Source organism: Bacillus sp. FJAT-42315 (assembly GCF_002797375.1).
Lineage (GTDB): Bacteria > Bacillota > Bacilli > Bacillales > Domibacillaceae > Bacillus_CE.
The window spans coordinates 1,972,962-2,023,522 of record NZ_KZ454941.1 but is presented as its reverse complement, the minus strand read 5'-3'; the positions used below and the strand labels follow the sequence as shown (position 1 = coordinate 2,023,522).

Below are 50,561 nucleotides of genomic sequence, written 5' to 3'. Positions count from 1 at the left end.
AACGAGAAAACCCACTACGGTGCGATAGTATCCTCTTCAGAGGTGGGATGACAGAGAGGTCAGTCAAGGGATGGCTTTCGCTATCTCAATTGACTAAAAACTCCACTAAACAAATTGTTAATTTCTATTTATTTCTATATAATGAATATATAACAAAGGGGGGGGGAACTATGTTCCTAACTCAAAGTAACCAAATTCGAGGTCTTTCAAAAGAGCAATTCAGTCAACTGAGAGAACTATGTCACTATGCTAAAAACCTATATAACGTAGGTTTGTACAATGTACGCCAACCGTATTAAATAGTTTCTTTTCATCCATTGCTCTTGCCTCCCATGCCATTGAATTACGTCAAACTACTAATAAAACTATAAAAGAGATATTTAGATCCTGATTTATAATAAATATTTTATAATCGTAAAGGGAGAATATAATGTACTCTATAGGTAAATTTTCCGAAATATGTAATATTCCTGTTAAAACATTACGCTACTATAGCGACATTGGATTACTAAAACCTTCTTACATAGATCCTGTAACAAACTATCGATATTATGACTACGAAAAAATTCAAATCATGAAAAAAATTACGCTTCTAAAAAACTGTCAACTTTCCTTAACTACGATTAAGGAATTTATTGAAAACCCTGATCAAGTACAATGGAAAAGCATATTAGAGCATAAAATATATGAGCTTGAGGATCAAAAAGAACAAATCTCCAAACAAATAGAAGAGATGAATCGGTTAAAAATACAAATAGAAAAGAAAGCATCTATAATTCCTGGACCGGTTATATCTAGCTGTTATATTGAAAATCGAGAGGGACTAACAGTTTATTCTGTTCGTGAGAAAATAAAGATAAAATTTATAGATAAGTTGGTTAAAAAATTATTTGATCGAGTTTATGCTTTTAATCTTGTGATAAATGGAAAACTAATGGCTATCTTTCATGATAGAGATTTGAATCAAAAGGAGGCAGACGTAGAACTTCTTCTTCCAGTAAAAGATACGAATAAAATAGACAATTGTAGGATTTTAGACAAAGGGATATACGCATGTCTGACTGTTAAAGGTCCCTATTCAGAGTTGGATGTAGGATATGAAATATTGAAAAATTGGATACTAGAACAGAATCTAATTCAGAGCGGAAAAGCGATAGAGATTTATGAAAAAGGTATTGTTCCTTCTAATATTAATTTAAGAGACATACGACCAGATTTAAACAGACATCCATCAGAATTTATTACGAAAATATGTATTCCAGTTATCAAAAACTATAGTTAAGTAACAGTTATTTATATCGAAACAGGATAAACTCTCCACTAACTGGAGGGTTTATTCTATATATATACAAAAATCTAAACGGAGGGAATTACTATGTATCATCCGAGATTAAAAGGAAATGTTTATTAGGTAGGAAAGCATTATGCAGAAATCCTTTATAAAAATGGGTTTCGACTTCCAAAAACAACAGAGGAAAATTGAAATTTGGAGAGTTATGCAAACCTATTCTTACTGAATTTGATCCTTCTATTGTTAAAGAAATACAAGGACGGTTGATAAATGCCGTTTCAATAGGAACACCTTATGTATTACCAAGATATTAATCAATAAATTGGACTGGAGAGAGACAAATATGAAAGATTCAATTCAAGCTTATTTTTCTTTTCTTGAAGGCAACAACCACGAGATTGGTAGAAGGCAAGGAGAAGAAATAAAAAAGATTCCTAATGCAATGAATGTAGTTTTATTATCCGAACCAATAGATGAAGCGAAATTTAGGGATATGGAAAAATTAATGAACCAGTATTGTCCTGGTTTAATCGAAGAATTACAAGGGTTTGCAGATTCACTAAACGTAAAGCCTAGTTATCTTAATTTCTTTGATGAAGCTTTGCTACAACCAGGTGGATGTAGTTTGGGTGCTGTTTTACCGTCTAAAACAAATGATAGTAAAACTTATGTCCTTAGAAATTACGATTTGTCACCAGTAATATCTGATATGAGACTCTGTACAACAAAAGTAAAGGGTAAATACAGTCATACCGGATTCTCCGTTTCTTATTTTGGTCGAAGTGAAGGCTTAAATGAAAAGGGGTTCTGTGTAGCTTTTGCCTCTTGCGGTATGCCAGTTGGAAAACATCTAGGAATGAAAAAGCCTATCATAAAAGGATTACAGTTTATGGTAATAGTTAGAGCTTTACTTGAAAATTGTAAAGACGTTGAGGAAGGAATTTCTTATTTAGAGGATATGCCTATTGGAACAAATATGAATTTGCTTCTGGCAGATGCCGATGGTAACGCAGCTTTAATAGAAACTTATGATGGAAAAAAGGTTGTAGAAAGAGGCGATAAAAAATCTGGATTTTTTATTGCAACCAATCATGCTGTAATGCCAGAAATAATTAAGTTAGAAAGCGGAAAATTAGAACAATCTGAAATACGTTATAATTTTTTGAAAGACAACTTAGAAAGTAATAATTTTATTACAAAGAATGAATTACAACAATTAATGTTAAAGGAATACCCTAAGGGTGTAACAGTACACAATTTTGAAGAAAATTTCGGAACTGTTCATTCTATACTATTTAATCTTAATGACAAACAATTAGATATTTCTTTCGGTTCCCCTATAAATAATAAAATCTATAAATTAAAAGTAGGAGAAACCTTGCCTTTTAACGAACTAGAAATTTTTATTAAGAACAATAACTATGGGCCAAACTTTTGGAAACTAGTCAAATAATACTTCCAATATCAGAAGGAATGGATAACTCTAAGCATCCTTTTCTAAATAACCTAATACTAATTAAAATAACAAACGATTCCTTTCAAATAAGAAATCAGTTCTTTAGTGAATATTATAATATTTATAGGATGCGGAGAGATTATCAAGCCCTTTGTAACTTTTACGTGTCCCATAGTTATTGCGGCTTTGCTTAAAAATCGTATAAATACGCTCTTGTAAGTCTGCTTCCTCCGCTTGTTTTTCGTCATCTTCACGCTTGTGAAGGTGATAGTAGTAAGTACTTCTTGGAATTTGTAGGACGTCACACATGGCTGATACCGAATATTTGTGAGCGTTGTTGCGAATCACATCTATTTTCGTCCCATGATCAGCGCGGCTTGCTTTAAAATATCATTTTCCATTCGTAGGCGTTGCACTTCTTTACGTAGTTCAAGCAATTCTGTTTCTTCTGTCGTACGATTGTCTTCTGCCTTGAAAGATCCTGTTTCCTGGTGATTTTTAATCCAACGATCTAATGAAGAAGGCGTAATCTCATATTCTCTCGCAATATCCGCTCGCGATTTTCCGTTTTCATAGAGCTTCACCATTTGCCGTTTAAATTCGGCTGTAAACGTTCGACGTTCTCTTCTCATTTTGACCCGCTCCTTAAGGTTAGTCCTTTTAGTGTACTACCCCTTATAAGAGTTGTCTAACTTAGTGTAGCCTATCCGGCTTGCACCTTTAAGAGTGGGAGAAGTTAAGAAGTTGTTAAGAAGAAAATAAAAGGGATGATTCAGCTCGAAAAGTGCAGAACTTAAAACCCCAGAATGTTGATTTAGCAACATTCTGGGGTTTTCATTTGGGTGCTTATTAGAAATTGGACTTTTTCTATTGAAACACCCTATATATCCGATTTTTTTACCTATCCTCTATTTAGTTTTCTCACCTTCTGATCCCCTGGCAACGCTAATGCACTCACGCCTAACAGCGGCAATAGACTAGCAAGAATCATCATAAACTTTAAGCTATAGTGATCCGCTAAAACACCAAAGAATACAGAGCCAATGGCCCCCATTCCGAAGGCAAGCCCGACGATTAAGCCAGATACCGTCCCCACTTTTTCAGGCAGTAATTCTTGAGCGTATACAACGGAAACGCTAAAGCTAGAAAGTAAGATAAATCCAATTAGAAAGAATAGCGGCAAGACGAAAGCGAGTGGAACATAAGGTAAGACAGCGGCTAATGGAGCCGCTCCGAGCATCGAAAAGACGAGCAGGTTTTTACGACCGAAGCGATCGGCTAGTGGTCCGCCTAGGAATGTACCAGCGACACCAGCAGCCATGTACACAAATAAGTATAGCTGCGCTTCTTTAATTGATAGTCCGTAATCTTCAATTAAATAAAACTGATAGAAATTTGTAATCGCAGCTGCGTACCATGAGCGTGCAAAGACAAAAAAGATTAATAGAACCATGGCCCATTTGACGCTTTTATGTAGTTTTTTCTTGATTGCTGCACGCTTATTTTTCCTGGCTCGTTCGTTTATTTGTAATTGGTGTTTATACCAGGTAGAGACTCGATAAAGCAAAAGAATACCAACGGCAGTGACCACCGCAAACAACAATGCTCCTTTTTGACCTAATGGAACAAAGATAAAGGCTGTGAAAATCGGAGCAAGTGATTGCCCTCCATTTCCTCCCATTTGATAGATCGATTGAGCGAGTCCTCTTTTTTGTCCAGCGGCCATAAAAGCGACGCGTGAGCCTTCTGGATGAAAAACAGCTGAACCAAGCCCGATAAATAAAACGGCGAATAGCAGTGTATAAAAATTAGGTGACAAGCCAAAGCCGATGATCCCGAGCATCGAAAGCCCCATGCCGATTGGCAATAAGAACGGCTGTGGCTTCCGATCGGCGACGGCGCCAAACACGGGCTGCATTAATGAAGACGTAATATTCAGAACAAAAGCAATCCAACCAAGCTGTGCATAAGAAAGCGCAAGAGACTTCTCTAAAATTGGAAACATTGCCGGCACTACCGATTGAATGGAGTCATTAATGAAATGCCCGCCACTAATCGCAAATAATATGCTGTAGGTGGTCGCTTGACCGACAGACGATTGTTTTGCTGCCACTGACATCATGTCAACCTCCTTCTTCTCTATTTCATCCATTATAGTCGATTTGCCACAAAAAAACAGATTTCATAGAAGTTTCGCTCATACTTCTTTAATTTTTCACAATTATGTAGTAAAAAAAGAAGGAAAGGATGTGGCCCGATGAAAAAAGTGGTGGCACTGACTAGTTGGTTACTCCTCTTCCCTTTTAGCTCTAGTATGGTGAAAGCGGACACAACAACCGATCTTCAACCGTTAATCGATCAAGCTCCACCGAATTCGGAAATTCACTTAGAACGTGGATTATATGAAGGTCCTGTCGTTATTGATAAGCCGCTGACGATCACAGGCGAAAAAGGAACGGTCATTGACGGTGGGAAAAGTGATAACGTCGTCACGATTCAAGCAGATGACGTCACAATCCGTGGTGTGACCATTCAACATTCGGGAAAAGGAGCGCAACAAGCAGGTATTCTATTAGATAAAGCGAAAACAGCCACGATCAGTGGAAGTACATTTACGAACGTTCACTATGGCATCTTAGTTCGCGGTGGCGGCTCTCATACGATCTCACGTAATCATTTTTCTAGTTACCCAGGGCATTTTTCTGCTCGTGGAAATGGCATTCATTTATTAGCTACGAAAAATAACCGTCTAATTGAAAATGAGATGACCAACGTGCAAGATGGTATTTATTTAGATGAGTCGTCTAATAATGAGATGAACGATAACACAATTAGTGAAGCAAGATATGCGACTCATTTTATGTTTTCTACTAATAATTCGGTAAAAGATAATCATTTTTTTGGCAATATTAATGGGATTATGGCGATGAATTCGAAAGGAATTGACATTGAAGAGAACACTTTTGAAAAGCAGTTGAACTACCGAGGATTCGGCGTGTTAATTTATGAAACGGAAGATGTTCGGCTTGAAAATAATGAATTGCTTTATAATCATAATGGCTTATCGCTTCAATCTTCAAACAAGATTTTGATAAAGAATAATCTCGTCGCCGGTAATTATATCGGTCTAATCACAGAGGGAAAAAATAGCGACGTCCAAATAAGTGAGAATCGTTTAGAAGGAAATATTATTCAAACGAAGCTGACAGGTACCTCCTTTCCTCTCGATGATGGGAAGATCGGTAACTATTGGGATGATTATCATTCTTATGATTTGAATGGAGATAGCATCGGAGAAATTGCTTATAATGGTGGCTCTAGTTATAGCTCCCTTCTTCATCAGTATCCGCATTTGCAATTTTACTTTGAAAGTCCGGCGATGACGGTTTGGCAATCGGTCGAAAAAATGTTTTCGCTCCAAAGTGATGATGGCAATACGGATCGCTTCCCATTAGTCAAACAGGTGAAACCATTCGATGGATCGTATGCATTCATGGTGCTGATTCCTCTAGGAACGGTGCTGTACTTATGGACAAGGAAAAGGAGAAGAATATGATGAAACGTATATTTGTTGGACTGGCGGCTTCTGCAATGCTGTTGGCCGCTTGTGGAAAAGAACAGACGTATGAACCGGTAGAAATTAATCCCGATATTGATGTATGTGACGTTTGCAATATGAGTATTACTGAGCCTCAATATGCCACAGAGGTGATTTTAAAGGATGGTTCTGTCGAAACATTTGATGATATCGGCTGCATGGTCGAGTATTTACATGAGCAGGATGAAAAGGATATTGGCGAGAAGTATGTTCGTGACGCTCTAAGTGGTGATTGGGTGAAATTGAATGAAGCGACGTTTGTATACAATAAAGACTATTGGACGCCAATGGCTTACGGTGTCGTCTCTTTTTCGGACCAATCCTCCGCTGAAAAGTACATGAAAAAAGAAGGCAAAGGGGAAATGATGACGTTAGATGAAGTCATGACCCATGATTGGGGTGGCCATCAGTGACAGCTTGGACGATTGCTCGTCATGAAATGAAGTTAGCTTTCAGAAGTAAATGGCTTCTTGTGTTTGCCGGCTTGTTTACATTGCTTGCCGGCATCATTATTTTCTTTACTGGACAAGCAAGCGGCGAATTTGATGGATTTACCCGAAGTACAGCTAGTCTATTGAATCTTTCGCTATTTTTACTTCCTTTACTAACACTACTTGTAGGTAGTTTACTCATTGCTGGTGAAAAAGAAGACGGTCGTTTAGGTTTACTGCTCACTTATCCTCTGTCTTCGATGGCTGTCGTTGTTGGAAAGTATATCGGGCTTGCGATATCACTGATTTTTATTTTAGTGCTCGGTTATGGCGTATCAGCTTTGTTGTTTTTCCAAGTATCTGGAAGTGATTTTTCGTTGCTACTTGTCTTCTTCGGGATTTCGGTGCTATTAGTTTTGATGTTTTTATCTTTAGCGTTATTCACCGGAATTATAGCGGCAGGAAGGCTTCAAGCGTTAGGAATCGGGCTATTTTTATGGGCGTTTTTCGTCCTTTTCTATGAATTTATCATCATGGCAGCAACGATGATCGCTGGGCCGACCATGGTTTTGCCGATCCTGACTGTTTCTGTTTTTTTAAATCCAGTCGAGCTCATTCGGGTATTTACCGTTTTATTTCTCGGAAGCGGCACGATCTTTGGCCCTTCTGTATATGATTTTACCGTTTGGGCAGAAGGTAGTGTTGGTGTCGCCATGTTTGTGATTTCCTGCCTTATTTGGACGATCACACCGCTATTGCTTGCAAACTTTCTCATGAATCGAGGGAAAACATTATGATTACCTTTCGTGAAGTCAGTAAATCTTTTCAAAAAAAACAAGTGATCCATCCGCTATCATTTTCCGTTACTGCTGGGGAATGTATCGCTCTCTGTGGAGGCAATGGTGCGGGGAAAAGTACGATCATTAAAATGATGACTGGCATTTATACGCCCGATGCGGGAGAGATTCTGTTAAATGGTCATCGATCAGGAGATAAAAAAGCGGATTTTCGCTCGCAGTTTGCTTATATGCCCGATGACTTATCCGCTCCTCCCCTATTAACCGGTCGGGAAACGTTAACATACTTTGCCGATTTACAAAAGGCGGATCGTCAACAAGTGAACGAATTGCTGGCGCTTGTTGGGTTAAGTGAGCATGCCGATAAAAAAGTGAAATCTTATTCAAAAGGAATGCAGCAGCGACTATCATTTGCGCAAAGCTTGCTGTCGCAAGCCCCTATTTTAATTTTAGATGAACCAACGAATGGGCTCGATCCATATTGGGTGCATCGAATGAAGGAAATCATCGTAGAGAAAAAAAATCAAGGACAAACCGTTCTTTTTACGACACATATTTTATCGGTCGTGGAAGAACTTGCCGATACGCTCGCCTTTTTACAGGATGGTCGTTTACTCGTTCATGAAAAGGTGGAGGCGCTTCTACAGCAGCATGCTTCGCTTGATGAGGCCTTGTTTGCAGAATATAGCAAATAAAAAACCCGGCTCAATATGCCGGGTTTTTGCTCATTTAATGAGCTTCGTGCTGCATTTCTTCCTCTTGTTTCATCTCGCCATGCTCGCCTTCACCGTGCTGCATGTCACCTTCTTGCTCTTGCATTTGTTTCTTTTTCATATAGCGTTCATTTGCTACTTGATCGATGTCTTCCACTGTTGCTGGCTGCGCATTTTGATGCTTAGTTGTAAATGTATTTAAGCTCTCCTCATCTTTGAAAAAAGCATATCCGTAGTTCATTGGTGTTTTCATTTCTGTTTTCATGATTTTCGCGTCATCAACTGACACCCAATCTAACCCGTTAAAATCGCGAACAAAACGCTCTTTTGCTGGTTTTTCTGTATCGCGCTCATAGTTCAGCATACAGCCAATATCGTCAAAGAAAAGCGTTTCGCCTTCTTCTGTCACCATTTTAGCAGTAAATTGTCCCATATCTTCACTCTTCATGTATACTTTCATATCACAAAAAGAACAAGTCGTTTCCGCAGTAGGCTCGCCCTCTTCATGCTGATGAGCTGTTTCTTCTTTTACTTCTTCTGTTGGAGTCGTTTCTGCTTGCTGTTCAGTGACCGCTTTTTCTTCTGTTTCTGGTTTCGACTCCTCCGCTTTTTCATTGCTAGAGCAAGCTGCTAAACTTAATGCTGCCGCAGCCGTTAAGATGTACAATTTTTTCTTCATTTTGTTTCCCCCTATATTTTCTATATGTTAAGTATAAGAAGGAATTGTGAGAAAAGAATGAAGAAAGTGAGAGAATTCAATGAAATGGAAAATAAAATTAAAATAACAAACCCCCAACGGTTATTTCCGTCGAGGGTTGTATATATGCTATGATTACTGGTCAGTTTCACTAGGCAGAGTCTTTCCTAATATAAAGTGCAGCTTTCCATTTAGATTGGATTGATTGTAATTGTCTCATAAAACATTCTCCTCTCTTCCTTTCATATTTGGATTAAAACAAGTGATTCATTCTTTCTTGTTGCTTGTTTCGCATTTCGTCATAGATTTCTTCTACACGTTGTTCATGGATATACTCTTCCACGTTTCTTTCACGTCTTTTGATCGTAATAATGACAAAAATAAGATTGATCGTCATTCCTTCTCACCTCCTCTCAGAGAGCAATAAAAGCTTCTGCCTCGGAAGTATGTGAAAGCTGACCAGTTCCAGAACATGTGTCTTTCCAAAATCGAAAACGAAATTGCTAGACAATTCTTATCTTTCTAATTATATCCAAACTATCGTTAAAATTCCATTATTTTTTTAAAAAAAGATAGGGGCTGTCTAAAAAGTCTAATTTCGACTGATATACACCAAAATTAAAAACCCAAGAATGTTGATTTAGCAGCATTCTTGGGTTTTAGCTTTTTCACTTTTTGAGCTGAATCCTCCCTTTTCGGACAGCTCCTTCACTTTACTTCGATAGCTGTTCTTTTATGAATGATGGAGCTTCTTCTTTGCCGATCTGCTCTATTGTAGGGTGGTCTTGGTTTTTTACATAATAAGCGATAGCATAGGAGCCATTTTCTTCCCCTGTATGAGCAATCGGAAGTAATTTCTCAATTTGTTCTTTATCTTTTATTTTTATTTGTTTGATCGAGGATTTGATTTGGCCCTGTTCATCAATAGTCTCATAAAGGTCAGGGTTACCTGTGGCATCAAATACAGTGACGTAACTAATATCATAAGGCATCACTTTTATTTGTTCTAGTAATCCTTCATCTTCAAGCCACTTCTCGATAGAGTGATAAGTCTTTTGCCAAGATGTATAGATCATTTTTTCATCTTCAAAGTATATCTCCATATGTCCCCAACTATTTGTACTCTTTGTCAAATCTTCTTTTTTCATTTCTTCTTTTAGTAAGGCAACTAGCTGTTTCATTTGTTTCGGATTAGTTAATGTCAATTGCTTGTTGTGAGCGGTATGTGAGTACAAAGTAATATTCTCAATATTTGTGTCATCCATACTTAATAAAGGATATTGATTGTATTTGAACTCTTCTGAACTAGCAAGCTCATTGATCCATTGTTCGTATTGTTTAATAGGAATGTTGTACTCTCGTACTAAATTCTTTCCATTATCTAATTCGTAAGCAAAGACGATCGGAGTAACGTGTTTCGACTGCTGTGATTTGTTGTTGATCGCTTGCTGATGCAATTCAGTGATTTTCTTTACATTCACTGGGTCTTTATAAAAGTCGGAAGAAGGAATTTCGTTTGTGTTTCCAGAGTCGATCTGATGATATCCATAGATCCCATCAGAAAAATAAACTTCTTCTATTGTTGCAATAGCCGGTACTTTCTTTTCATATATTCCGTCTAAAGTATGAATGGACAAGCCTACTAGAAGAATGGCTCCAACAAACAAGAAGTATCCTTTCCAATACATGAATACTCTCGTTGTTTTTTCGACAATCATTCTAGCAATAAAATAACTCAAGAATGAGAAGGTAAGTAGTCCAAATACAATCCAAGGTACGGTACGTTGGACACTACCAAAGTACAGACTACCAAATAACATCGCCAAAAACGTACAGCTGTAGACGAATAATGGACGAAGTTTCGGAAAAGCTAGAGCGAGTGTCGCTGTTTCAGTTGGCCGACGCTTATAGGCTACTAATGCGAGAAATAAGAATACAACTGAAATGACACTATAAGTTAACCACTCCCACCATTGTAGCGAAATATCCATCGCAGAATAAATGCGAGAAAAGATAATGAAACGTTCGAGGTTAAAATTTAAATAGTAGTCCGCTGGAAAACCATGTAGCAAAAATTCAATATTATAAACAGCTAACATGAGGAATCCAATAGGCAAAAGAAACAGGGCATAAGTGAACAAGATTTGCATAACAGACATCCCTGTGAGCATGCCTGAAAAAACGGCTGCTGCGTAAATCACGACGTTCCAAAACAAGGTAAAGCCGACCCAAATCAATATTTCAGAAGCTGAGAAATATTGGACACCGAGCATCCATTGACTCACTGTCATGACTAAGGCAGTTGCGACAATCGGAATCATCATGGAAATGAATCCACATACTGTATACTGGTAAAACAATGTCGACCGTGAAACCGGTAAGCTATGCATAAAGTCAGCAGCGGCTTTGACGTGTAAATAACGGAAAGTAAAGACAGCAAATCCAACTGGAACGGTCAAAATCAGCATTAATTGTACATCCGCTGATAATTGAAATACGGATGGAAGGTCTTGAATAAATGACCCTTCGTTATTCGAATGGCCCATAATCATTTGCAAAGGAACAATGAAGAACAAGAGAAGAAAATAAAGTAAACTGAGCCAGCCTAATACTTTCGCCTTCTGTCTCCAAATTCCTTGATTAAAAAACAAAATTGCCGACACCATATCCTGCTTCCTCCATTTCATATGAGAATATTTCCTCAAGTGTGATCGGTAGCACATCTAACAACAATGGCTGAAAAGCAGAAACATCAGCATGAATTTTCTTCTCTTTTCCCTTGACGATGAAAATATGGATGCTACCACGTTGTTCATGATGAATGATATTAAGTTTAGCCAAAAATTGTGAAGGGAGTTCTCCACGAAAAGCGACTTGAATTTTGTGTAAATTACTTTTCAATTCATCTAGTTCTCGTTCTAATAAAACATTTCCCCCATGCAAAATGGCTACATGATCACAAATATCTTCAAGCTCTCGTAAATTATGAGAAGAGATCACAATTGTCATATTCCGCTCGGCGACATCCTCCATTAACAATTGCTTAATTTTCTTTCTCATTACAAGATCTAATCCATCTAGCGGTTCATCTAATAGTAAATAATCGGGCATACAACATAAAGCAAACCAGAAAGCGGCTTGACGTTGCTTCCCTTTTGATAATTGATGTAATCTCACATGTAAAGGAAGATCAAATATGTGGCTTAGTTGTTCAAAGCGATGCTGATTCCATTTTTGATACACTTGTTGATAAAAATAAGCCATTTGCTTAATGGTATGTTGAGCAAAAAAGTAAGGAATATCCGGTAAGAATAAAACTTCCTGCTTTAATTCTGGATGCTTGTCCATTTCTTGCCCATTTACACACACTTTGCCGCTGTCGGGCTCAATAATGCCTGCTATGGCTTTTAACAACGTCGTCTTCCCTGCTCCATTTGATCCAAGTAGCCCAAAAATGGAGCCTTTATTTACGGTTAAGTTTACTTGAGTTAAAGCTTCTGAACCTTTAAAGACTTTTGTTAAATCACGAACTTTAATCAATTCCCTTCCCTCCTTTAACACTCTGTTCCGCCTTCTCGGCTAATTCTGTGATTTCTTTTTTACTAATGCCTAAATATAAAGCTTCTGAAATTAAGGCTAATAATTCGTTTTTCAATTGCTCCACCCTCTGTTTATTTGCCATACTCGTTTGTTCTTTAACAAAGCTTCCTTTTCCAGGAAGAGAATATATGAATCCTTCCCGTTCTAATTCTCGATAAGCTTTTTGAATCGTATTCGGATTAATAGCCAGCTCACCTGCCAGTTGCCGAACAGAAGGAAGCTGCTCGTCTGGCTGGAACACATCATGCATAATCAATTCCTTTATTTTTTCTGTCAGCTGTTCATAGATTGGTTTTCGACTTTTAATATCAAGAACAATCACACTCAAATGCCTCCTTTCACTGTATCAACTGTATTAATTTAAATAATACACTTAATACAGCATGCTTTTCAATCCTTTTTTTTATTTAGGTGGAAAATTGGTCGTTGAGTTCTAGAAAGATCACTTAAGATAAAAGAAAGACTGGGCTACCCAATTTCTCGGTAGCCCAGTCTTTCTTTTGGTGAAATTATAACGAGGAAGTATCTTTTATATACTTTTTCAGCATATTTTTTGTCTCTAAATCAGTAAAAGATGCTTCGACACTATTAAAATAAATTTGTTTATAATCCTCAAAACTAATATTAAATTCCTTGAATATAATATGACATTCATTTGCCATATTTGTAGCTGATACCGTTCTGTTATCCGTATTAATTGTTACTTTGATTCCATCCTGATGAAAATGATAGATCGGATGTTCATGATAATTATTTACCGCTTTTGTTTGAACGTTACTTGTCGGACACATTTCAAGCACAACTTGTTGTTCCTTAACTATTCTGTATGCTTGATCGCAATCTTTAATAAATACTCCATGTCCTATCCTTTCAGCACCTAAAAGTTTAATGGCTTCTAGTACATTTTTACCTATGCCCGTTTCACCAGCATGAATCGTTACTCGATAGCCATATTCTTTAGCTAATTTTATCGGTTCGATGAATTTTTCACAAAATCCTTCCTCTTCAGAAGCACATAAATCTATAGCAACAACTCCCTTTTCAAGGAATGTAGCTCCTCTTTCTACGACCTCAAAAGCACTCTCTACAGACATCGTTCTCATACATGAAAGTATTAAATTTCCCTTTATATCGTATTTATCTTCTGCTTCCTTCATTCCATTTAAAACACTTTGTACTATTTCTTCTATCCCCAAACCTTTCTGGGTGTGAAGTAAAGGAGCAAACCTGACTTCCATATATTTCACGTTTTCCTTTGCCGCATCTTCAAAAAGCTCAAAGGAAATTCTTCTTAGGCTTTCCTTTGACTGCATGACTAAATTAGGAATGGAGAATTTTTCTAAATATTCATCAAGAGATTCACATTCCAATGGTGCTGTAATTTCTTTCTGAATCTCTTCAATATCATAAGATGGTATATTAATGTTTTCTCCCTTTGCGATGTCAATTATTGTTTCAGGTCTAAGACTGCCATCTAAATGGCAATGAAGTTCGATTTTAGGTAACGCTGCAAAATTCATAAATTCCTCCTAGTTTTATATTATTTGAAAAATAAAAACAAAAAAATTCCTGATTACGAAGAAAATACAAGTACATGTACCTTCTTCGTAATCAGGAATTATTGGCTCCTGGTAGAAACCTCCAAACCATATTATTGGAGTTATACGAAAAGTTTTTTATTCGATTTCGTAAAAGAATAATTGAATTTATTTATATTGTCAAGTAAGGCTACGAACTTAACGAAGAATTTTATTAAATGTACAATCCCTTTATTTTTTCTTCACGTTAAAGAATATATGTAGCCAGCGCTCGCTGGACATCGAAAATGCTGTCGTCCTTCCTAAACTGTTTAGCGATCGGGTTCTCATTACCAGCAATCCAAATCAGTAATTCCGCTTCTAAGTCAAATGTTCCTGCTGTTTGTATGCTGAAAAGAGTAATACTTCGATACGGGATCGAAAGGTACTCCACTTTCTTTCCTGTTACTCCTTGCTTATTAATGAATAGTAGACGCTTGTTACTGAATACAATTAAATCTTTTGAAAGTTCAAATGCCTTTTCAATAGATTCTCCTTCAGCGACGATGAGCTTCAGTGTTTTTTCTACGGTTTTCACATCCGCTTCTGTCGCATTGCCAATCAAACCATCAAATAATCCCATATCTACACTCCTTAATACACATCTTCTAATGCTTTGCGAAGCAGTCCCATACTTCGATCTAAATCTGTCTTTACTTGTTTTTTATACAACTTGGCTTTTTCATAGTCATCAAACTGGTAAATGACGACTTCTTTGTATTTCGCCCCTTCTTGCAGTTTCTTATGCCTTTTTAAGATCCCATCATCGATTAACTCATGTAGTGAGCGATAAATCTCTGAATGGTTTGGTTCATAGCCGTACTGCTTAAAGGTCGCTTTTAATTCATCCATCGCTTGCATGCCATATAAACGATTTTCTTCGACGAACTTAATCATAAACAATTTTAAAAAAGCGCGCTGTTTAATGAGAAACTTCCCTTCACCTCTTGGCATTTTGTTCACCTCACTTATTTTTAATTGCATGGTTATTCACTTATTATTTATTTTAGCAAATTTATTGGTATAGAACGAATGTTTTATTTTAATTTGAATTTTGCACATAGTGAATTATAAAAATAACAGGCATCCGCTTAAAGAATACCTGTTACGCTTGTAAATATGGTTTTGTGTTTTGAATGATCGTTTGAATGGCTTTCGCGTTTGTTTCGTACATTTTTTTCGTTTTCGGACATTCAGTAGCAAGAGCAAATGATTCCATATCGGCGACAAACTTTTTCAAATTAGCTAATAGTAATGGCCGTTCTTGCGGAGTAGCTGGCTGAAGAAGGTCATCGAATAAATCGACATATAGTTCTCCGTAAGAATTAACCTGGCCGATGAACACATTTTCAAGTGATACACCGGCTATTTCAAGCTGCTCATTTAACCATTCTTTCGTTTTCCCACTCTCAGCTAGCCTGTCATACAGCAATCGTCCATCCATAATAATTGTATGAGGTTCCTTTTCATTCATCGGTGTGAGTTGCAAGTCACTTCTTGTAATTGGACGTTGATCTTTCTTTAACAAAGCATTTAAGCTACCATCTTGTTCTAGGACGGCATATTCTACATCAGCCACAGAAAAAATATTCTCTTTTCGTAGTAAAGATAGTAACTCGTCAATCGTATATTTTTCCTTTTTTAAATTCTCTTCTAATACTTTGCCATCTTTAATAAAAATCGTCGCTTTTCCTTCAACGATTCCTCGGAATGCTTTACTTTTTAACGCTAAATATCCAGCTAATAAAGGAATTAATCCCCAGATAATAATAGCGATTAATCCGTCGACCATCGATCTTTCTCTCACCGTTGATACTTCGGCTGCAATACTACCGATTGTAATACCCGTGATATATTCAAAGAAGGATAACTGAGAAATTTGCCTTTTTCCAATGATTTTTGTAATGGCAAATAAGACAATAAGAAATAAAAAGGATCGAATGGTAACATCTAACCATGGGGGCAAGGAAATCACTCCTTTTGTTAAAATCCTTGATATTGAGGTTCGTGATTTTCAAGCTCATAAATGCGTTGATTCATTTGCTCAATCACTTCATGAAGCGACATCATGCTTTCATGGAAAATTTCTTTCGATGTTGGATCATTTGACATTAATGCTAATTTGCTAAACACAGCCTCAGCGTGCTTCAGACCAGCTGTGCAAGTCTTCACATCGGATGCGACGGTCATTTCGAAACTCCTTTACTGTATATATTCGATTGAAACAGCATGAGCGATACAAGGGATCGAATCATTTTGTTGGAAAGAAAGCGGAGAAAGCAGCGCTCCAGTTGCTACTAATAGTATCCGTTTGAATTCGCCTTTTTTCATTCGCTTCAACAAATGACCATACCCAACAACGGCTGAGCATCCAGCTCCACTTGCTCCTGAAAATACGGGTTGCGAATCTTTATAAATCATTAGGCCGCAATCTTGAAATTGTTGATCAGTAATCAGAATCCCACGATCGTTCAACATCTCTAGAGCGATACTACGTCCGATCGCCCCTAAATCTCCGGTGACAATTAAATCATAGTAAGACGGATCGAGCTTTAATGACGTCAGATGAGCGATGATCGTATCAACGGCCGCTGGTGCCATCGCTCCCCCCATATTAAAGGGATCCGTTAACCCCATATCGACAACTTTCCCGATAGTGGCTGATATAACAGTAGGACCCTCTCCTTGTCGAGCGATAACGGCTGCTCCTGCTCCCGTTACCGTCCATTGCGCCGTTGGAGGCTTTTGCCCGCCATATTCCGTCGGATAACGAAACTGCTTTTCGACCGCTGCGTTATGACTGGATGCTGCTGTTAAAATGTAATTCGCCCCTTTGTTGTTGACAATAAAGGAACTTAAAGCCAGCCCCTCCATAGAGGTAGAGCAAGCACCGAATAATCCCATATAAGGAATACCTAATTGTCGAGCTCCAAAGCTTGTTGGGGTAATTTGATTAATTAAATCTCCCCCAAGAAAAAATTCAATGTCCTCTTTTTGTAAATGGCTTTTTTCGATTGCCCGAAAGCAAGCTTCTTCCAATAATTTACGATGTGCTTTCTCATACGTTTCCTGTCCAATCCATAAATCTCCATGAAGAATATCGAAGTCATCGGCTATTTTTCCATTACTTTCAAAAGGTCCTCCAACGACACCAGTGGATAAAATGACAGGTTTATTTGCAAAAAGCCATGTTCGCTGCTTTTCCACGCTTTCACCTCCTATTTAATTTGAATTTTGCACATAGTGTTTTTAACTATTTTTATATTGTGGCTCTTCTTGCTCTACTTCTTGAATACGTGGCTCAATCGAATCAATCACTACTTGTGTTTGAGTGGCTGCGGTTTGGTACAGCTGCTTCGCTTGCTGATTGTCTGTAGCTAGACTAAAGCTTTCTAAGCTTGCTTGGGCGCTTTTTAATCCTGCTAATGTCGTTTTCAGATCATTAATCACTGTCATTTGTGTTTCCTCCCTTTAGTTGAATTCTTTACTAGCATGAGCTTATTTCCAAAAAATATTTTTGGGAATTGTTACTAATGAGATGAATTTTACAAATTATTTTTTTATTCCGTATGTTAAAATAATGAATAAAAACTACGTACATAGGGGGAAGATTCATCGTGGAATTTCATCTGGCGAAAAGAATGAAAGCATTTGCTCCATCTATTTTCAGTGAATTAAAAACTTATAAATTGCAAAAACAAGCAGAAGGACAAAAGATCATCGATTTAAGCTTAGGCAGTCCCGACTTGCCGCCAGCTTCTTTTGTTAGAGAAAAGCTTGCCACATTGGCATCCGAGCCAGATCAATATGGCTATACATTATCAGGTACACAACCATTTTACGAGGCCGTTGCGAACTATTATCGCCGGGTATATAGTGTAGAACTTGACGCTTCAACAGAAATTGTTCATGCGATGGGCTCTCAAGAAGGTCTCGTTCATTTACCTCTTGTCTTTGCTGACCCTGGCGACATCATTCTTGTCACAGACCCTGGTTATCCTGCTTATGAGGCAGGATTAGCTGTCGCAGGAGCCGAGCCATACTACATGCCGCTTGTAAAAGATAATCACTTTTTACCTGACTTAAAGGCGATTCCTACTGATATTGCCAATCAAGCACGGATGATGATTTTAAATTATCCAGGTAACCCGGTTCCAGGATTAGCGACCGAGCAATTTTTCAGTGAAGTGATTGAATTTGCCAAAAAGCATCAGATTGTTGTCCTGCATGATGCCGCTTATTCGGAATTTTATTTCGATGATCAACAGCCGCTCAGCTTTCTAGCTGTTCCAGGTGCCAAAGACGTTGGCATGGAAATTAATTCTTTATCGAAAAGCTTTAGCTTAGCCGGTGCTAGAATTGCGTACATTGCCGGTAATAAAGAGATGGTTCAAAAAATAGCTCAATTGAAATCGAATTTAGACTATGGTGTGTTTGCTCCCATTCAAGTAGCTGGAATAGCGGCTCTTGATCGTGCAGAGGAAATTGGTCAACTCGTTCGAACCACTTATGAACGTCGTCGCGATGTGTTTATTGCAGCATTAGAGAACATTGGCTGGACCGTCGACAAGCCATCTGGTGGCATGTTTATCTGGGCGAAGATACCGGATGGCTGGACTTCAAAAGAATTTTGCTTTACCTGCATTGACAAAGCAGGTGTCGTCATGGTCCCTGGACCGGCATTTGGAAAAAATGGCGAAGGATATGTTAGAATTGCCCTCGTTCATTCGGAAGAAATCTTACAAGAAGCCGCTGAAAAGTTACGATCTGTGATTGAGATTTCAAAACTTCCATAAAAAACAACTCCCCTCATGATCTTCATCTATCATGAGGGGAGTTGTTGCTTTTTGTTTAATAACGAATTTACCTTTTATGGACATAATCGTGCGAAACAAGCTGTTTTCTTTCCAATGTCTTTTCTATATAATATAAGACATGTATGTTCGGATTATCGAATAATGATTATGCGTAGTGAATAATGAGGGATGATATGAGAGAAACAACTAAATTAAAATCTTTAAAGCTGTCTACTTTTCAGCTGATTGTTGTACTTTATTTTACAGGGGCGCTATTGTCCACCGGTTTATTACTTCTTCCTGTAGCTCATAAACCAGGTGTAGATCTACCTTTTATTGATGCTTTATTTATCGCGGTCAGTGCTCTTAGTGTCACCGGCTTAACAACGGTTGGCACTGTAGATACATTTAGCACAGTCGGCTATTTTTTTATTCTTTTTATTTTGCAAGTTGGCGGTGTCGGCATTATGACACTCAGTTCGATTATTTGGCTACTAGTGGGCAAGAAAATTGGGATGCGTGAGCGCCAATTGATTATGGCGGATCAAAACCGGACCGATTTATCTGGACTCGTTAAGCTAATGAGAGAAATCTTTGTGCTCATTCTTTGTATTGAAGCAGTCGGTGCGATTATTTTAGGAACGTATTTTCTGCAATTTTATCCAACCGTCTCTGAAGCTTTTCTGCATGGACTATTTGCGGCCATTAGCGCGACAACCAATGGAGGGTTCGATATTACAGGACAGTCCCTCATTGTATATGCGGATGATTACTTTGTTCAGTTCATTAATATGATATTAATCGTTCTCGGTGCGATCGGCTTCCCCGTACTGGTGGAAGTGAAGGATTATTTAACGTATCGTGGCTCCCATAAATTTTGCTTCTCACTTTTCACAAAGCTGACAACGACAGTGTATGCCACATTAGCGATTATTGGAGCAATCGGTATTTACATATTAGATCGCCATCATTTCTTTATCGACAAATCATGGCATGAATCATTGTTTTACGCTAGTTTCCAGTCGATTGCAGCAAGAAGTGCAGGATTAACATCAATGGATTTAAATGAATTTTCAACCGCTACTTTGCTGTTGATTTCGACGTTAATGTTTATCGGCGCCTCCCCTAGCAGTGTCGGCGGTGGATTGAGAACGACTACCTTTGCGATCGCCATGCTAAGTGTGTACTTTTTCGCTCGTGGTAAAAACACGTTAAAGATTTTCAATCGAGAAGTTCATCCCATTGATATTCAACGCTCGTTTGTCGTTATCACGACTGGATTTTTCATTTGGGGTGGATCGATCATTGTTCTTTCGTTTTTAGAGCCTAACTTGCCGATTGTGAAAGTCGTCTTTGAAGTATCCTCCGCCTTTGGAACGACGGGATCTTCATTAGGCATCACTCCAGACTTGAATACACCAGCCAAACTATTATTAATTTCTTTAATGTTTATCGGTCGAATCGGGTTATTCTCATTATTGTTCGTCATTCGTGGCCGCGAAATTAAAGAATCGTATCACTATCCGAAAGAGCGGATTTTAATTGGTTAACATAAAAAGCAAGTGCCATTCCTCATGAGGAGCGGCACTTGCTTTTTATCATAATAATGGAAACAACCAAGGTAAAATGATCGACGTAACAATCCCAGCAAACCCCATCGCAGCTCCTGAAACAGCTCCTTGAAGCCGCCCTTCCGTCACCGCCTGTGCTGTCCCAATGCCATGGGCGACCGTTCCGATGGATAATCCTCTTGAAAACGGATCGGTTATTTTCATTACATTTAAAATGAACGGCCCCAAAATAGCACCAAACATGCCAGCGACCATGACAAAAGCAGCAGCAAGAGCCGAATCACCACCGATCACTTTGACAACTTCGATAGCGACTGGTGTTGTAACTGCCTTCGTTGCTGCGGTAGCGGCAATTGTTTTGGATAAACCGAATGCTTTCACTAGCCAAACTGCTGAAGCAATCGTTGAAATCGTTCCAATAGTTAAACCGATAAAAGCTGGAACGAGCCGGGACATGAATACCGCTCGATTATGATACAGCGGAACCGCCAGTGCAACAGTTGCCGGCCCAAGCAAATACGTCATAATGTCTTTTGCTGGTGTATATTCTTCATAAGAAATTCCACTAAGTAACAAAACGACAATAATGACCGTTGTACTAACAAATACGGGAGTTGTCAATGGTGAGGGGAAACGGAAGGACAATTTTCTAGATAGTAAATAAACAGCAACCGTCAAGAACACACTAAATAATGTGATGCTGCTCATGACCACTCTCCTTCCTTTTACTTGTTGCAGACAAAGCTTGTGTCACTCCCCCTGTGATCACTAGCCCAATCGCTGAACTACCAAAAATCACAACAGCGAGCATCCACCCACTAGCTTTAATCAAGCCACCATACATCATCAAACCGACCGCAATTGGAACGAAAAAGAAAGACAGATGCTTATTTAAAAAAGAAGCCCCTCTTTCAACCCAATCCATTCGGATCACGCCTGTGACAAGAAGAAAAAAGAGCATGATCATACCAAACACATTCCCTGGTATCGGTACATTCAAAAAATCCGTTATATAATCACTCACTTCATTAATGAGCCATAATAAAGCTATTTGAAAAATAAACACTACTCCGTCTCTCATCGCTGTTCCTCTTTTCTTCCACCCACACTACTTTTGATTCAATATAGAACTATTCAAACGAGGTGGTTCGTGTAACTCATTCGGCTTGGCCGCCGTGAACACTTGAAGATCATTCCAAGGTGACTGAACAATCATTCGGCGTTGCTGATTGTAAAGAGAATCCTTTAGTTCACTGATTTCATAAATCGGTGCTAAACAACAATCGATTTTCTCACTAAATGCGACCCAATCAGTAAATGACCTTGACTGAAATAATTGACATACCTCTTCATACATTTGGTTTCCCTGTTCGGCCTTTTCAAAATGATAAGGAAGCCATTCTTGCTTTTGAACGGCTTCGCAAAAATTCGACCAAAACTTCGGCTCAAGTGCCGCTAAGCTCACAAACCGCTGATCTTTCGTTTCATAAATATGATAGGAAATGATGCTACCATCTAATTCAGGTACACCGTTACCTCTAGGATATTGCATATGAGTCGTTAATAAGCTCATCACCGCATCGGTAATCGCCAAGTCAATATAGCTTCCCTTTTCCTCTCTTTCTCTTTTTAATAAGGCGGCAATGATCGCTTCAGAAGCCGCTAAGCCGCCAATTAAATCAGCGAAAGTGAGCGTTGGATGAACGGGGCGTCCATTTTCATCCTTCAGTTGTGATAGCATGCCACTCAACGCCATGTAATTTAAATCATGACTGCCAAGTGAACTCAGCTCCCCCGTTTGACCGTAACCAGTAAGAGAACAATAAACAAGACGAGGGTGTAAACGTTTCAACTCGTCATAACCGAATCCAAGGCTGGTCATGACTCCCGGACGAAAGCTTTCTACTAGCACATCCGCTGAACGAATGAGATTCATCACCTTTTGTTGGTCGCTTGGATTTTTTAAATCGAACGCTAGGCTCCCCTTATTACGATTGTTCCCTTGAAATACTTTCCCTTCCGATAGCTCACGAGCTGGTTCTCCTTGAGGTCGCTCGATTTTGATCACTTCTGCACCTAAATCACTTAACCGCAAAGTGGCGTATGGTCCAGGAAGGTATTGAGTGAAATCCAATACTTTTATTCCGCTAAGCATGATCGTTCTCCTCCTATTCTATTAAAAAGAAGCTGTCCTTTAGATAAGAGACTTCACTCAAAGCAAGCGAAGGATCACCAACTAACGGACAGCCCCATTTTTAAGATCGTTTTATAATAAACAGAGGCCCTTTAATTAACGAATCGACCTGTCTTTCCTTTCTCTTTCCAATAGTCGTTACGAAGGTGGATTTTTTGTATTTTACCTGACGCTGTTTTCGGTAACTCCTCAACAAACGTCACACCTGTAATCGCTTTAAAGTGAGCTAAGTGGCTTCTTGAAAATTGAATTAAGTCCTTCTCATTCACATCAGAAGCTTCACGTTTAACGATAAAGGCATGCGGTGTTTCGCCCCATTTTTCATGCGGAACAGCAATGACCGCTGCTTCTAACACATCCGGATGTTCATACAATACACCTTCCACCTCGATGGAAGAAATATTTTCACCGCCGCTAATAATTACGTCTTTTTTGCGGTCGACAATATCAATATGACCATGTTCATCAACTGTGCCCATATCACCTGTATGCAACCAACCACTTCTTAAAGCTTGCATTGTTGCATCTTCGTTTTTCCAATATCCCTTCATCACACCATGGCTACGTACAATGATTTCACCGATAGAAATTCCGTTTTTCGGAACCTCTTCTCCATTTTCATCAACAACCTTCACTTGACTGCCAATCATCGCATATCCAGCTTTTGCTTTCATGCGATATTGATCCTTTAACGGTAAGTCGACAAATGGTGAGCGAATGGATGAATATAAGCTTAATGGAGAAGATTCTGTCATGCCGTATACTTGGATAAACTCCCAACCTAGTTCTTTCTCTACGCGAGCCACAAAGGATGGTGGCGGAGCTGATCCTGCAATAACGACGCGAACATCCTTTCCAATTGGCGGGACGTTTTCTTCATAATATTGTAATAGGCTATTTAATACGGTTGGTGCCATATGCATCACCGTTACGTTATGGCTGACCACCGCATCAAAAATAGCTTTTGGACTAATTTTTCTGAGGCAAATATGAGTGGCTCCATTTGCTGTGTAGTAGAAAGGAGACCCCCAACCATTGACGTGAAACATCGGTAAAATATGCAAGTAGACATCTCGATCTGATACACGAAGCGCATGCATCGAAGACATGGCATGTAAATAATTGTTTCGATGAGTCAGCATTACCCCTTTTGGATTGCCTGTTGTTCCGCTTGTATATAAAAGACTGGCAACATCGTCTTCTTCGAGTTCGACACGATCGAAAGCAAGTTCAGAGAAACGACTAAGCCAATGATCGTAATCGATTTCATTTGTTTCACTATTTTTATATTGGACAATAATTTGTTCAACCGTTGTTAATTGATCTTTAATTTCCTCTATGAGTGGATATAAATCTTGATCTACAAATAAAATTTTTGATTCGCTATGATTTAAAATAAATAAATAGTCATTTGGTTTTAAACGAATATTAAGCGGTACCATGATCGCTCCCACTTGATAAATCCCATAAAACCCTTCAAGCATCTCCAAGGAATTCGGTGCGAGATAGGCCACTTTATCCCCTTTTTGTACGCCTAAGTCTACTAATCCCCTTGATAATTGATTGACACGAGCATTTAATTGGCTATATGTAAATTGACGATCTTCAGAAATTACAGCTGTTTTTTCCCCATAATATGTGACAGCACGATCTAAAAATTGCGTTAATAGTAATGGCACGTTCATTTCCCAGTCCCCCTATGACCTTGTTGAATTTTTTAAATTTTCTAATAAGTAAATAGTATCATGAGACTGAGAGGTCGTTCAATAGATTTCTGTAAATTTTGAAAAAAATTCCTACTAAAAAAGACTGGCCGATCTCTCAGTCAGTCTTCGTTTCTTATATTAATTGTTCTTGTTTTTCGTCAGCAAACTCTACTTCAAATCCCATTTCTTCGATCATTTGATGGTCAGCTGTTGTTTCCTGACCAGCTGTTGTTAAATAATCGCCGACAAAAATGGAGTTCGCTGCGTATAAGCCAAGCGGTTGTAAGGAGCCTAAGTTTACTTCACGTCCTCCAGAAATGCGGATTTCTTTTGTTGGATTAATAAAGCGGAATAAACAAAGCACTTTTAAACAATAGCGTGGATTGAGTTCATCGGTTCCTTCAAGAGGCGTGCCGTCAATCGCATGCAAGAAATTTACAGGGATTGAATCCGCATCCAATACTTTTAAACTACGCGCCATCGTCACGACATCTTCTTTCGTCTCTCTCATTCCAACAATTACACCTGAGCATGGGGAAATACCTTGATCTTTCACCTTTTCAATCGTAGCTACGCGATCATCGTATGTATGAGTCGTCGTAATTTGCTCATGATGATCAGCTGACGTATTAATGTTATGGTTGTAACGATCAACACCAGCTTCTTTTAGCTTTTCCGCTTGACCTGGCTTTAATAATCCAAGGCAAGCACAAATTTTCAATTGATACTTATCTTTAATTTCTTTTACTGCTTCAGTTACATTTTCTAGTTCTTTCTCACTTGGTCCTCGGCCACTAGCAACAATACAATACGTGCCAGCACGTAAATCATGGGCTTGCTTTGCCCCTTGAACAATGGAGTCCCTATCCATCATGCGATATTTTTCGATCGGTGCCGATGAACGAGTAGACTGAGAACAATAGCCACAGTTTTCGGGACAGATGCCAGACTTCGTATTGATGATCATATTTAACTTCACTTTGTTGCCGTAGTAATGATGACGAATTTTATACGTTGCATTTAGTAAGGCAAGCAACTCATCATCTGGACAATTTAAAATCGAAAGTGCTTCCGCATCTCCAATTTCATGCCCCTCAAGAACTACATCTGCTAATTCATCCCACTTTTTCATTGTATAACTCCCCCTTCTCTTTTTTCCATACTTTATCAATACTTCTATACTTAAGATAAAAGAAGAAAGGGTTTTTAGTCAACTTATTTTTAATTAAAGTTTACTCAATTGCGTTTTTTGCATGAAAAAGAGGCCTCTCTCTATGGAAATGACCTCTTTAACTCTATGTCTATACGATTAAAATGGCAGTTGTTCTTGCTTCACTAATAAATAATAGTTAACATGCTCTTCTTTTGTTCTAATCAGTTTAACCGCTACATATCCTGCATCAAATAATTGGTTAAATAGCTTGCGATACGTCTTCTTCCACTGCAGAGCGACTTGTGAATTAGTTTGTCTAATTTCTTGGAAGTTTTTAGGTACAGGTACTAACCATTTTTCTCCCTCTAATTGAACATTTAACTCATCAATGAAGAGGATGCCGTCTTCATTCGCTCCCCAAGAAGCAGCCATTTTTGCTCCTTCCTCACTCCATTCGTTCGGCTGATCTAAATAATCTTCCTTAATATGCCATTCGATCATAAATCGATCTGTCGGCATCCCTTCACTAAAACTGTCTGGCATATCGCCGTAGCAATCTTCAATATATGTTCGACAAACTCCATTTAATTTAGATAAATTTAAATAGCCGTTGACGCTTTCTAATGGATCGTACGTCCAAGTAATTAACGAATAACCTAATTTGATTGCCTCTTGCCGTTGAGCCTTTTTCAGCGCATCTCCTATTCCTTGCTTTTGATAGTCTGGATGAATTCCTAAGTTATGTGAGCATAAATAACTATGGCCCTCGCGAAAACCAGCAAAGCTGTAACTAAACCCGATTAATTGATCGCCGTCAAATGCTCCTAGTGCTAGCCCACCATTTTTGTGCGCAATCATCGTCTGATTTTCTGGAATCGGCTCAATTCCCCAAATCAACCTTTCAAGGTCAGCCATCTTCTTAAAATCTTCATATGTTTCAAATAAACGAATTGTGTATGTATGAGACATGTTCTTCTCTCCTCGCTGTTAAACTCTAGGCTATTATATAAAAAATAATGTGAAATTTCAATCAGTGGGATCACCCTATACAGCTAGTATTTTTTGAATTTTGAATGTTTGAACTCACCGACGTTTTAGGATATACTTTTTTTAGCTTTAAAAGCAGTTTGCTTGTCGTTATGGCAAATAGGAGGAACTACGTTGAAAAAATCATCTATTTTCATTTCTTTAATGGTCGCCGTGGTGTTTGTTTTATCAGGCTGCCAAAGCGCTGAACAAGAAGGGCACTTTTTTCATGATTATTTAGTCAACCCTTTTGTACAGCTCATTCATACGCTAGGTCAATTTTTAGGTAACTATGGATTCGCTATTATTGTGATTACTTTAGCTGTACGTTTAATTTTGTTACCACTCATGATGAATTCAATGAAAAAGCAACAAATTATGAGAGACAAGATGGAAGTCGTTAAACCCGAAATGGAAAATATCCAAAAACGATTGAAAGAAGCAAAAACTCCAGAGGAACAGCGAAAAGTTCAGCAAGAAATGATGCAACTGTATCAACAGCATAACATTAATCCATTTGCGATGGGTTGCTTACCGATCTTCATACAAATGCCGATCTGGATGGGGCTATACTATGCGATCCGCATTTCAGAAGATATTCAAACCGCTAATTTCTTATGGTTTAAATTAGGCCAACCGGATATCGCTATGGCATTAATTGCTGGAGTGATGTATTTCTTTCAATTCCGAGTGTCTATGATCAATGTACCTGAACAACAGAAACAGCAAATGAAGATAGTTGGTATGCTATCACCGATCATGATCTTAGTCTTCTCTTTCTCTACCCCTGCCGCCCTACCACTTTATTGGGCAGTGAGTGGACTATTCCTCATCGGACAAACATGGTTAGGTAAAAAGTGGTATTCTACACATCCAGTAAAAGAAAGTAATGAATAAAAATAGGGAGCTATCTTGGCTCCCTATTTTTTTCTATTTACCAGCCCCCTTTTAAATATTATTTAAAAACCTCTTATTTTATTTGAATTTTTACAATAGAGGTCTTGTCTTTTGCGCTTCTTTTAGTACAATTACCTTCAATAAGACTTTTTTACTTATTATAATATGTTAGTATGTCGTTTTATCCATTTATTGGTTTTAGGAGGGTATTTTATGCTAAAAAAGATGAGACCAAGAGCCACCACTTCTATTCTCACTCAGTTTGGAACGGATTCCACTATACAAGGTCGTTTCCAAAACACACTGGATTACAATCATTTCAATGAAGCAGATTTCACTAGAATTGAAGAAATATATGAAAAATTAGCTCCTTTAGAAACAGAGATGTTAGAGTTATTTCAAACATATCTTTCCAAATGTCGTGAACCACATTCAAAAGATATCCCGCAGCAGGAAATCGTCAACTATATTCGTTGTTTCTTCACGAACAAGCGTGATACTACCTATGTAACAAGTGTATTATCCTTTTTCTATTTACTAAGAAATAGCCATTACAATTTAGGTAAATTAATTGTGATGTTTAATCAGTTTAATTTTTATGTGATCACTAATACACTTCACTTTCTTGGGCTAAAACCATCTAATGGTATTGCATATATGCAATCCGTCCAAAGAGCGATCAATATTGACCAAGAATTGCTCACTGAATGTTTTTCAGAAGAAATGATGGAGCAAGTGATCCAAGAGATTGGCCAATTGATGGATGAAACAACAAAAATTATGTTTATTAAAGATTTAGTCCAGCTGCTCGATGACCAAAATGTGCAAGTGCAAACGTCTACTGTTGCAACCGATGAAATGAGAGCGTCGATTAATGCGGTCGCTGAGTCCGCCTCTACTGTGTCCGAAAAAACAGGTGTTTTAGTTGATAGAACCAACTATAGCCATCAAGTTATTTCTGACGCTTTAGATGAAATTTTCAACACAGAAACGACATTTTCAGAAATCGTAGATAAGTTTTCTCGGTTGCAGTCATACGTATCGACAATCGAAAGTGTTGTTCAATTAATTAATGACATTGCCGATCAAACTAATTTACTCGCTCTCAACGCATCAATTGAAGCAGCCCGTGCAGGAGAGCATGGAAAAGGCTTTGCAATCGTTGCTCAAGAAGTACGTAAACTAGCAGAAAACACGGTTCAATCTTTGCAAAAGGTCAATGAAAACGTCACAAATTTAAAATCATTTTCACAAGATGTTTCCGTTTCTATCGGCGACACAGCTTCCGTCATTAAAAAAGCAGTGTCTGAAGCGAAAGATTCCTTACCATTGTTAACAGAAATTGTGGAAACAATTAGTGAGATTAACGAAGACATTAATAGTACAGCAGCCGTAACTGAGGAACAAGCAGCTACCATGGACGAAATGGCCCAGCAAATGCAACAGATCGCTATTCTAACGGATAAAATAGGCTCTTTAGGAGACGATACTGGTGCTGCGATCCACGGACTTGGAAAGCAAATAAATGCCTTCCGTTTAAACGTGATTGAAAAAAACACCATTGTTTTATCAACCAAAGCTTTACTAATGTTATCAAAAACCGATCATTACATTTGGAAATGGAGAATTTACAATATGTTTCTCGGCTTAGAGGATATTAATCCTCAAGACATTTCTTCTCATATGGACTGTCGACTTGGAAAATGGTACTACGAACCACAAACCAAACAGCGCTTTAGCCAATTTGATAGCTATAGAAAGCTAGAATCTGTCCATAAAATGGTGCATGAACAAGCGAAAGAAGCAGCCATTTCCTTCAGAGAACATCAACTGCAACAGGCAGAAGAAGCGTTAGTGCGATTAGAAGAATCCTCTGAACAAGTTGTTCGGTATATTGATGATATTTTATCTTCTTTGCCCCCAAGATAATGAATGAGCAGAAGCCTTATGGTTTCTGCTTTTCATTTGCATATATGTCCTATTCGCTTTAAAGTAAAGAGAGAGAAAAAATGTGACAAAATGAAACTTTTTTAACTATTCTTACGTAGAACAAGTAAAATCCTAAATGGAGTGAATCAGATGAGAAACGCCAGCTTTATTCTATGGCGCGCATTGGTGACAATTCCTATCGCTACAGGAGGAGGAATTCTTGCTAGTAATCAGTGGGGCTTTTCTCCCCTCATTGCTGGTATTGCGAGCTTGATATTAGCGATTGCCCTCTTTTATAGCTTAGGACGCTTAGCCGATGCCCGTCTATATAAAAAATATGGACTTGCTAGAAAAGAATATTATTTTATCCTTGATAACTTAAAAGATGCACGCGAAAAGTTAAGCCGATTGCAAAAAGGCTTTATTAAAGTCCGAAGCATCAGCTCTTTTAAGCAGATGATTGAACTGAATCGACTAGTTCGGCGAATTTTTTCGATCGTGAAAAAGGAACCGCAACGCTTTTATGAAGCTGAAGCCTTCTTCTACTCGCATCTTGATTCAGTCGTAGAATTATCTGAAAAATACGCTCATTTAAATGGGCATAAAATTAAAAATGAATCCGTCAAGCAATCATTGATTGAAACACAAGAAACATTAGACGATTTAACGAAAACATTAGAAAATGATTTGCATAAAGTGCTAGCGAAAGATATTGAGCACTTGTCTTTCGAGCTTGATGTAGCCAAGCACTCATTAAAAAAACAGAATTTGATTGATCCTAACGACAAAAGGAGATTGTAATCATGACAAACGAAGCAAATGACAAACAACCTACTATCTATAAAGATCCTGTCAATGAACTTGACGACCTGCTTTCAAGCCCATTCGGTGACAGCTTAACTCAACCTGCTGTCTCTTCTACGCCAACAAATGCACAAGTGGAGAAGAAACTGATTGATGTACTTCCTGAAGAGCATCAGCAAAAAGCGAAAGAACTAGCGAAGCAAATTGATCCAACAAATCACCAAGCGATTATTAGCTACGGTACTTCCGCTCAGACAAAGTTGTCGAGTTTCTCACATTCGATGCTCGATCATGTCCAACAAAAAGATATCGGCAGCGTCGGCGATATTTTAAATGACTTAATGAAAAGGCTACAAGAAGTCAATCCGGATGAATTGCAGCCTGAAAAGAAAAATATGCTTAGTCGACTGTTTAATCGCGTGTCCAGCTCCATTCAAGAAGTTTTGTCTAAATATCAAAAGGTCGGCAGTCAAATTGACCGCATCAGCATTAAATTAGACCACTCGAAACAGCTATTGCTTGAAGACATCGTCATGCTAGAACAGCTATATGAGAAAAATAAAGAATATTTTCAAGCGCTTAATATTTTTATCGCTGCTGGAGAATTGAAATTAGAAGAGTTGCAAACCGAAACAATCCCTGCTCTTCGTCAAAAAGCAGAGCAATCAGGTGATCAAATGGCGTACCAAGACGTCAATGATATGGTGCAATTTGCTGATCGTTTAGAAAAGCGTCTCCATGATTTGAAATTAAGCCGTCAAATCACGATCCAAAGTGCTCCACAAATTCGAATGATTCAAAACATGAATCAAGCGTTAGCTGAAAAAATCCAGTCATCGATTTTAACAGCGATTCCATTATGGAAAAACCAAATCGCGATCGCCTTAACGCTCGTTCGACAAAAGAAAGCAATGGAATCTCAAAAACAAGTCTCGCAAACGACCAATGACTTATTATTAAAAAATGCCGAAATGCTGAAAACAAATACGATCGAAACAGCTAAAGAAAATGAACGCGGGCTTGTTGATATTGAAACATTAAAGAAAACGCAATCGAGCTTGATCTCTACATTAGAAGAAACGATGCGCATTCAGCAAGAAGGCCGAACGAAACGCCAGCAAGCTGAGCAAGAGCTATCCGCTATGGAAAATGAATTAAAACAAAAACTATTACATTTAAAATAATAAAAAACGGTGGGTAGCCCACCGTTTTTTTATTTTCTTTCTCCAATATAGCTAATGATCCATCCTATCATTCCACCAGTAATCGCAGGAAGTAACCACCCTAGCCCCGATGAAAAGAATGGGACCCAAGAAATCGCTTCATATAAGACGCTTATTTGCGCTCCAAATGCTGTTAACCCATCATTTAAACTAAAGATGGCGGTCGTAGCGATCGCTCCGATATACAAGCCTTTAGGGTTATGAACGAATCGTGTGACAAAGGATAAAAGTACTAATACGATTGCAAATGGATAAATCATAATTAACACAGGACCGGATATTTTAATGATTTGTGTGAGACCTAAATTCGCAATGGCAAAACTAATAATAATTAATAATCGCACAAAGTTTTTATAGGAAATTGTTGGCCATCGTTCGTTGAAATATTGAGCACAAGCAGAGGTTAAACCGATACAAGTCGTTAAACAAGCTAAAGCCACAATCGTTCCGAGCAACACTTGTCCTCCATCACCGAACAATAGGTAGGCTGCCTCCGTTAAAAGCGCTCCCCCATTCTCATAATCTCCTGTCATCGTCATTTTCGTGCCAATCCAGCCGATCGAAATATATACCGTCGCTAAACCAACGCCTGCAATGATCCCCGCACTAATCGTTGCTTTGGCCAGACTTCCTCGATCAGTGACTCCTCGCTCAGCAAAGGCGGAAATGACCACGATACCAAACGCTAACGCTGCAATCGTGTCCATCGTCAAGTACCCTTCGATAAAGCCAGTAATAAATGGTGACTGCGCATATTTTTCTGTCGGTGCTGTGAGCGGAGCATCAAATTTGAAAAAGGCCGCTACACATAGAGCCGCAATCGATAACAACAAAGCGGGCGTCAGCCATTGACCGATACGGTCCACTAGTTTCGATGGATTTAAGCTAAATAAATAGACCAACAGAAAGAAACCTGTCATAAAAACAAAAAGCGACCCTTTGCTAGATGCTTCTAAAAATGGCTGTACCCCCATTTCATACGCGACACTTGCCCCTCTGGGAATACCGAAAAACGGACCAATCGCTAAATAAACAATGATAGCGAAAATCAATCCAAATAGTGGGTGTACCCGGATTCCAATCGCAGCGACCCCGCCTTTAGTAAAAGAAATGGCCACTACCGCAAGAATCGGCAAGCTGACTCCCGTGATGACAAATCCAATAATCGCGGGCCAAAACGAGCTACCTGCTTCCATTCCTAGAAAAGGTGGGAAGATTAAATTCCCTGCCCCAAAGAAAAGAGCGAAAAGCATGAGCCCGGTAAACAATATATCTTTTTTCTTCATTATGATCTCCTCTCAAACTGCCAGCCACAAATCAGATGATCTGATCAGTATATTTCACTGATTTGATATCCATTTTCATTTGACGTTAATTCCGAATAATATTCTACGCACTTCGACGAAAAATGTCAATTGAATTTTTAGAATCTTTCATATTTAAAGATAATATCTTGTTGATAAAAATTTGATGTATTCTGAAAAAAAGGAATAAGAGGAAGTGGGTACTCCCTTCGCCTTTATCCCATACTTTTATATAATAATTTTTTCAAAAGCGGAAATAAAATAGCAGGTAATTCTTCAATAGCTGAGACAAACATACTGTATTTTCCATATATATTTTGAATCGTTTTTCTTTGAGCTTCCTCTACCTCTCCATTCGCTAGAAAGACATTGATCACTTCAATCCCTTGCTTTCTAGCTAGCAATACCGCCTCATGCGTATCGATGACTCCTTGACGATCATAATCATAAGCAGCTGGTTCACCATCTGAAAAGACGAGTAGAAACTTTTGCTTCTCTCCCCTTTGAAGGAGCTTTTCCGTTATAATTCGTATCGCAAAGCCATCACGATTATCTTCTTCTGGTTGCAACTGCAAAATTTCTGGCCCGCTTCTTTTTTGTAAAGAGTTGTGATAATTAATGACGGTTTGAAAATGATTCGGTTGATACGTATCCGTCGCGTCATTCGTATCTTCCCAAAAACCAATGATTTCATGAGGAACCTTCACAGACTTTAACGCCTCATGAAACAGAGCGATCCCTAGCTTCGTTTCTTCCATTTTATCTTGCATCGAAGCCGAACAATCAACGAGTAAAGTAAACACAGCATCAATTTCAACAGAAGGCTCCTGTTTTTTATAAAATAAGCGTGGCTGCTCTTCTAAGAAAAAACGCAACAGCTTTTTGTTTAAACGACCCGCCTGAAGATCACTTCGCGGTCGAATTTTTTTGTGCTCTAATGTTTGTTCAATCATATTCGTTAATTTCTTTCGTAATGGAGCAATCCGAGCTTGTTTTTCTTTATAATCTTTTACTTGCTCATAGCGAGGTGGATGAATGACATCAAAAATAGACATAGCGAAACGGTTCTCTTTGCCGTATTTTGCTTCATGTCCGCCTTTATTGCCCTCTTTCTTCAGTTGTTCCGCTTGAAGGTTTGTAAAGTCATTTCTGCTCGTTTTCTTTGCAGATCCTTGCACCATCGCCAGTGCTTGATCGCCTTCTTCACCTTCTCTTGCGCCTTCTCCCATTACTTCTGTTTTAGAACCTTGATCGAGGTCAAATTGCAAAAAGCTTTTGCCTAATTCGCTCGTTTCCCGATGCCACGTACGAAACTCTTCCTCTGCGACCTCTTCCTCACCCGTCTTCTTCTCCTCTAATTGATCATCATTCGCTAATGGGTCTTGTCTCTTCATATCTTGAAACGTTTCCTCTTCACCACTGAACCAATTCGTCGAATCAGGTAAATGAACGTATTCATTTAGCATATCTTTTGATAATAGTTCATCTAATACTTCTATCAGTAGTTCACAAATTCGAACGTTTTCTTTCGTCGACGTTGTTTCAAAAAAACGAAGTACTGATGATTGAATAAAGGACATCGCTCGATCTAATTCTTCATTCATCGAAGGCGGCTCGATCGGTGCCTCTGCGTTTAATAACAAAAATAAATAGTTAAATAAAGCGTCTGTATGAAGGCTCTTTACTAAATTTACATTTAATTGTGTTTGAAAATATTGACGCAAAATCCTTCTTCTTACGGCAAATACCTTCTTCGTGCCTGGTCGCTCTAATTTAATGTTTTCCTCTATCCGTAAATCTTCTGCAATCACCAATAATTGCTTCGCAAAAGAAGGAATCTTCGTTTGCGTTACTCCATCAACAAATGTCTTAATCTCATATTCGTCAACATATCGAAAATGACCGATGGCACGTAAGAACACATCAGATTGATAGCCATTCCATGTGTCATCCGCTGAACGATGATGCCAAAAATGACTGACGTAGATGATATTTTCTTGTTTATTAACATAAGAATGCGGTCCATACTCTACTTCCATCTCTGGATTTTTCGTTAACGTTTTTGCTAAATCAGATAACTGCATGAATAAAAAGGACTCAACCATTTCATCATTAAACTGGATAAATCTCTCCATGAAATCTCCTCAATCAAACATAGTTTCTGCGATGTTTTTAACAGCTGCTTGTTCCCTTTCATCTTCTAGCTTATCGATGATCGCTCGCTGAATCGCTCTTAATGGAGGCATATAAGTCGCTAAGTCACAAGCATCAATTAACGCTCTGACAGAAGCAGCTTCTTCTGATACTTGTCCATTTCTAACTTGTACAATTAAATCTTGTGATAAAGTAGTGAAACGATCAATCATTGTCGCATCAGTCAGGCGGCTTTCTTTTAAAAGAATTGCTTTTAATGTTTCACCCTTTACGTAGGACACTTCAATGACGATAAAGCGATTTTTTAACGCTTCATTCATCGGAACCGTCCCAACATAACCTTCATTAATTGCTGCAATTACGCCGAAAGTAGGGGCTGCTTTAATCACTTCATTCGTAAATGGATTGGTGATCGTACGACGATAATCTAACACCCCGTTTAAAATGGGCAATGTTTCTGGCTTAGCCATATTAATTTCATCGATATAAAGCAAGTGACCTGTTTTCATCGCTTGGACGACAGGTCCAGGAACAAATTCAATATAATTCTTTCCATCTTTTTCGGAGATCGTTTTATAGCCAAGCATCGCTTCGGCATCAAGATCGACTGAACAATTAATGCTGTGCATCGGCTGTGCAAACATCGCCGATAACGTTTCAGCTAACTTTGTCTTTCCAGAACCAGTAGGACCTTTTAATAAGATATTTTTCCCCATCGATAAGGCAATCGCCGCATCAAGTATGACCTCTTGCTCCTCCGGCTGGTATCCTGATTGACCGATCAAATCGCTTGCTGGATCATTGGTAAATTGCTGCTTACGTTCTTCTATCTGTTGTCGGACGACAGCAGGTAATTCTGTCATTATCACTGAGATCTTTCCTTTCCATTCATTTTCAGACCTGCTTTCTATCATACCTGTCCTGTTCGTTTTAGTACAACAATATGAAGCAGAAAAAAACTGATTGCAAATGAACAATCAGCCTTCATAGTCATATATGTATAATCCTCTTCCTAATTTACGCACACGCTGATTTTCACGTTCAAGCGCTACCATAAACGTCGTCATATTAGCAATTTTCTTCCCTGTGTTCTCTTCAATTTGACGTTGCAATTCCACTCCGCGAATTGGCGTGTTTTGAGCTTTCAAAACGGAGATCGCTGTGTTTCTCAATTCATCTAGATTTTCACTTCGACGTCCTCTCTTCTTCTTGTCTGGCAAACTAGTGATTGGCATAACAGCCATCATTTCCTTTGGCATCTCCCCATTACCAGCAGCGTCTAATTCTTTTAATCGCTGAAAAATGACTTCACGTTCGCGATTAAATTCACGAATAATTTTGAACTCGGAATCAGCAAGTTGTTCTAGCCTGATTTTCAATGCTACTCTCTCATCAAACACCTGTACTCCCCCTAAGTAAACATAGAAACTATTTTATATGTATGAAGATATTTGAAGGATTATGATACTATAGTCCTTAAAAACACCCTTCCTTGCCCATAATATTAACAAAAAAAGATTAAAAATACTAGTAAATATTTAAATTTATTAAGTTATGCAATAATTCAAAGAAAAGGCTGTATGAAAAAGAGTTTGCCCCTCTACATACAGCCTTTTTCTTTCAATAAATCGGACTATGCATCTTTAAAATAATCTTTATAAAAGCCAGAAATACTTCCTTTATTATCGACAACAAAATAAAACTCTTCCGTTTCATTTTTAACATCGTATGTTTGACCAGCCGTTAATCGGTTATTCACCATATATTTCGCTGCATTTGTGTGTACACATTCTACTTGCTTCACTGTTTCTTTTTTCGTCCATGTCAGATGATTCATAATTTCCTCCTTTGGCAGTTCCACCTATGATTTTTTTCAAAACGAACGGTAGCAGATGATTGATATCATGAGCTGCCATGCTGGATCGACCGTTGTTTTCCACCCACATGTCCGCACAGGCTCCATGGAGAAACACCGCATTAGCAATCGCTGCACGATCATTTTTCATCCGCAAGATGCTCGCTAATATCATCCCTGTCAACGCATCGCCTGTTCCACCTTTAGCTAACGCTTCATTCCCGCTCGTATTAATTATACCTGTCCCGTCAGGAAAGGCAATCACTGAATATTGTCCTTTTAACACAACAATTACTTGTTGTTCTTTAGCAAATTGAGAAGCTACTTCTAAGCGGTTCATTTGAATCTCTTGCACTGTTTGACCTGTCATTCGGGCAAATTCTCCGGGATGAGGGGTGACGATGACGTTTGCTTTTCGATCTGGCAAGCGATAGTTTCGTTTTGAAAGAGCTCCAGCATCTAATATAAGCGGAAGTTCTTCTGTTAAACAGCGTTGAATCGATGTCTCAAGCTCGTCTGTAGATTCCAACCCACAGCCAATAGCTACTCCGTCAAATGAAAGAAGTTCATCCATATGGGGTTCAAAATGATACGTCGCTTCTGGTGCATGGTGAGCAATAATCGCTGCTGCATAAGGCGTCGTTTGAATCGTTAATTTACCAATGCCTGTCCGTACAGCACCGATCGCAGCAAGCGCTGCACTACCAGGCATAGAGTTGCTTCCTGCTATTAATAGTCCGTGACCGAAGCTGCCTTTATGAGCATTTTGAGGGGCTTCATTCCACAACGATCGCACATCCGCTGCCCTCCAAACCTTCCATGAACTGTTATGGGCTAAACCAATGCCAATTACGTGCTTTTCGCCGAAAAATTCAGAGGAAGGAAAGAGGAAGCAGGCTGGTTTGTATCCATGTAAATGCAAAGAATGATCTGCTCGAAATGTCGCTTCATCCACTTTCCCATGATCGGCAGAAACCCCTGTTGGCAAGTCAATAGCTATTCGTATCGCAGATTGCTCGTTTGCCCAAGAAGTTAGTTTTTTGATTGGATTGGATAAAGGTTGTTTCGCACCGACACCAAGCAAACTATCAATAATGACATCATATTTTACTTCTTCATTGAAGTCCTCTATTGTGTAACCTAAATTTTGATAGTAATCGAGATGTTGTTTCGCTGCGTTTGTTACTGGCTCTCCTACTGGTAATAAGAGGTCTACATCCATTCCAGCTATTTTTAAATACCTTGCTAAAACGATCCCATCTCCTCCATTGTTTCCTTTCCCACATAGAATCGCTATTTTCTCTCCTCCACATAATAAGGAAGTTACCGCTCTGAACAGCCCACTACCGGCGTTTTCCATTAATGTGAATGTTGACATTCCCTTGTTCGCTGCTTCTTCATCTACTAATTTTATTTGATCACTCGTATAGATATACATGAAGACACCTCTTATTTACATAATATTTTTATAGTCGATAAAATTCATCTATTAAGCCCTTTTTCATGTGATAAACAATCCCCATTTTGATAGCGTTTACTTCCTTCGCACAACTTTAGATGGATTTCAATCATTATACTTTAAAACATGTTAATAAACATGTATAATACACAGCAAATAAAGAATATTCTTTATTTTCCGCTTGCCTTATAACTTTAAGTAACCGAAAACAAAGGAGGATATTTCATGAAAATTATGAGTAATGAAATGCTAGTCGCTGCTTATCGGGATGCAAAGAAGAAAGGTCAAGATCGAGATTGGATTCGCTTACTGCGAATGGAAGTACAAAAACGGGGGTTAATGATAAATAAATAGTTTAGAAAAAAAGGTGTGCCAGCTAAGGCACACCTTTACATATGATCATTCGTGCTAAGAGATATCGAATATCCTTCTCGTATTAGCCTTCTAATAAAAGATCTTCTGGGTTTTCAATTAATTCTTTAACAGTTTTTAAGAAGCCAACTGCCTCTTTTCCATCGATAATTCTGTGATCATAAGATAATGCCACATACATCATCGGGCGGTTTTCAATTGTATCTTTATCGATCGCTACCGGACGAGTTTGGATTGTATGCATACCAAGGATACCCGCTTGACGACCATTTAAAATTGGAGTAGACATTAATGAACCGAATACGCCACCATTTGTAATTGTGAATGATCCACCTTGAAGGTCGCTTAATGCTAATTTATTGTCACGAGCTTTTAAAGCTAGGCCTAAAATATCGCTTTCGATTTCAGCAAAGTTTTTGCGGTCACAGTCACGTACAACTGGTACAACTAAGCCGTCTTCAGTTGATACAGCTACACCGATATCGTAGAATTTTTTCAAAACAAATTCATTGCCATCGATTTCTGAGTTCACATATGGATATTTCTTCAATGCAGCTACACAAGCTTTCGTGAAGAAAGACATAAAGCCAAGACGAACATCGTGATCTTCGAAGAATTTGTCTTTTTTGCGTTTACGAAGATCCATAATCGCGCTCATATCAATCTCATTGAACGTAGTAAGCATCGCAGCTGTGTGCTGAACGTCTACTAATGTTTTCGCGATTGTTTGGCGACGACGTGTCATGCGAACGCGCTCCACTGGTTTACCCTCATCTTGCTTAGGAGCTGCTGCTTGTGGAGCTTTAGCTGCTTGTTGTGGTGCAGATGGTGCTGGTTGGTTAGAGAATGATGCTACATCTTGCTTGCGTACGCGACCCATTGGATCTACTGTTGGTACTTCCGCTAGATCAATGCCTTTTTCACGAGCAAGTTTACGTGCTGCTGGAGAAGCAATTGTACGTTGTTTTGTCTCTTCTTGAGCAGGTTCAGCTTGTGCTTCTTCTTGCTTGACTTCTGCTTGAGGTGCAGCTTCAGCTACAGGGGCAGATGCAGCTGCTGATCCGCTTGCTCCTACTACCGCAATAACTTGACCAACTTCTACTGTGTCCCCTTCTGCTGCTTTTAATTCTGTGATAACTCCTGCTTCTTCAGAAATCACTTCAACGTTGACTTTATCTGTTTCTAATTCAACGATGAATTCTCCTTTTTCTACTTGATCTCCTGGTTGTTTCAACCATTGAGCAATTGTACCTTCTGTAATCGATTCTGCCAGCTCTGGAACTCTAATTTCAGCCACTTTCGTGTCCTCCTCTAATGTCTCATCAAATTTAAATGTAGTTTATTATTTAGGAGTGAGCGGAAAATTTAATCCGCCCACTTAGCTACTTACTTCGTTAATACTTCATTCAGAATACGTTCTTGTTCTTTCTTATGAACAATAGCATCCCCTACTGAAGGGCTTGAACGACGACGACGGCCGACGTAACGAACAGCTGCCCCCTCTGGAGCCACATCGCGAAGTCTTGGATCAATATACGTCCAAGAACCCATATTTTGTGGTTCTTCTTGTAGCCATACTAATTCTTTCACATTTGTAAAGCGTGATAATAGAGCAGTAATTTCTTCTTTAGGGAATGGATAGATTTCCTCCACTCGAAGCACATGTAACCAATCAAGCCCTTCAGTTTTGCTAATTTGCTCAGCTAAATCGATAGAGACTTTTCCGCTACATAGAACGATTCTTTCCACTTTTTCTGGATTGCTTCCTAGTCTTGGTTCTTCTACTACTGGTTTAAATGAACCATTTGTGAATTCAGAAGCTTTAGACGCAGCTAAAGGATGACGTAGCAAGCTCTTAGGCGTCATAATGACTAACGGTCGTACTTCCTCTTTTTGAAGAATAGAAGCTTGACGACGAAGAATGTGGAAATATTGAGCAGTAGAAGAAAGATTCGCTACTGTCCAGTTGTTTTCCGCTGCACTTTGCAGGAAGCGCTCCATTCTTGCGCTTGAATGCTCCGGACCTTGACCTTCGTATCCATGTGGTAATAGCATAACAAGACCTGATTTTTGTCCCCATTTCGCACGACCTGATGAAACGAATTGGTCAAACATCACTTGTGCCATGTTAGCGAAGTCACCAAATTGTGCTTCCCAAAGAACTAAAGTCTCTGGAGAGAAGACATTATATCCGTATTCATATCCGACAACCGCTGTTTCTGTTAGCGGACTGTTAATCACAACAAAGGATGAGTCCACACCTTCTAAATGATGAAGTGGCACATACTCTTCTCCTGTTTTCTCATCATGTAAAACAAGGTTTCGGTGAGCAAATGTACCGCGTTGAGCATCTTGTCCTGTTAAACGGATCGGCGTGCCTTCTTTTAGAATCGAAGCAAAGGCTAACGTTTCCGCATGACCCCAATCGATATTGCCGTCTTTTTCAAATACATCTTCACGACGTTTTAAAATACGTGCTAGCTTTTTAAAGACGTTTAAATCCTCTGGCCAAGTCAATAATTCATTGTTGACTTTATTTAGAGAGTCTGTGTTAACAGCTGTATCGCCTGTTGGAAGCTCTTTCTCAACAAATTTTGGCGGATTCATAATGATATCTGGGTTTTCATCTTTTTTCGGAACCGTTTCGAATAAATCTTTTAATTTATTTTCGTTATCAATATTTAATTGATCCGCTTGTTCCTTCGTTAACACACCGCGATCGATCAATTTATTTGCGTAAATTTCTCTAGCTGTTGGGTGCTGACGAACCATTTGATACATCAGTGGGTTTGTTGTCATCGGCTCATCCATTTCGTTATGACCGAAACGACGGTAACCAATTAAATCAATCACGAAATCTTTTCCGAAGCGATTGCGATAATCTACCGCCATAAGAGCAGCTGCTAAACAAGCTTCCGGATCATCCGCATTGACGTGTACAATTGGCACTTCGAATCCTTTCGCTAAGTCAGAAGCATAGCGAGTAGAACGTGAATCATAGCTTTCTGTCGTAAAGCCGATCATATTGTTCGCAATGATATGAATTGATCCACCTGTTTGGTATCCAGGAATTCTACTCATATTGAACGTTTCACTGACAATACCTTGTCCTGGGAATGCCGCATCACCATGGATAAGTACAGCAAGTGCTAGTTCAGTATTTTGCTCAGGTACACCATTCTTTGTACGCTCCTCTTGAGCCGCACGAGTGTATCCTGTAACTACCGGGCTGACTACTTCTAAGTGAGAAGGATTATTAGCCAACGTCACACGTGTAACAGAAGCATCTTCTTTATAATCGTGGTCTGCACCTAAGTGATATTTAACATCACCAGTCCAGCCATATGTAGTCATTTTCGTTGATCCTTCAGGAAGAAGGTTTTTGCTTGGCGCATGCTGGAATTCAGCAAAGATCATTTCATAAGGCTTACCTAAAATATGCGCAAGTACATTTAGACGTCCACGGTGAGCCATTCCGATGTTAATCGTTTTTGTTCCATTCGCAGAGGAGGAACGAACCACTTCATCAAGAAGAGGAACCATCGCGTCTAACCCTTCAATAGAGAAGCGCTTTTGTCCTACGAACGTTTTATGGATAAATTTCTCAAACCCTTCAACTTCAGTTAAACGCTTTAATAACTGAACTTTTTGATCATTAGAGAATTTAGGGTAATATTTTGTTGATTCAATTTGATTTCTCAACCATTGCTTTTCTTCTAAATCATGAACTTGGGCTAATTCAAAAGCTAGCTTATCTGTGTAGACTTTTTTCAAATGTTGGATTGCTTCTAATCCATTTGTAACATGAGGAGGCGCATCTGGACATAAGTATTTAACAGGAACATTTTTCAAATCTTCTTCTGTTAAATCATACGTGCTTAATTCAATTCGCCGCGTGTCTTTGTTACGGTCATTCAATGGATTAATATCTGCCGCTAAATGCCCAAAAATACGAATACTATCCGCTAATTTAATTGCTTTAAATAGCGTGTTTAAATCTCCTTGTGATGCAGGTACAGCTGTTTGACCACCTTCCGCAACTTGCTCATTAGCTACAGGTGCTCCCCATTCATCAAACATTTGTTTTAGCTCTGGATCCACCGACGTTGGATCTTCTAAATACTGTTCATATACTTCCATCACATATCCAAGGTTTGGTCCAAAGAATTTACTCCATGGATTCCCTTGGGCTGTCTGCATTTTCATTCTAAAAAACCTCCAACCATTTCGCCCGTTAATTTTTACATTGAATAATTTTTTGCTCAGTTATTTTCTAAGAATGAAGCGACAGTAGAAAATAACATAAAGAAGTGAAAATAAAACCGCTTACAAGGACATCTTACCACTGAAGACTCATAAGATAAAGTATTAACGCATAATTCAGCAATTTTTTATGACATTTTCACACATACAAAAAAACAATGTCGACTTACGCATATTTATGAAATATTCGTTATATTAATATACTTTCTAATCCTACTGTTTTTTTGCTATTTCCCCGTATTTATAAAGCGGCATCTTTTTTTCATGTACCATCTTACTACTGTTACTTAGAAATTCCAATCCTTTTTTATAAAAATCTTAAATTAAATCAGTAAGTTTTCATTTAGCTTGATTTTACCTGCTTTAAGGACGCTTTTTTCTGCTTTATACTCTTCACTCCATTGTTACTCATTTTCATATTTTCTAAACGCTTTCGTAAACAGAAAGACTTCTTATTCATTAACTGAATAAAGAAGCTGCCCCACAAAAGTAGGACAACTTCTTTTTACGAATGAACCTCCCCCACCTATCGCTTCGCACTCTTAGGTAGGGGTTTCTTGTCGATCCCCTCGATATCAGAAGCTGGACGATGTCCATAGATGTACACGACACCCTCGTCTTTCTCGGGGACTGACGCTCCCGTATGGAAGCAGTGGTCTTGACGCAAGTTATCTCTCGACGGCTTGCTGCCACCGTGAGCAACAGAGAGAAAATCGAAGACACGGCCATCTCCCTCTGGGGCGGTTCTACCCATCTACTACGCCTGTACAGGACGTAGATACGTGATACTGGTCAGCATCATTTCTCGAAACTTCCCGTGCAAATACTGGGATAAGATGTTCGCTGCACCGTGGACATCCCGATGCTGTTCATAGCCGCAAAAACATCGATAGTTTCGCGAACGGACTTTGTTCCTTTTTCCACAAGCAGGGCATGCTTGCGTCGTGTAGGCTTCGTTTTCTTTTGATAAGGAGACGCCAATCGCCTCTAATTTATAAGCCAACTGTTTCGTGAGCTTTCCAAAACTCCAGTTGCTAAGTTTTTGATTGATTTGTTTGGAACGGATACGTTTTCGTTTTTTGTTTCGCTTGCTTGTGTGTCGCTGAACACCTTCTACATCGCCAAGAGCAACATGCCCGACTTTTTGCTCCACGCACCAGTTCACAAAAGCACGGGTCGTCTTATGCAGGAGATCTCCTAGCTGTCGTTCACTTTTGGAGAGAATGTACTTTTTTGCTCGATTGTATTGACGCCATTTTCTCGATCCTTTTTGACAGCGGCTCATGAGAATTTGCAGCTCTCTCACTTTTTTATTTCGCAACCGGTGAATGCTACGCATCTTCCTGCCCGAAATCACCAGTGCTTGTCCACTGGTGCTGACGGCGGCGATCGTATGAATCTCACCTGGATCAATCGCGGCTGTATGCCCGTCTTGAATCGGTACAGGCTCGATGCCATCTTCATACGACAAACAGGCATGCCATCGGCCGTCATAGACGAGCTCTACTTCTTTGATCACGCCAGTCGAAATCGAAGCAAGCGTCAACACAAGAGGTGTTTGTTGTTTTCCTTGCCATCTTCCTAAGCTAAGTATTAGTTTCTGTCCTTCCAACACGAAGGATTTGTCGACCCATTTAGGATGGAACACGAACTTTTTTTTGTATGGATATCGGATGGACTTGTTCGTTTTCCGAGCTTGGCGAACTCCTTCTCGGGCACGCAAAAACTTGTGGCACACCGCTTGGATCGTCTGACTGTGAAGAGGATACAAGCCTTTGAGTTCAGCTTGAAGGTCGCTTTTGTTAATCCACTTGCCGTAAATTCGGTAATAATACCGAGCTAGCTGGACGCAGTCATTCCAAATCGTTCCGCAGATCCGGCGTATATGAAACAACTGTTGAATTGTGGACTGCGGCGCTGTAAAGCCCGTTTTCAACGTTCGATACATGAGATCCCCTCCTTTGTCATCATTATATAACGAACATATATTCCTATCAATAACAAATGGAAAATTCCATCCTTTTTTCTTTCGACAAAATTCGAGAGGTCCTCTACCAAACGCTTTCGGCTGTGCCGAACCGACATTCATCCCCTCCCTACTCGCTGGGCTGTGCCCTTCACGCTCCTTGAGGAAGGGGAATTCTTTCGGGATATGTTAAATAAACAAGTTCACATTGGAATCTTCTGCTTGACCTAGATAAGCAGCGACACCGCCAATTTGAACGCCATCAATTAACTCGTGTTCACGAATCCCCATCACGTCCATACTCATCGCACAAGCTGTAATTTCAACTCCGAGTTCCATTGCTGTTGCCATTAGCTTTTCTAGGCTATCGACGTTTTTCTTCTCCATTACTGTACGAATCATTTTCGAACCCATTCCGCCCATATTCATATTAGAAATCGGCAGCTGTTTCGGTCCACGCGGCATCATTTTATTGAACATTTTTTCAATGAAATCTTTTCCTTCTTGAGATACTGCTTCTTCTCGGCGTAAAATATTTAAGCCCCAGAAAGTAAAGAACATCGTGACTTTCTTGCCCATTGCTGCTGCGCCTGTGGCGATAATAAAGGAAGCAATGGCTTTATCAAGATCTTGGTCAAATACAACAAGTGTCGCTCCTTTAGGACCGTTAGCTGCTGATGGAGCATTTGCTGTTTGTCCTTGATTAGCCGCTCCTTTTTGAACGTATACGACAGTTGCTCCGTCCACCGTTTCATTTTTCAGGAAGGTATTCCCTGTTTTACTACTCCATGCTTTAATATCGGTAATGAAGCCCGGATCGGTTACTTTTACTTCTAACACTTCCCCATCGTTCATTTTGTTCATCGTTTGGAACACTTGACTAATCGGGCCTGGACATTGAAGCCCCATACAATTTAATTGGACATCTGCTTTGACATCACCTGTCATTGGTTGAATAGATTGGGTCATCGGTTGTTGTTCACCTACTACTTTCGTTTGAATTGGTTGTTGACGCTCTTCTTGATCGCGTTTCATGCTCGCATACATTTTATAGCCGCCGCTGACGTTATACACATCAAACCCACTTTCTTTTAACAGATTGGACGCTAAATATCCTCTTTGTCCGACTTGGCAGGAAACATACACAGGCTGATCTTTCGGAATTTCATTTAATCTCGTTTTCAACTCACCGAGCGGAATATTTTTACTTCCTTCTATATAACCCATTTCACGTTCTAACGGTTCACGAACATCAATGACCATGCCACCTTTAGCAATCACTTCATCTATTTGTAGCACATGAGCAGGCTTTGCTTCTCCATCTACAATATTGCCGGCTACATAACCGAGCATATTCACTGGATCTTTCGGCGTAGAGAAAGCAGGTGCAGAAATCAGTTCAAGATCTTGTAGATCAAACACATTCATTTTTGCTTTAATCGCTGTCGCAATGACATCAATTCTTTTTTCCACACCCGTTAATCCGATCGCTTGCGCACCGTAAATTTCTCCTGTTTTTGGATGGAACGTCATCTTCAATGTAATCGGGCTACCACCGATATAGTACCCTGCTTGAGAAGCTGGATGAATATGCACCGCTTCGTATGGAACATTTAATGCTTGCAACGTCTTTTCGTTTTTACCTGTCGCAGCAACAGTTAAATCAAATAGTTTCGTTGCTGTCGTACCGATCGACCCGCTATATTGCACGTTCTTTCCATAAATATGATCCGCTACAGCTCTTCCTTGACGATTGGTGAAAGAAGCAGACGGCGACTCACTAGCCTCAACCACATCACCGACAGCATAAATCACTGGATCCGTCGTTTGTAAGTTGGCGTTAACGTTCACCCCGCCATGTTCTCCTATTTCTAGCCCCGCTTGTTTCGCTAGTTCACTTTCAGACGTGAGTCCCATAGCGACGATCGTCATATCACTTGTTAGAACAGTTCCATCTTGTAATGTCAATTGTTTTCCTTCATTGTCTATACGGCTGACTTGTTGACCTAAGACGACATTAATGTCTTGATCACGTAATTTTTGGTGCACAAGCGTGGCCATTTCTTCATCAAGAGCTGGCGCTAGCTGTGAGTGAGCTTCAACGATCGTCACTTGCAATCCGCGTTTTTGTAAGTTTTCAGCAAGTTCAATCGCAGTCAAACTTCCACCAAGAATGACAGCTTGAGCTGGTTCTTTTTCTTTCATCCAATGTTTAATCTCATCCGCGTCTGGAATTGTCTTCAATGTAAATACATTGTTCGCTTGATCGACACCTGGAATATTAGGAACAACCGGCGCAGCACCTGTCGCTAAAATGAGTACATCATATGTTTCTTCGGACTGTTCACCTGTTTTCACATGTTTAGCCGTAATCGTTTGGTTTTGGCGATCAATGTTTGTTACTTCTGTTTCAATGCGAATATCTAAATTATATCTGTTCGTCATTCCTTCTACTGTTTGGACCAGTAAAGAATCACGTTGAGGGACCATATCACCAATATAGTAAGGCAAGCCACAGCTCGCATAGGAAATGTATTCCCCTTTTTCAAACAAAATAATTTCTGCTTGTGGATCGATTCGACGCAAACGCGCTGCCGCTGTTGCACCTCCAGCTGCTCCACCGATAATAACAATTTTCTTCATGTACGACTCCTCCATCCCTTTTTATACATATGGGGGTATTTTAAATAACAAAAAAATCTCCCTCACTTATTTTCTAATTGTATATTAAACGCTTTTTTCTTTTTTGTCAAATACCCCATTGTGTATTTTTTATATTTTTATTTGCGGATATTATATGAATAGATCGTTACGAAAGCGAGGAGAAACGATGAAACGAGCATTTATCTATCAAGATGAAAAATCTCATAAGTTTTGGAGTATTGATTATAGTGGGATTGATTTTGCTGTGAACTACGGAAAATATGGCACGATCGGAAAGTATGAAGTAAAAGAACATGACTCTAATATAGAATGCCAACAAGAAGCGGAGAAGTTAATTAGACAGAAACTAAAAAAAGGTTATGTGGAATCAACGGATTTTGATTTTGAGAATCGTATTTACATAGATGATCAAAACATCGGACCACATCCAAAGACCTCGCACCCTGCTTTTGTTGAACATTTCACCGAAAGTTTTTATTATGATTGTGGGGATGAGGAAGCCCCCTTTGGAAGTGATGAAGGAAGTGACACTTTAGATATCTTGTCAGAAATCATCAGAAAAAATCCTCGATTAGATTTTTTAGCTTTTCCACAAAAGCTTATTGAAGAGGAATGGGGAATGGAATATATTCCAGCGGATACAGTCACCAGACAGGACATAGACAATTTGATGAATGTAAAAGAAATGGATATGACACAAAGCGACATGGTGACTTATGCCACTGCTTTTGCTCAAATTAAGCTTACTGGAAAAGTGGATAGACAATTGAAAGAGCAGGCGATTAATGCCTTAGAACGCTTAAAAATAGCGTGGGAAATTGAAACATCTGAAATGATAGATAAAATGATAGAAGACCTTTCGTCATTTGCAAAATAGGTCTTTCATGGAATTTGGAGGGTAATCTCTTATATGTAGCTACCCTCCAAATTCCATTTTAGATGAGATCATTCATGTACAGGCAAAGTCGATTCAGGCAATAGTTTGGCAATCTCTTCTTGTCTGCCTTGGTGAAATAGCTGAACAATTTGACTGCCGACAATTACTCCATCGCAATGTTGCCCTAGCTCCTGTGCCTGCTCTTTTGAAGAAACACCAAACCCAGCAAGAACAGGTACTTTCGCCTCCGCTTTAATGCACTGCAAAAATTGATATACCTCCTCTTGAAAATTAGATCTTACCCCTGTAATCCCTTTAACCGTAACCGCATAAATAAATCCTTCTGCCCCTTCTGTGATGCGCTTTATTCGCTCAATTGGACTTGTTAAAGTCACTAAACGAATCAGTGCAAGATCATGTTGATCCAATGAAGGTTTTACTTCCTCCTCTTCTTCCAGCGGCACATCCGGAATGATCACACCAGATACCCCTGCCAATGCCGCATCATGAGCAAATTGTTCGATTCCATATCGGTAGACAGGATTGAAATACGTCATTAACACAAAAGGAATGTGGAGGTCATTTTTTATGCTCCGTAGTTCATCTAATACTTTCTTCAAGGTTACTTTTTGCTGTAGGGCTCGTTTCCCAGCTTCTTGAATCACAGGGCCATCTGCTACCGGGTCTGAAAAAGGAATACCTACTTCAATCAATGTGACTCCAATCTGTTGCAAATAAAGCATTTGATCCTTCAATTGATGTAAACCGCCATCCCCTGCCATAATATAAGCAACAAAGGCTTTTTTATTTGGCTCGTTCAGCATTTGAAAAGCGAACTTTATTTTCTCTTTACTCATTATTTGATCCTCCTAATCTCTCTTGAATAGCGGCTACATCTTTATCTCCACGTCCCGATAAACAAATGACCACCGTCTCTTCTTTTGACATTGAAGCCGCAAGTTTGACAGCATAAGCAACGGCATGAGAGCTTTCTAGCGCAGGGATAATGCCTTCTGTTTGCGTCAATAATTTAAAACCGTCTAGTGCTTCGTCATCAGTCACCGCTTCATAATTCACCCGGCCGATTTCCTTTAACAAGCTATGCTCAGGACCGACTCCTGGATAATCTAACCCCGCCGAAATGGAATGCGCTTCTTGAATTTGACCAGCTTCATCTTGCAATAAATACATTTTGCTTCCATGTAGCACACCGACGGAACCTTTCGTTAAAGACGCGGCATGTTGATCGGTCTCAATCCCGCTCCCAGCAGCTTCCACTCCATATAATTGAACTTCTTTATCATCAATAAATGGGTAAAACATACCCATCGCATTGCTCCCTCCGCCGATACATGCGACAACTGCATCAGGAAGTCTGCCTTCTTTTTCAAGCATTTGCGCTTTCGTTTCTTTTCCGATGACACTTTGAAAATCGCGAACCATTTGCGGAAACGGATGTGGACCAAGGACGGACCCCATGATGTAATGAGTATCCTCTACATGAGCGACCCAATAGCGCAGGGCTTCATTCACCGCATCCTTCAATGTCCCGCTTCCTTGACTAACACCGATCACTTTCGCTCCTAACAACTCCATTCGGAACACATTTAACTGTTGCCGTTTAATATCTTCTTCTCCCATAAAAATCACACATTCGAGATTCAATAATGCACAGATCGTCGCTGTCGCCACTCCATGCTGGCCAGCGCCCGTTTCTGCTACAACTTTTCTTTTACCCATTCGAAGCGCAAGCAATCCTTGGCCAATCGTGTTATTAATTTTATGAGCACCTGTATGATTCAAATCTTCGCGCTTTAAATAAATCTTTGCCCCGCCGGTTTTTTCCGTTAAATTTCGAGCAAAATATAAAGGATTTTCTCGGCCAACATAATCTTTTAAGTATCCGTTTAACTCTTCGATGAATGATGGATCTTGTTTCGCTGTTTCATACGCTTCCTCTAACTCAAGCACCGCTTGCATTAAAGTTTCTGGTACGTACCTTCCTCCAAATATTCCGAACTTCCCCTTTGAATCGGGTTGTGTATATACAGTCATCATTGACCTACTCCTTTCGCTTGATCGATAAATGCTTTCATTTTCGTCCAATCTTTCACACCGTTTGTTTCGACCCCACTTGAGACATCAACAGCCGCTGGTTGAATCATTGTGATCGCTTCTTGTACATTAT

General features: G+C 39.2%; 47 protein-coding genes, 1 pseudogene and 1 riboswitch (1 of these 49 only partly in view). Of the genes and pseudogenes, 14 read left to right on the top strand and 34 right to left on the bottom strand.

Annotated features, from left to right (window positions below; genetic code table 11):
- Positions 1-430: 430 nt before the first annotated feature.
- Both CEF22_RS09965 and CEF22_RS09955 read left to right on the top strand, forming a co-directional pair.
- Complete coding sequence (locus tag CEF22_RS09965) at positions 431-1,282, top strand: MerR family transcriptional regulator (RefSeq protein WP_100402743.1); 852 nt, start codon at positions 431-433, stop codon at positions 1,280-1,282.
- Between the two features lie 352 nt (positions 1,283-1,634).
- Entirely contained in the window at positions 1,635-2,744 is a 1,110-nt protein-coding gene (locus tag CEF22_RS09955; protein ID WP_100402742.1) for a C45 family autoproteolytic acyltransferase/hydolase, read from the top strand.
- Positions 2,745-2,906: 162 nt separating this feature from the next.
- Here the strand turns inward: CEF22_RS09955 and CEF22_RS18855 are convergent.
- Positions 2,907-3,379: pseudogene (locus CEF22_RS18855) on the bottom strand (transposase); the annotation flags it as partial.
- Positions 3,380-3,648: 269 nt separating this feature from the next.
- Positions 3,649-4,866: an MFS transporter gene (locus CEF22_RS09940; RefSeq protein ID WP_100402739.1), complete on the bottom strand. Its 1,218-nt coding sequence runs from the start codon at positions 4,864-4,866 to the stop codon at positions 3,649-3,651.
- Between the two features lie 138 nt (positions 4,867-5,004).
- On the opposite strand from CEF22_RS09940, the gene CEF22_RS09935 reads away from it, so the two are divergent.
- The 4 genes from CEF22_RS09935 to ccmA are packed head-to-tail and all read left to right on the top strand — an operon-like array spanning position 5,005 to position 8,268.
- The gene (locus CEF22_RS09935; RefSeq protein ID WP_100402738.1) at positions 5,005-6,303 is read left to right on the top strand and encodes a right-handed parallel beta-helix repeat-containing protein; all 1,299 of its coding nucleotides are present in this window, start codon (positions 5,005-5,007) and stop codon (positions 6,301-6,303) included.
- On the top strand, positions 6,300-6,758 hold the full coding sequence (locus CEF22_RS09930) for a nitrous oxide reductase accessory protein NosL (protein WP_232726097.1): 459 nt from the start codon (positions 6,300-6,302) through the stop codon (positions 6,756-6,758). Before CEF22_RS09935 ends, CEF22_RS09930 begins: the two co-directional genes overlap by 4 nt.
- A complete protein-coding gene (locus tag CEF22_RS09925; RefSeq protein WP_232726096.1) occupies positions 6,755-7,573 on the top strand; it encodes an ABC transporter permease in 819 nt (272 codons plus the stop codon). The genes CEF22_RS09930 and CEF22_RS09925 overlap by 4 nt, the downstream gene beginning before the upstream one ends.
- Positions 7,570-8,268 carry a heme ABC exporter ATP-binding protein CcmA gene (ccmA, locus tag CEF22_RS09920; protein WP_100402737.1) on the top strand — a complete coding sequence of 233 codons (699 nt, stop codon included), beginning with the start codon at positions 7,570-7,572 and terminating at the stop codon, positions 8,266-8,268. The genes CEF22_RS09925 and ccmA overlap by 4 nt, the downstream gene beginning before the upstream one ends.
- Before the next feature lie 34 nt (positions 8,269-8,302).
- Here the strand turns inward: ccmA and CEF22_RS09915 are convergent, their stop codons facing one another.
- The 12 genes from CEF22_RS09915 to CEF22_RS09860 all read right to left on the bottom strand — a co-directional run bounded on the left by CEF22_RS09915 (position 8,303) and on the right by CEF22_RS09860 (position 17,616).
- The gene (locus CEF22_RS09915) at positions 8,303-8,965 is read right to left on the bottom strand and encodes a nitrous oxide reductase accessory protein NosL (protein ID WP_100402736.1); all 663 of its coding nucleotides are present in this window, start codon (positions 8,963-8,965) and stop codon (positions 8,303-8,305) included.
- Positions 8,966-9,236: 271 nt separating this feature from the next.
- Positions 9,237-9,380 carry a YrzI family small protein gene (locus CEF22_RS09910; RefSeq protein ID WP_100402735.1) on the bottom strand — a complete coding sequence of 48 codons (144 nt, stop codon included), beginning with the start codon at positions 9,378-9,380 and terminating at the stop codon, positions 9,237-9,239.
- Positions 9,381-9,696: 316 nt separating this feature from the next.
- A complete protein-coding gene (locus tag CEF22_RS09905; protein ID WP_100402734.1) occupies positions 9,697-11,649 on the bottom strand; it encodes a DUF6449 domain-containing protein in 1,953 nt (650 codons plus the stop codon).
- The gene (locus CEF22_RS09900) at positions 11,624-12,523 is read right to left on the bottom strand and encodes an ABC transporter ATP-binding protein (protein WP_100402733.1); all 900 of its coding nucleotides are present in this window, start codon (positions 12,521-12,523) and stop codon (positions 11,624-11,626) included. Before CEF22_RS09900 ends, CEF22_RS09905 begins: the two co-directional genes overlap by 26 nt.
- Positions 12,516-12,905 (bottom strand): GntR family transcriptional regulator, encoded by a 390-nt coding sequence (locus CEF22_RS09895; protein ID WP_094836892.1) that lies wholly within the window; start codon positions 12,903-12,905, stop codon positions 12,516-12,518. The genes CEF22_RS09900 and CEF22_RS09895 overlap by 8 nt, the downstream gene beginning before the upstream one ends.
- A 187-nt stretch (positions 12,906-13,092) precedes the next feature.
- Positions 13,093-14,103 (bottom strand): adenosine deaminase, encoded by a 1,011-nt coding sequence (gene add / locus CEF22_RS09890; RefSeq protein WP_100402732.1) that lies wholly within the window; start codon positions 14,101-14,103, stop codon positions 13,093-13,095.
- Positions 14,104-14,171: 68 nt separating this feature from the next.
- A riboswitch (purine riboswitch) is annotated at positions 14,172-14,271 on the bottom strand.
- Positions 14,272-14,368: 97 nt separating this feature from the next.
- Entirely contained in the window at positions 14,369-14,743 is a 375-nt protein-coding gene (locus tag CEF22_RS09885) for a PH domain-containing protein (RefSeq protein WP_095479147.1), read from the bottom strand.
- An 11-nt stretch (positions 14,744-14,754) separates the two neighbouring features.
- On the bottom strand, positions 14,755-15,114 hold the full coding sequence (locus CEF22_RS09880; protein WP_094836889.1) for a helix-turn-helix transcriptional regulator: 360 nt from the start codon (positions 15,112-15,114) through the stop codon (positions 14,755-14,757).
- 151 nt (positions 15,115-15,265) lie between these two features.
- Positions 15,266-16,126, bottom strand: coding sequence for a DUF421 domain-containing protein (locus CEF22_RS09875; protein WP_100402731.1), 861 nt, complete (start codon positions 16,124-16,126; stop codon positions 15,266-15,268).
- A gap of 17 nt (positions 16,127-16,143) precedes the next feature.
- On the bottom strand, positions 16,144-16,350 hold the full coding sequence (locus CEF22_RS09870; protein ID WP_095479149.1) for a DUF1657 domain-containing protein: 207 nt from the start codon (positions 16,348-16,350) through the stop codon (positions 16,144-16,146).
- Between the two features lie 12 nt (positions 16,351-16,362).
- Positions 16,363-17,367 (bottom strand): stage V sporulation protein AD, encoded by a 1,005-nt coding sequence (gene spoVAD / locus CEF22_RS09865; RefSeq protein WP_232726095.1) that lies wholly within the window; start codon positions 17,365-17,367, stop codon positions 16,363-16,365.
- Between the two features lie 42 nt (positions 17,368-17,409).
- The gene (locus CEF22_RS09860; RefSeq protein ID WP_100402729.1) at positions 17,410-17,616 is read right to left on the bottom strand and encodes a DUF1657 domain-containing protein; all 207 of its coding nucleotides are present in this window, start codon (positions 17,614-17,616) and stop codon (positions 17,410-17,412) included.
- A gap of 161 nt (positions 17,617-17,777) precedes the next feature.
- Here CEF22_RS09860 and CEF22_RS09855 point away from each other — a divergent pair, with 161 nt between their 5' ends.
- On the top strand, positions 17,778-18,956 hold the full coding sequence (locus CEF22_RS09855; RefSeq protein WP_157843210.1) for an LL-diaminopimelate aminotransferase: 1,179 nt from the start codon (positions 17,778-17,780) through the stop codon (positions 18,954-18,956).
- 194 nt (positions 18,957-19,150) lie between these two features.
- On the top strand, positions 19,151-20,506 hold the full coding sequence (locus CEF22_RS09850) for a TrkH family potassium uptake protein (RefSeq protein WP_095481051.1): 1,356 nt from the start codon (positions 19,151-19,153) through the stop codon (positions 20,504-20,506).
- A gap of 48 nt (positions 20,507-20,554) precedes the next feature.
- Here the strand turns inward: CEF22_RS09850 and CEF22_RS09845 are convergent, their stop codons facing one another.
- The 6 genes from CEF22_RS09845 to CEF22_RS09820 form a co-directional block, all read right to left on the bottom strand.
- Positions 20,555-21,235 (bottom strand): LrgB family protein, encoded by a 681-nt coding sequence (locus tag CEF22_RS09845; protein WP_100402727.1) that lies wholly within the window; start codon positions 21,233-21,235, stop codon positions 20,555-20,557.
- The gene (locus tag CEF22_RS09840; RefSeq protein WP_100402726.1) at positions 21,213-21,608 is read right to left on the bottom strand and encodes a CidA/LrgA family protein; all 396 of its coding nucleotides are present in this window, start codon (positions 21,606-21,608) and stop codon (positions 21,213-21,215) included. The genes CEF22_RS09845 and CEF22_RS09840 overlap by 23 nt, the downstream gene beginning before the upstream one ends.
- Before the next feature lie 27 nt (positions 21,609-21,635).
- Complete coding sequence (locus CEF22_RS09835; protein ID WP_100402725.1) at positions 21,636-22,682, bottom strand: CaiB/BaiF CoA transferase family protein; 1,047 nt, start codon at positions 22,680-22,682, stop codon at positions 21,636-21,638.
- A 131-nt stretch (positions 22,683-22,813) separates the two neighbouring features.
- A complete protein-coding gene (locus tag CEF22_RS09830) occupies positions 22,814-24,406 on the bottom strand; it encodes a long-chain-fatty-acid--CoA ligase (protein ID WP_100402724.1) in 1,593 nt (530 codons plus the stop codon).
- A 154-nt stretch (positions 24,407-24,560) separates the two neighbouring features.
- Positions 24,561-25,559 carry a biotin synthase BioB gene (gene bioB / locus CEF22_RS09825; protein ID WP_100402723.1) on the bottom strand — a complete coding sequence of 333 codons (999 nt, stop codon included), beginning with the start codon at positions 25,557-25,559 and terminating at the stop codon, positions 24,561-24,563.
- A gap of 177 nt (positions 25,560-25,736) precedes the next feature.
- Positions 25,737-26,549 (bottom strand): GNAT family N-acetyltransferase, encoded by an 813-nt coding sequence (locus CEF22_RS09820; protein ID WP_100402722.1) that lies wholly within the window; start codon positions 26,547-26,549, stop codon positions 25,737-25,739.
- A 192-nt stretch (positions 26,550-26,741) separates the two neighbouring features.
- Between CEF22_RS09820 and yidC the strand changes: the two genes are divergently transcribed.
- From yidC to CEF22_RS09800, 4 genes are all read left to right on the top strand, one after another.
- Positions 26,742-27,503, top strand: a complete 762-nt coding sequence (gene yidC / locus CEF22_RS09815; RefSeq protein WP_442857362.1) for a membrane protein insertase YidC — start codon at positions 26,742-26,744, stop codon at positions 27,501-27,503.
- 213 nt (positions 27,504-27,716) lie between these two features.
- On the top strand, positions 27,717-29,432 hold the full coding sequence (locus tag CEF22_RS09810) for a globin-coupled sensor protein (protein ID WP_100402721.1): 1,716 nt from the start codon (positions 27,717-27,719) through the stop codon (positions 29,430-29,432).
- A 150-nt stretch (positions 29,433-29,582) separates the two neighbouring features.
- Positions 29,583-30,233, top strand: coding sequence for a 5-bromo-4-chloroindolyl phosphate hydrolysis family protein (locus CEF22_RS09805; RefSeq protein WP_100402720.1), 651 nt, complete (start codon positions 29,583-29,585; stop codon positions 30,231-30,233).
- A 2-nt stretch (positions 30,234-30,235) separates the two neighbouring features.
- The gene (locus CEF22_RS09800) at positions 30,236-31,420 is read left to right on the top strand and encodes a toxic anion resistance protein (protein WP_100402719.1); all 1,185 of its coding nucleotides are present in this window, start codon (positions 30,236-30,238) and stop codon (positions 31,418-31,420) included.
- 29 nt (positions 31,421-31,449) lie between these two features.
- On the opposite strand, the gene brnQ is transcribed toward CEF22_RS09800, so the two are convergent.
- From brnQ to CEF22_RS09770, 6 genes are all read right to left on the bottom strand, one after another.
- On the bottom strand, positions 31,450-32,745 hold the full coding sequence (gene brnQ / locus CEF22_RS09795) for a branched-chain amino acid transport system II carrier protein (protein ID WP_100402718.1): 1,296 nt from the start codon (positions 32,743-32,745) through the stop codon (positions 31,450-31,452).
- A gap of 233 nt (positions 32,746-32,978) precedes the next feature.
- Positions 32,979-34,898: a vWA domain-containing protein gene (locus CEF22_RS09790; protein ID WP_100402717.1), complete on the bottom strand. Its 1,920-nt coding sequence runs from the start codon at positions 34,896-34,898 to the stop codon at positions 32,979-32,981.
- A 9-nt stretch (positions 34,899-34,907) separates the two neighbouring features.
- Complete coding sequence (locus CEF22_RS09785) at positions 34,908-35,780, bottom strand: ATP-binding protein (protein WP_100403970.1); 873 nt, start codon at positions 35,778-35,780, stop codon at positions 34,908-34,910.
- 114 nt (positions 35,781-35,894) lie between these two features.
- Entirely contained in the window at positions 35,895-36,317 is a 423-nt protein-coding gene (locus CEF22_RS09780; RefSeq protein ID WP_095480141.1) for a Rok-like winged helix domain-containing protein, read from the bottom strand.
- Between the two features lie 233 nt (positions 36,318-36,550).
- Entirely contained in the window at positions 36,551-36,754 is a 204-nt protein-coding gene (locus CEF22_RS09775; protein WP_100402716.1) for a DUF6501 family protein, read from the bottom strand.
- A complete protein-coding gene (locus CEF22_RS09770) occupies positions 36,669-38,210 on the bottom strand; it encodes an NAD(P)H-hydrate dehydratase (protein ID WP_100402715.1) in 1,542 nt (513 codons plus the stop codon). The genes CEF22_RS09775 and CEF22_RS09770 overlap by 86 nt, the downstream gene beginning before the upstream one ends.
- A 246-nt stretch (positions 38,211-38,456) precedes the next feature.
- Here CEF22_RS09770 and sda point away from each other — a divergent pair, with 246 nt between their 5' ends.
- Positions 38,457-38,585: a sporulation histidine kinase inhibitor Sda gene (gene sda, locus CEF22_RS09765; protein ID WP_094836103.1), complete on the top strand. Its 129-nt coding sequence runs from the start codon at positions 38,457-38,459 to the stop codon at positions 38,583-38,585.
- Between the two features lie 82 nt (positions 38,586-38,667).
- On the opposite strand, the gene odhB is transcribed toward sda, so the two are convergent.
- From odhB to CEF22_RS09740, 5 genes are all read right to left on the bottom strand, one after another.
- A complete protein-coding gene (gene odhB, locus CEF22_RS09760; RefSeq protein WP_100402714.1) occupies positions 38,668-39,900 on the bottom strand; it encodes a 2-oxoglutarate dehydrogenase complex dihydrolipoyllysine-residue succinyltransferase in 1,233 nt (410 codons plus the stop codon).
- A gap of 89 nt (positions 39,901-39,989) precedes the next feature.
- A complete protein-coding gene (locus tag CEF22_RS09755) occupies positions 39,990-42,809 on the bottom strand; it encodes a 2-oxoglutarate dehydrogenase E1 component (protein WP_100402713.1) in 2,820 nt (939 codons plus the stop codon).
- Positions 42,810-43,392: 583 nt separating this feature from the next.
- Positions 43,393-43,620, bottom strand: coding sequence for a hypothetical protein (locus CEF22_RS09750; protein WP_100402712.1), 228 nt, complete (start codon positions 43,618-43,620; stop codon positions 43,393-43,395).
- A 3-nt stretch (positions 43,621-43,623) separates the two neighbouring features.
- The gene (locus CEF22_RS09745; RefSeq protein ID WP_100403969.1) at positions 43,624-44,814 is read right to left on the bottom strand and encodes an RNA-guided endonuclease InsQ/TnpB family protein; all 1,191 of its coding nucleotides are present in this window, start codon (positions 44,812-44,814) and stop codon (positions 43,624-43,626) included.
- 207 nt (positions 44,815-45,021) lie between these two features.
- Positions 45,022-47,475, bottom strand: a complete 2,454-nt coding sequence (locus tag CEF22_RS09740) for an FAD-dependent oxidoreductase (protein WP_100402711.1) — start codon at positions 47,473-47,475, stop codon at positions 45,022-45,024.
- Between the two features lie 187 nt (positions 47,476-47,662).
- Between CEF22_RS09740 and CEF22_RS09735 the strand changes: the two genes are divergently transcribed.
- Positions 47,663-48,373, top strand: coding sequence for a WGR domain-containing protein (locus tag CEF22_RS09735; protein WP_100402710.1), 711 nt, complete (start codon positions 47,663-47,665; stop codon positions 48,371-48,373).
- A gap of 68 nt (positions 48,374-48,441) precedes the next feature.
- On the opposite strand, the gene trpA is transcribed toward CEF22_RS09735, so the two are convergent.
- The 3 genes in view from trpA to CEF22_RS09720 are tightly spaced (each overlapping or abutting the next) and all read right to left on the bottom strand, a layout consistent with a single transcriptional unit that may run on beyond the window.
- A complete protein-coding gene (gene trpA, locus CEF22_RS09730; protein ID WP_100402709.1) occupies positions 48,442-49,230 on the bottom strand; it encodes a tryptophan synthase subunit alpha in 789 nt (262 codons plus the stop codon).
- A complete protein-coding gene (gene trpB, locus CEF22_RS09725) occupies positions 49,223-50,431 on the bottom strand; it encodes a tryptophan synthase subunit beta (protein WP_100402708.1) in 1,209 nt (402 codons plus the stop codon). The genes trpA and trpB overlap by 8 nt, the downstream gene beginning before the upstream one ends.
- Positions 50,428-50,561: the 3' end of a phosphoribosylanthranilate isomerase gene (locus tag CEF22_RS09720; RefSeq protein ID WP_100402707.1), read on the bottom strand. 478 nt of this gene lie beyond the right edge of the window; only the last 134 of its 612 coding nucleotides appear in the window; its start codon lies off the right edge, out of view; its stop codon occupies positions 50,428-50,430. Before CEF22_RS09720 ends, trpB begins: the two co-directional genes overlap by 4 nt.

Excerpts from the sequence above, each read along its gene's own strand:
- CEF22_RS09965 (WP_100402743.1), top strand. The coding sequence starts at position 431 with ATGTACTCTATAGGTAAATTTTCCGAAATATGTAATATTCCTGTTAAA.
- CEF22_RS09955 (WP_100402742.1), top strand. The coding sequence starts at position 1,635 with ATGAAAGATTCAATTCAAGCTTATTTTTCTTTTCTTGAAGGCAACAAC.
- CEF22_RS09940 (WP_100402739.1), bottom strand. The coding sequence starts at position 4,866 with ATGTCAGTGGCAGCAAAACAATCGTCTGTCGGTCAAGCGACCACCTAC.
- CEF22_RS09935 (WP_100402738.1), top strand. The coding sequence starts at position 5,005 with ATGAAAAAAGTGGTGGCACTGACTAGTTGGTTACTCCTCTTCCCTTTT.
- CEF22_RS09930 (WP_232726097.1), top strand. The coding sequence starts at position 6,300 with ATGATGAAACGTATATTTGTTGGACTGGCGGCTTCTGCAATGCTGTTG.
- ccmA (WP_100402737.1), top strand. The coding sequence starts at position 7,570 with ATGATTACCTTTCGTGAAGTCAGTAAATCTTTTCAAAAAAAACAAGTG.
- CEF22_RS09915 (WP_100402736.1), bottom strand. The coding sequence starts at position 8,965 with ATGAAGAAAAAATTGTACATCTTAACGGCTGCGGCAGCATTAAGTTTA.
- CEF22_RS09910 (WP_100402735.1), bottom strand. The coding sequence starts at position 9,380 with ATGACGATCAATCTTATTTTTGTCATTATTACGATCAAAAGACGTGAA.
- CEF22_RS09905 (WP_100402734.1), bottom strand. The coding sequence starts at position 11,649 with ATGGTGTCGGCAATTTTGTTTTTTAATCAAGGAATTTGGAGACAGAAG.
- add (WP_100402732.1), bottom strand. The coding sequence starts at position 14,103 with ATGAATTTTGCAGCGTTACCTAAAATCGAACTTCATTGCCATTTAGAT.
- CEF22_RS09885 (WP_095479147.1), bottom strand. The coding sequence starts at position 14,743 with ATGGGATTATTTGATGGTTTGATTGGCAATGCGACAGAAGCGGATGTG.
- CEF22_RS09880 (WP_094836889.1), bottom strand. The coding sequence starts at position 15,114 with ATGCCAAGAGGTGAAGGGAAGTTTCTCATTAAACAGCGCGCTTTTTTA.
- CEF22_RS09870 (WP_095479149.1), bottom strand. The coding sequence starts at position 16,350 with ATGACCGTCGCATCCGATGTGAAGACTTGCACAGCTGGTCTGAAGCAC.
- CEF22_RS09860 (WP_100402729.1), bottom strand. The coding sequence starts at position 17,616 with ATGACAGTGATTAATGATCTGAAAACGACATTAGCAGGATTAAAAAGC.
- CEF22_RS09850 (WP_095481051.1), top strand. The coding sequence starts at position 19,151 with ATGAGAGAAACAACTAAATTAAAATCTTTAAAGCTGTCTACTTTTCAG.
- CEF22_RS09845 (WP_100402727.1), bottom strand. The coding sequence starts at position 21,235 with ATGAGCAGCATCACATTATTTAGTGTGTTCTTGACGGTTGCTGTTTAT.
- CEF22_RS09840 (WP_100402726.1), bottom strand. The coding sequence starts at position 21,608 with ATGAGAGACGGAGTAGTGTTTATTTTTCAAATAGCTTTATTATGGCTC.
- CEF22_RS09835 (WP_100402725.1), bottom strand. The coding sequence starts at position 22,682 with ATGCTTAGCGGAATAAAAGTATTGGATTTCACTCAATACCTTCCTGGA.
- CEF22_RS09830 (WP_100402724.1), bottom strand. The coding sequence starts at position 24,406 with ATGAACGTGCCATTACTATTAACGCAATTTTTAGATCGTGCTGTCACA.
- bioB (WP_100402723.1), bottom strand. The coding sequence starts at position 25,559 with ATGAAAAAGTGGGATGAATTAGCAGATGTAGTTCTTGAGGGGCATGAA.
- CEF22_RS09820 (WP_100402722.1), bottom strand. The coding sequence starts at position 26,549 with ATGTCTCATACATACACAATTCGTTTATTTGAAACATATGAAGATTTT.
- CEF22_RS09810 (WP_100402721.1), top strand. The coding sequence starts at position 27,717 with ATGCTAAAAAAGATGAGACCAAGAGCCACCACTTCTATTCTCACTCAG.
- CEF22_RS09805 (WP_100402720.1), top strand. The coding sequence starts at position 29,583 with ATGAGAAACGCCAGCTTTATTCTATGGCGCGCATTGGTGACAATTCCT.
- CEF22_RS09800 (WP_100402719.1), top strand. The coding sequence starts at position 30,236 with ATGACAAACGAAGCAAATGACAAACAACCTACTATCTATAAAGATCCT.
- brnQ (WP_100402718.1), bottom strand. The coding sequence starts at position 32,745 with ATGAAGAAAAAAGATATATTGTTTACCGGGCTCATGCTTTTCGCTCTT.
- CEF22_RS09790 (WP_100402717.1), bottom strand. The coding sequence starts at position 34,898 with ATGGAGAGATTTATCCAGTTTAATGATGAAATGGTTGAGTCCTTTTTA.
- CEF22_RS09785 (WP_100403970.1), bottom strand. The coding sequence starts at position 35,780 with ATGACAGAATTACCTGCTGTCGTCCGACAACAGATAGAAGAACGTAAG.
- CEF22_RS09775 (WP_100402716.1), bottom strand. The coding sequence starts at position 36,754 with ATGAATCATCTGACATGGACGAAAAAAGAAACAGTGAAGCAAGTAGAA.
- CEF22_RS09770 (WP_100402715.1), bottom strand. The coding sequence starts at position 38,210 with ATGTATATCTATACGAGTGATCAAATAAAATTAGTAGATGAAGAAGCA.
- sda (WP_094836103.1), top strand. The coding sequence starts at position 38,457 with ATGAAAATTATGAGTAATGAAATGCTAGTCGCTGCTTATCGGGATGCA.
- CEF22_RS09755 (WP_100402713.1), bottom strand. The coding sequence starts at position 42,809 with ATGAAAATGCAGACAGCCCAAGGGAATCCATGGAGTAAATTCTTTGGA.
- CEF22_RS09750 (WP_100402712.1), bottom strand. The coding sequence starts at position 43,620 with ATGGGTAGAACCGCCCCAGAGGGAGATGGCCGTGTCTTCGATTTTCTC.
- CEF22_RS09745 (WP_100403969.1), bottom strand. The coding sequence starts at position 44,814 with ATGTATCGAACGTTGAAAACGGGCTTTACAGCGCCGCAGTCCACAATT.
- CEF22_RS09740 (WP_100402711.1), bottom strand. The coding sequence starts at position 47,475 with ATGAAGAAAATTGTTATTATCGGTGGAGCAGCTGGAGGTGCAACAGCG.
- CEF22_RS09735 (WP_100402710.1), top strand. The coding sequence starts at position 47,663 with ATGAAACGAGCATTTATCTATCAAGATGAAAAATCTCATAAGTTTTGG.
- trpA (WP_100402709.1), bottom strand. The coding sequence starts at position 49,230 with ATGAGTAAAGAGAAAATAAAGTTCGCTTTTCAAATGCTGAACGAGCCA.
- trpB (WP_100402708.1), bottom strand. The coding sequence starts at position 50,431 with ATGATGACTGTATATACACAACCCGATTCAAAGGGGAAGTTCGGAATA.